59 protein-coding genes, 1 tRNA gene and 1 pseudogene (2 of these 61 cut by a window edge) are annotated in these 57671 nt (G+C 48.7%); 5 read left to right on the top strand and 56 right to left on the bottom strand.

Going from position 1 to position 57671, the window contains the following annotated elements; all coding sequences use genetic code 11:
- From mtnP to skT53_RS02035, 13 genes are all read right to left on the bottom strand, one after another.
- Positions 1–512: the 5' portion of an S-methyl-5'-thioadenosine phosphorylase gene (gene mtnP / locus skT53_RS02095; protein WP_200759555.1), read on the bottom strand. It extends 277 nt beyond the left edge of the window; 512 of the gene's 789 nt are visible here — the first part of the coding sequence; its start codon is at positions 510–512; its stop codon lies beyond the left edge, outside the window.
- 80 nt (positions 513–592) lie between these two features.
- The gene (ligD, locus tag skT53_RS02090) at positions 593–1516 is read right to left on the bottom strand and encodes a non-homologous end-joining DNA ligase (RefSeq protein ID WP_226375312.1); all 924 of its coding nucleotides are present in this window, start codon (positions 1514–1516) and stop codon (positions 593–595) included.
- A gap of 92 nt (positions 1517–1608) precedes the next feature.
- Positions 1609–2229, bottom strand: a complete 621-nt coding sequence (locus skT53_RS02085) for a redox-sensing transcriptional repressor Rex (protein WP_200759554.1) — start codon at positions 2227–2229, stop codon at positions 1609–1611.
- A 17-nt stretch (positions 2230–2246) separates the two neighbouring features.
- Complete coding sequence (sigH, locus tag skT53_RS02080; RefSeq protein WP_200759553.1) at positions 2247–2876, bottom strand: RNA polymerase sporulation sigma factor SigH; 630 nt, start codon at positions 2874–2876, stop codon at positions 2247–2249.
- Between the two features lie 88 nt (positions 2877–2964).
- Positions 2965–5814 carry an ATP-dependent DNA helicase DinG gene (gene dinG, locus skT53_RS02075; RefSeq protein WP_200759552.1) on the bottom strand — a complete coding sequence of 950 codons (2850 nt, stop codon included), beginning with the start codon at positions 5812–5814 and terminating at the stop codon, positions 2965–2967.
- Between the two features lie 35 nt (positions 5815–5849).
- A complete protein-coding gene (locus skT53_RS02070; protein WP_200759551.1) occupies positions 5850–7346 on the bottom strand; it encodes a tetratricopeptide repeat protein in 1497 nt (498 codons plus the stop codon).
- Between the two features lie 139 nt (positions 7347–7485).
- Entirely contained in the window at positions 7486–7869 is a 384-nt protein-coding gene (gene panD, locus skT53_RS02065) for an aspartate 1-decarboxylase (RefSeq protein WP_200759550.1), read from the bottom strand.
- Positions 7870–7881: 12 nt separating this feature from the next.
- Positions 7882–8742, bottom strand: coding sequence for a pantoate--beta-alanine ligase (gene panC, locus skT53_RS02060; protein WP_226375311.1), 861 nt, complete (start codon positions 8740–8742; stop codon positions 7882–7884).
- Entirely contained in the window at positions 8739–9599 is an 861-nt protein-coding gene (gene panB, locus skT53_RS02055; RefSeq protein ID WP_200759549.1) for a 3-methyl-2-oxobutanoate hydroxymethyltransferase, read from the bottom strand. The genes panC and panB overlap by 4 nt, the downstream gene beginning before the upstream one ends.
- Positions 9600–9856: 257 nt before the next feature.
- Positions 9857–10828, bottom strand: a complete 972-nt coding sequence (locus skT53_RS02050; RefSeq protein ID WP_226375310.1) for a biotin--[acetyl-CoA-carboxylase] ligase — start codon at positions 10826–10828, stop codon at positions 9857–9859.
- A gap of 1 nt (position 10829) precedes the next feature.
- Positions 10830–12077: a CCA tRNA nucleotidyltransferase gene (locus tag skT53_RS02045; protein ID WP_200759548.1), complete on the bottom strand. Its 1248-nt coding sequence runs from the start codon at positions 12075–12077 to the stop codon at positions 10830–10832.
- A 14-nt stretch (positions 12078–12091) separates the two neighbouring features.
- The gene (gene dapB / locus skT53_RS02040) at positions 12092–12904 is read right to left on the bottom strand and encodes a 4-hydroxy-tetrahydrodipicolinate reductase (RefSeq protein ID WP_200759547.1); all 813 of its coding nucleotides are present in this window, start codon (positions 12902–12904) and stop codon (positions 12092–12094) included.
- A 6-nt stretch (positions 12905–12910) separates the two neighbouring features.
- Positions 12911–13216, bottom strand: coding sequence for a nucleotide pyrophosphohydrolase (locus skT53_RS02035; protein ID WP_200760834.1), 306 nt, complete (start codon positions 13214–13216; stop codon positions 12911–12913).
- A 146-nt stretch (positions 13217–13362) separates the two neighbouring features.
- On the opposite strand from skT53_RS02035, the gene ylbJ reads away from it, so the two are divergent.
- On the top strand, positions 13363–14625 hold the full coding sequence (ylbJ, locus tag skT53_RS02030; protein ID WP_200759546.1) for a sporulation integral membrane protein YlbJ: 1263 nt from the start codon (positions 13363–13365) through the stop codon (positions 14623–14625).
- Positions 14626–14849: 224 nt separating this feature from the next.
- Here the strand turns inward: ylbJ and skT53_RS02025 are convergent.
- Positions 14850–15426: pseudogene (locus skT53_RS02025) on the bottom strand (undecaprenyl-diphosphate phosphatase).
- A gap of 119 nt (positions 15427–15545) precedes the next feature.
- On the opposite strand from skT53_RS02025, the gene skT53_RS02020 reads away from it, so the two are divergent.
- From skT53_RS02020 to skT53_RS02010, 3 genes are read left to right on the top strand one after another with little or no spacing between them, the layout of a single operon-like run.
- A complete protein-coding gene (locus tag skT53_RS02020) occupies positions 15546–16592 on the top strand; it encodes a YkvI family membrane protein (protein WP_200759545.1) in 1047 nt (348 codons plus the stop codon).
- 1 nt (position 16593) lies between these two features.
- Positions 16594–17286: a DedA family protein gene (locus skT53_RS02015; protein ID WP_226375309.1), complete on the top strand. Its 693-nt coding sequence runs from the start codon at positions 16594–16596 to the stop codon at positions 17284–17286.
- Between the two features lie 39 nt (positions 17287–17325).
- Positions 17326–18174, top strand: a complete 849-nt coding sequence (locus skT53_RS02010) for a YitT family protein (RefSeq protein WP_200759544.1) — start codon at positions 17326–17328, stop codon at positions 18172–18174.
- 12 nt (positions 18175–18186) lie between these two features.
- Here the strand turns inward: skT53_RS02010 and skT53_RS02005 are convergent, their stop codons facing one another.
- The 33 genes from skT53_RS02005 to mtrB all read right to left on the bottom strand — a co-directional run bounded on the left by skT53_RS02005 (position 18187) and on the right by mtrB (position 48749).
- Positions 18187–18783: a DUF1405 domain-containing protein gene (locus skT53_RS02005; protein WP_200759543.1), complete on the bottom strand. Its 597-nt coding sequence runs from the start codon at positions 18781–18783 to the stop codon at positions 18187–18189.
- Positions 18784–18856: 73 nt separating this feature from the next.
- Positions 18857–19609 carry a menaquinol-cytochrome c reductase cytochrome b/c subunit gene (locus skT53_RS02000; protein ID WP_200759542.1) on the bottom strand — a complete coding sequence of 251 codons (753 nt, stop codon included), beginning with the start codon at positions 19607–19609 and terminating at the stop codon, positions 18857–18859.
- A gap of 39 nt (positions 19610–19648) precedes the next feature.
- Entirely contained in the window at positions 19649–20320 is a 672-nt protein-coding gene (qcrB, locus tag skT53_RS01995) for a menaquinol-cytochrome c reductase cytochrome b subunit (RefSeq protein ID WP_200759541.1), read from the bottom strand.
- A gap of 19 nt (positions 20321–20339) precedes the next feature.
- A complete protein-coding gene (locus skT53_RS01990) occupies positions 20340–20879 on the bottom strand; it encodes a ubiquinol-cytochrome c reductase iron-sulfur subunit (RefSeq protein ID WP_200759540.1) in 540 nt (179 codons plus the stop codon).
- Positions 20880–21116: 237 nt separating this feature from the next.
- Positions 21117–21560: a DUF2487 family protein gene (locus skT53_RS01985; protein WP_200759539.1), complete on the bottom strand. Its 444-nt coding sequence runs from the start codon at positions 21558–21560 to the stop codon at positions 21117–21119.
- 67 nt (positions 21561–21627) lie between these two features.
- On the bottom strand, positions 21628–22173 hold the full coding sequence (locus skT53_RS01980; RefSeq protein ID WP_200759538.1) for a YpiB family protein: 546 nt from the start codon (positions 22171–22173) through the stop codon (positions 21628–21630).
- Between the two features lie 305 nt (positions 22174–22478).
- Entirely contained in the window at positions 22479–23885 is a 1407-nt protein-coding gene (locus tag skT53_RS01975; protein WP_200759537.1) for a helicase-associated domain-containing protein, read from the bottom strand.
- Positions 23882–25564 carry a DNA repair helicase XPB gene (locus tag skT53_RS01970; protein WP_226375308.1) on the bottom strand — a complete coding sequence of 561 codons (1683 nt, stop codon included), beginning with the start codon at positions 25562–25564 and terminating at the stop codon, positions 23882–23884. Before skT53_RS01970 ends, skT53_RS01975 begins: the two co-directional genes overlap by 4 nt.
- Positions 25565–25879: 315 nt before the next feature.
- A complete protein-coding gene (locus skT53_RS01965; protein ID WP_200759535.1) occupies positions 25880–26410 on the bottom strand; it encodes a hypothetical protein in 531 nt (176 codons plus the stop codon).
- A 265-nt stretch (positions 26411–26675) separates the two neighbouring features.
- Complete coding sequence (aroA, locus tag skT53_RS01960) at positions 26676–27998, bottom strand: 3-phosphoshikimate 1-carboxyvinyltransferase (protein WP_226375307.1); 1323 nt, start codon at positions 27996–27998, stop codon at positions 26676–26678.
- Positions 27999–28012: 14 nt separating this feature from the next.
- Positions 28013–29122 (bottom strand): prephenate dehydrogenase, encoded by a 1110-nt coding sequence (locus skT53_RS01955; protein ID WP_200759534.1) that lies wholly within the window; start codon positions 29120–29122, stop codon positions 28013–28015.
- Entirely contained in the window at positions 29119–29943 is an 825-nt protein-coding gene (trpA, locus tag skT53_RS01950) for a tryptophan synthase subunit alpha (protein WP_200759533.1), read from the bottom strand. The genes skT53_RS01955 and trpA overlap by 4 nt, the downstream gene beginning before the upstream one ends.
- Positions 29940–31127, bottom strand: a complete 1188-nt coding sequence (gene trpB, locus skT53_RS01945) for a tryptophan synthase subunit beta (protein ID WP_200759532.1) — start codon at positions 31125–31127, stop codon at positions 29940–29942. The genes trpA and trpB overlap by 4 nt, the downstream gene beginning before the upstream one ends.
- Entirely contained in the window at positions 31127–31759 is a 633-nt protein-coding gene (locus tag skT53_RS01940; protein WP_200759531.1) for a phosphoribosylanthranilate isomerase, read from the bottom strand. Before skT53_RS01940 ends, trpB begins: the two co-directional genes overlap by 1 nt.
- Positions 31756–32547, bottom strand: coding sequence for an indole-3-glycerol phosphate synthase TrpC (gene trpC / locus skT53_RS01935; RefSeq protein ID WP_200759530.1), 792 nt, complete (start codon positions 32545–32547; stop codon positions 31756–31758). The genes skT53_RS01940 and trpC overlap by 4 nt, the downstream gene beginning before the upstream one ends.
- 1 nt (position 32548) lies before the next feature.
- Positions 32549–33574, bottom strand: coding sequence for an anthranilate phosphoribosyltransferase (gene trpD, locus skT53_RS01930; RefSeq protein WP_200759529.1), 1026 nt, complete (start codon positions 33572–33574; stop codon positions 32549–32551).
- A gap of 494 nt (positions 33575–34068) precedes the next feature.
- Positions 34069–34443 (bottom strand): chorismate mutase, encoded by a 375-nt coding sequence (gene aroH / locus skT53_RS01925; protein ID WP_200759528.1) that lies wholly within the window; start codon positions 34441–34443, stop codon positions 34069–34071.
- A complete protein-coding gene (gene aroB / locus skT53_RS01920) occupies positions 34440–35552 on the bottom strand; it encodes a 3-dehydroquinate synthase (protein ID WP_200759527.1) in 1113 nt (370 codons plus the stop codon). The genes aroH and aroB overlap by 4 nt, the downstream gene beginning before the upstream one ends.
- Positions 35549–36709, bottom strand: coding sequence for a chorismate synthase (aroC, locus tag skT53_RS01915; protein ID WP_200759526.1), 1161 nt, complete (start codon positions 36707–36709; stop codon positions 35549–35551). Before aroC ends, aroB begins: the two co-directional genes overlap by 4 nt.
- 119 nt (positions 36710–36828) lie before the next feature.
- Entirely contained in the window at positions 36829–37836 is a 1008-nt protein-coding gene (locus tag skT53_RS01910) for a zinc-binding metallopeptidase family protein (protein ID WP_200759525.1), read from the bottom strand.
- Positions 37833–38861 (bottom strand): M42 family metallopeptidase, encoded by a 1029-nt coding sequence (locus skT53_RS01905; protein WP_200759524.1) that lies wholly within the window; start codon positions 38859–38861, stop codon positions 37833–37835. Before skT53_RS01905 ends, skT53_RS01910 begins: the two co-directional genes overlap by 4 nt.
- Entirely contained in the window at positions 38843–39919 is a 1077-nt protein-coding gene (locus skT53_RS01900; RefSeq protein WP_200759523.1) for a M42 family metallopeptidase, read from the bottom strand. The genes skT53_RS01905 and skT53_RS01900 overlap by 19 nt, the downstream gene beginning before the upstream one ends.
- Positions 39912–40238, bottom strand: a complete 327-nt coding sequence (locus skT53_RS01895; protein ID WP_200759522.1) for a hypothetical protein — start codon at positions 40236–40238, stop codon at positions 39912–39914. Before skT53_RS01895 ends, skT53_RS01900 begins: the two co-directional genes overlap by 8 nt.
- A 129-nt stretch (positions 40239–40367) precedes the next feature.
- On the bottom strand, positions 40368–41321 hold the full coding sequence (locus skT53_RS01890; protein ID WP_200759521.1) for an RluA family pseudouridine synthase: 954 nt from the start codon (positions 41319–41321) through the stop codon (positions 40368–40370).
- Entirely contained in the window at positions 41315–41455 is a 141-nt protein-coding gene (locus skT53_RS01885; protein WP_200759520.1) for a hypothetical protein, read from the bottom strand. Before skT53_RS01885 ends, skT53_RS01890 begins: the two co-directional genes overlap by 7 nt.
- Before the next feature lie 81 nt (positions 41456–41536).
- Positions 41537–44275, bottom strand: a complete 2739-nt coding sequence (gene ppc, locus skT53_RS01880; protein WP_226375306.1) for a phosphoenolpyruvate carboxylase — start codon at positions 44273–44275, stop codon at positions 41537–41539.
- Between the two features lie 131 nt (positions 44276–44406).
- Positions 44407–45183, bottom strand: coding sequence for a CheR family methyltransferase (locus skT53_RS01875; RefSeq protein WP_318978583.1), 777 nt, complete (start codon positions 45181–45183; stop codon positions 44407–44409).
- A gap of 38 nt (positions 45184–45221) precedes the next feature.
- Entirely contained in the window at positions 45222–45347 is a 126-nt protein-coding gene (locus skT53_RS18750; protein WP_264175990.1) for a hypothetical protein, read from the bottom strand.
- Positions 45338–45778, bottom strand: a complete 441-nt coding sequence (gene ndk, locus skT53_RS01870) for a nucleoside-diphosphate kinase (protein ID WP_200759519.1) — start codon at positions 45776–45778, stop codon at positions 45338–45340. The genes skT53_RS18750 and ndk overlap by 10 nt, the downstream gene beginning before the upstream one ends.
- A 118-nt stretch (positions 45779–45896) precedes the next feature.
- On the bottom strand, positions 45897–46862 hold the full coding sequence (locus skT53_RS01865) for a polyprenyl synthetase family protein (protein ID WP_200759518.1): 966 nt from the start codon (positions 46860–46862) through the stop codon (positions 45897–45899).
- 41 nt (positions 46863–46903) lie between these two features.
- Complete coding sequence (locus skT53_RS01860) at positions 46904–47623, bottom strand: demethylmenaquinone methyltransferase (RefSeq protein WP_200759517.1); 720 nt, start codon at positions 47621–47623, stop codon at positions 46904–46906.
- A 4-nt stretch (positions 47624–47627) separates the two neighbouring features.
- Positions 47628–48407 (bottom strand): heptaprenyl diphosphate synthase component 1, encoded by a 780-nt coding sequence (locus skT53_RS01855; RefSeq protein WP_200759516.1) that lies wholly within the window; start codon positions 48405–48407, stop codon positions 47628–47630.
- A gap of 114 nt (positions 48408–48521) precedes the next feature.
- Positions 48522–48749, bottom strand: coding sequence for a trp RNA-binding attenuation protein MtrB (mtrB, locus tag skT53_RS01850; RefSeq protein WP_200759515.1), 228 nt, complete (start codon positions 48747–48749; stop codon positions 48522–48524).
- A 118-nt stretch (positions 48750–48867) separates the two neighbouring features.
- Here mtrB and skT53_RS01845 point away from each other — a divergent pair, with 118 nt between their 5' ends.
- The gene (locus tag skT53_RS01845) at positions 48868–49053 is read left to right on the top strand and encodes a DUF1540 domain-containing protein (protein ID WP_200759514.1); all 186 of its coding nucleotides are present in this window, start codon (positions 48868–48870) and stop codon (positions 49051–49053) included.
- Positions 49054–49717: 664 nt separating this feature from the next.
- Here the strand turns inward: skT53_RS01845 and skT53_RS01840 are convergent.
- The 9 genes from skT53_RS01840 to gcvH form a co-directional block, all read right to left on the bottom strand.
- The gene (locus skT53_RS01840; RefSeq protein WP_200759513.1) at positions 49718–50377 is read right to left on the bottom strand and encodes a PspA/IM30 family protein; all 660 of its coding nucleotides are present in this window, start codon (positions 50375–50377) and stop codon (positions 49718–49720) included.
- Between the two features lie 5 nt (positions 50378–50382).
- Entirely contained in the window at positions 50383–50787 is a 405-nt protein-coding gene (locus skT53_RS01835; protein WP_200759512.1) for a hypothetical protein, read from the bottom strand.
- Positions 50788–52125: 1338 nt separating this feature from the next.
- Positions 52126–52202 (bottom strand) — tRNA-Pro (locus tag skT53_RS01830).
- A 187-nt stretch (positions 52203–52389) separates the two neighbouring features.
- Positions 52390–53727: a hypothetical protein gene (locus skT53_RS01825; RefSeq protein WP_200759511.1), complete on the bottom strand. Its 1338-nt coding sequence runs from the start codon at positions 53725–53727 to the stop codon at positions 52390–52392.
- 159 nt (positions 53728–53886) lie between these two features.
- Positions 53887–54159 carry an HU family DNA-binding protein gene (locus skT53_RS01820; RefSeq protein WP_200759510.1) on the bottom strand — a complete coding sequence of 91 codons (273 nt, stop codon included), beginning with the start codon at positions 54157–54159 and terminating at the stop codon, positions 53887–53889.
- 274 nt (positions 54160–54433) lie between these two features.
- Positions 54434–54844, bottom strand: a complete 411-nt coding sequence (locus tag skT53_RS01815; protein WP_200759509.1) for a VOC family protein — start codon at positions 54842–54844, stop codon at positions 54434–54436.
- A 188-nt stretch (positions 54845–55032) separates the two neighbouring features.
- Positions 55033–56511 (bottom strand): stage IV sporulation protein A, encoded by a 1479-nt coding sequence (spoIVA, locus tag skT53_RS01810; RefSeq protein ID WP_200759508.1) that lies wholly within the window; start codon positions 56509–56511, stop codon positions 55033–55035.
- Between the two features lie 237 nt (positions 56512–56748).
- Positions 56749–57576 (bottom strand): lipoate--protein ligase family protein, encoded by an 828-nt coding sequence (locus skT53_RS01805; RefSeq protein WP_200759507.1) that lies wholly within the window; start codon positions 57574–57576, stop codon positions 56749–56751.
- Positions 57577–57588: 12 nt separating this feature from the next.
- On the bottom strand, positions 57589–57671 hold the 3' portion of the coding sequence (gene gcvH, locus skT53_RS01800) for a glycine cleavage system protein GcvH (RefSeq protein ID WP_200759506.1). Its footprint extends 301 nt past the window's final position; the window shows 83 of its 384 coding nt (coding positions 302–384); its start codon lies beyond the right edge, outside the window — the gene reads right to left on this strand; it ends in the stop codon at positions 57589–57591.

Here is a 57671-nt window from a genome sequence, read left to right as displayed (position 1 = left end):
CGAATTTCAGCCGTCGTTTCAAAACGGGGCCCCTCTGTGCACACGTAGACGCCTCCCGGCTTGACTTCGATTCCATTTCGATCCGCCGTTTCCGCGATAAGACGGCGCAGCCGACCGCAGTACGGATCGCTCATATCGATGTGCACCACCCCATTTTCCCCTTCGTAAAAGGTGGTTTCTCTGCTTTTGGTCATATCTATAAAATCGTCCACAATCAATAATTCGCCCGGAGCGATTTCCTCTTTTAAAGAACCAACAGCTGCTGTCGCCAGCACCTGCTTAACGCCAAGCTGCCGGAGCGCGGCAATATTGGCACGATAGTTGACCCGATGCGGCGGAACCGCATGCCCTTTTCCGTGGCGGGAGAGAAACGCCACTTGTTGTCCGGCATACTCCCCTATATCAATGAATGAAACACCGAACGGCGTATCGATCTGGAGGTGATCGACTGATGACAATAAACCAGCGTCATACACGCCTGTTCCCCCGATTATGGCAAAATCAGCCCTCATTTCGATCCTCCCCGGTAATACTTCCGTGTTCGTCCGATCTGTCTGTTACGGTTTCATTTAAACAGCGGGTATTCTAAATGTCAATACGGCACGTCGAAATAAGGGTGGTTTTCGATGAAATGTAAGATTTCGGTAATGTCGATACCCGCTTGTTCCATGGGTTGAAACAAATCCCCCACCTGTTGAACCCGTTCCGGCATCGTACGTATTGTGAAATCTTCCGGAACGGCTCCTTGTGCCAATTCCCGCCATGTAAGCGGCGCGGAAACTTTCGCATCCGGATGGGGCCGGGGAGAATAGGGAGCTACCAGCGTTTTATGCGGAGCATGCTGCAGATAATCAATATAGATTTTGTCTCCCCGGTTTTTGACCAGCCGCTCTACCGTGACCAAATCAGGATATTGATGGGCCATGAAATGAGCAATAAATTTTGTGACTTTTCTTGTCTGTTCAAACGAAAATCCGGGACGGAGCGGAATAAAAATCTGCAGTCCGGTGGCGCCGGATGTTTTCGGATAGCTGGGCATCTGCAGATCGTCGAGAATTTCTTTGATTAAAAACGCGGTATGTTTGATTTTTTCGAAGCCAGGTACGGAAGGATCCAAATCAATCGCAATATTTGTCGGATTGTTTGGGGCCTGAATTTTGGAATACCACGGGTGAAGCTCGATACAGGCTTGATTTGCCAACCAGATTAAGGTGGCCGTGTTATTCGCCAGTATATAGTGGACAACCCGTTTGCTTTCGGCCGAATAAACCGGATATGTGGCGACCCACTCCGGCGTGTCCGGCGGAGCGTTTTTTTGGTAGAACGATTTTCCCGATACTCCGTGCGGAAAGCGAACCAGCGTCAGAGGTCGGTCTTTCAGATGAGGGAGCAGGTACGCTGCCATCCGGATGACATATTCGATGTAGGCCGATTTTGTAATACCCGCTTCCGGCCAAAGCAATTTGTCAAGATTGGTAAGCCGTACGGGATATTCCGCGAGCAGTGTCTCCAGCATGCGATCCCTCCGTTGAGACTGTTTTCCGTAGTTTTCCCCGACCGGGTGATATTATCAGTTTTGATATAGAAAAAACCCTTCCAGCGGAAGGGTTACCCGATATAATAGGCAAGCGATTGAAGTTCGGTGGTCAAATCTGCGTTGCGGAGATACACATGGTTTGGTACACGCATCGTAATCGGAGCGAAGTTCAAAATTCCTTTGATGCCAGCCTCCACCATCTGATCCGCCACTTTCTGTGCCTCCGTTGCCGGGACCGTGATGATGCCGATTTTTACATCCTGCTCTTTGACCGTCTTTGCCAGTTCTTGAATCGGCTGCACCTTAACCGTTCCGATTTTGGTGCCTATTTTCTCCGGGAACGAATCGAAAATGGCGACAATTTTCATTTTCTCGTTGGTGTAGCGGTTGTAATTTGACAGCGCAGTTCCCAGGTTGCCCGCCCCCACCAAGGCAACGTTTAAACGTCTATCCAATTTCAGTATCTGCTTAATTTTGGCGATTAAGTATTCCACATCATAGCCGATGCCTTTTCTTCCGAATTCGCCGAAATAGGCGAGATCCTTTCGAATTTGAGCCGGGTTCATTTCCAAATGTTGACCCAGATCAAGCGAAGAAACGGTTGTAATGTTCATTTCGTGAAGATGCTGCAAGTATCTCAAATATACAGGTAATCTGCGGATTACCGCTTCTGAAATTTTTGGAGTTTTCATTTCCACCCCCGCAATTTCTAGGACGACATTTTTGCTTTGTTCAAATGGTGGTGGCCATCCATCTTCCGTTTAATTCTGTATAACGCATTGTCTATCGCCTTTGTGGAAGAATTCATCAACGTTGCGATCTCTTTGTACGAATGGCCTTCTGCATGCAAGGAAAGCACTTGATACTCAAACGAACTCAGAATTTTCCGAAGTTTTAATTGCAACTCGATCAACTGCTCCTGGTGAATAATCATCTCATCCGGTTCATTTCCGTGCGGGGAAGGAATCGTATCCAGCAAGGATCGGTTCGATTCGTCGTCTGATGCAAGACCATATAACGACAAATACTGGTTCAGAGGTTGGTGTTTCAGCCGTCTAGCCGTTTTTATGGCGGTAATGATTTGTCTGGTAATGCAGATCTCGGCAAACACCCGAAAAGGGATTTCTTTCTCTCGCCGATAGTCACGTATCGCCTTATACAGACCGATCATACCTTCCTGCACCAAATCCTCATATTCCGCACCGGCAAGAAAGAAAGAACGTGCACGCAACCTGACATACGGTTGAAATTGGGACAGAACTCTCTCTACTGACTGCGCGTTCCCCTGCTGTGCCAGTACAATCTCTTCCTCAACATTTCCTGCTTCCAAGTGAGTCATGTTCAATATGACCACCCCACATGATGAGAGTCTTATTCTTCATCATAGAGGAAGTGAAAAAGTTTCGCAATCAAAATTTAATAGACTCTTAATTTTTTAGCCAGTTGTAAATCACTTTCAGTATATCCTGCTCCGGTCCTTGATAAATCCAAGGGTTTGGCAAGGATTTTATGAAATGGCGGCCGTATCTTGCCTCTACCAATCGGCGATCATAGACGACAATCGCGCCCGTATCTTTTTTGGAGCGGATTAAGCGGCCAAAACCTTGCTTAAAACGGACGATTGCTTGCGGAACCGAATATTCCATAAATGCGTTTCGCCCTTCTTTTTCAATTGCTTCTGTTCTGGCTTCCGCAATCGGATGGTTGGGCGGCCAAAACGGCAGTCTTACGATCACCAGACAGGACAAATCTTCACCCGGTATGTCAACACCTTCCCAAAATGAGTTGGCGCCAAACAGAACCGCTTTTTCTTCCTGTTTAAACTGGTGAACAAGCCGCATTCGGGAGGAGGAATCGATTCCCTGCGCAAACAGCCGAATGCCATGCTCGGCAAGCGCTGGCTTCACCTTCATATACGCATCACGCAGCATTTTATGAGAGGTAAACAGCACAAGCATTCTCCCTTTGGAGATGCGGGCAAGTGAAGTAATCGACTGACAGAACGAATCAACAAATGTTTCGTCCGAAACACCTTTCACCGGTACCACATCCGTAGGAATACAGAGAAGGGCCTGTTTTTTATAATCAAACGGAGATTCGACCTGAAGGGTTAAGAGCCTTCCCTGTTGTTCCGATTGCCGTAGGCCCAATCGGTCTATTAGATAAGAAAATCCCTGGTTGACAGTAATTGTTGCAGATGTCAACACAACCGAATCTTTTTTTTCGAACAGCTTTTCATTTAGCAATTGACCTACATGGACAGGAGTCACATGCAAACTTACAGCAGGCCTGACCGATTTTTCGTCCGCCTCCAGCCATAAAACAGACCGATCCGATTCGTTTGAAACACCTGCCGCCTCACGGAAAAAACGGGTCATGGTCATGGTTTGCCGATCAAATTCCTGAATCTGCCCGGAGATGTCTGTAGAGAAACCGATAATTTCATCGTCATGTTCCCGCGCTTCCTGTTCCAAACGTTTCATCAATTGCCGCAACGTCATTGTATCCGTTTGCAGATTATCAAACGCAGACAGAATTGCTTGCCAAATCGGCAGCTCTGTGTGCATATGATGGATCCGGACGGTCCACCGACCGCCTTCCCGATTGTTCGCCTGTTCGATCGCAAACGTTTGCAGCAGCCGGAATGTTTCTTCCGCATGTTGGCGGACCGTTGCAATCGTATCTGTCATTTCGTCGAGAATGCGAGCCAGCAAGGCAAATTCGGGGTGTAAACCAATCAGGGTACGCATTTGCACAATCAAACCCTGTTTGTTTTCTCGGACCAGTCTGTTTAAAGCGGCAATCGACTGATAATATCCGGCCTCCTCCCCTAGATGTTTTGTTGCCTCGTCTTCCAGATGATGCGCTTCATCCACAATCAGGCTGCTGTAAGCGGGAAGTACCCGGTGATCAGCGTTTAAATCGGTGAAAACGAGCGAATGATTTGTAATCAAAAGATCGGACTGCTCGGTAGCCGACCGATTGCGAAAATAGTAGCAATTGCGAAACCACGGACATTTTTTGGCAATGCAGGAATCAGAGTCGCTTGCCACACGGTTCCAAAGTTCGATGTGTGATCCCTGCAAATTCAGTTCTTCTTTGTCACCGGCCGCCGTTTCCAACAACCACGTAAGCATACGGGCGTAAAATGAACGTTCGCTGGCGTCTCCGACCATCCCCTGTGAATGAATGCCGTTCGCCACTTTTCGCATGCAAACATAATTATTTCGTCCTTTGACAACAGTCGCGCGAAACGAAATAGGCAAAATCTGCTGCAGCAGCGGCAGGTCTCTGTCTTTAATCTGCTCCTGCAAATTGATGGTATGGGTCGCGACTGCGACCCGTTCCCCGCTAGCCACCGCATAATAGATGGCGGGTACCAGATAGGCCAGCGATTTGCCTGTTCCGGTTCCCGCTTCCACCACCAAATGCTGGTTCGACAGCAGCGCATCCGCTACTGTACGCGCCATTTCCATCTGTGACGTACGCTCTTCATAATCTGCATATTGATCGGCAAGCGGCCCCTGGTTGGACAGGATACTCGTTGCCGTTTCCGCATCAAACTCCAATGGTTCACGCCGATCGGCCGATCGTTCCGCTATTTCCACAGGCCGATGAACAAGCTGCTGAATCACTGTACATCCTTCAGGAATTTCCGTTTGTGCCAACTTGACCGGGTCCTGTAACAACTCTGCAAAGAAATCCCGCAAGTTCCAATCCGCAAACATGTTTAACTGTTCAATTTGCTGCAATACCAACAACGGCAGCTGTTTTGCCTGCCTCTGCAAAAGCAGAAACAATTCGGCTGTAGCTTTTGCGTCCGACAATGCTCGATGCGATTTCTCATGCGGAATGCCATACTTAAACGTCAACATTTCCAGCGCATACCCGGTTTCTTGCGGCCATAAAATCTGCGCGAGTTCCAATGTATCGATACATCGTCCGGAAACAGGCAAATAGCCGCAACGTTCAAATGCTGCATTCAGAAACGAAACGTCAAACGAAGCGTTATGAGCTATCAAATTGTAACCGTCGACAAATTTAAGAAATTGCGGAATCACTTCTTCCAGTGTGGGCGCATCTGCCAGATCATCGTCTGTAATGCCTGTCAGTTCCTTGCAAATGTCAGTCAAAGGACGATCCTGCTTCACAAGGGTAGAAAACGTATCGGAAATTTGGCCGTTTTCTATACGAACAGCGCCGATTTCCACAATGGAGTCTTCCTTCAGCGAGAAGCCGGTTGTTTCCAGATCTATCACAACATAAGGGTTTTGCACACAGGTCACCCCGAACTAATAATTTCGTTACAATTCTATAACGGGACCGGGTTTTCCTGCAAACGATGCCAACATTGTTCGGCCAGCTCTGATTCTCCCAAACCGGAATGGGCAACACCTTTAAAAAACAGGGTTTCTTTACAACGGGGATCAATTTGCAAAGCAGAGGCAAAACGTTCGATAGCCGTCCGATAGTCTCCCTCTTGTAACGCGAAACAGCCGGATTGCAACAAGCCGATTTTGCGTTGTGTGAAATTGCCGGATTCCATGATCTGGCTAACAATCTGATGTGCATCGTCGGTTTGCCGCATTTGAAACAGAACTCTTGCCGTTCCAATCTGCGCTTCTATCGATTGAGGGAACCGCTGCATGACCCGCGTGAAGATTCGGCCCGCTCTCTGATAGTCTCCCGCCATCAGCATGGCCCACCCCAAATTGATCTGGGATTGAATGTGGTCACGTTTTAAACTCAGTTGTTTTTTAAAACAGGCAATCGCATCCGGGTAGTTTCCTTCTCGCATATGAAGCCAACCAATTGCTCCAATCGGCTCCACTTCATAGGGATGAAAACGGTTTGCCCGTTCATACAAGGAATACGCCAGCCCAACTTGCCCGTTTTGCAGCATCAGATCCCCGTATTGCATTAAAATATGAAAATCTGTCGAATTCAACCGATATGCTTTTTCAATGTGCGCAATCGCTTTTGGCAGCGAACCGAGCCGACGCCAAATGGCCGATACAATCCGTTCCGCCTCCCAATCGTTCGGTTCCTGGTCAAGCGCCGCCAGGAAAGAGGCCAGTGCTTCGTTGTATTGTTTTAAGTTGTACTGGCAGACGCCCAAATTAAAATGTATATCGCGGAACTCTTTAAAATGGGAAGCTGCCTGCTTAAACTGTTCAATTGCTTGTTGGAACTGTTCTTGTTCCGCATAAATATGGCCAAACGTATGATGCACCGTGGCGGCTAAGAACGGTTCCTTTACAGCGGACGCGACTACATGCAGCTGTTCAATCGCTTTCCCGTGTTCTTTTTTGCCTGCATACCCAAACGCCAAATAGAGACGCGCGATCATAAAATCTCCGTCTAACTCCACCACTCTCTCCAGTTCGCGAATCGCATCCGGGTACATAAGTAAATCAAAATATCCCAGCCCTTTTCGAAAGGATTGAATTAAGAGTTCTTCTTCCGCCCTTGGCAGAAGAGGAGGCGCCATCACTTTTACCGGCTTATCTGCAGCCTTTCCGGATATTGGCTGCCATTCGATCTTTTTTTCAGGCGCTTGCGGTTGGGGTTGCGGTTTGAAAACCGGGGCCGGAGACTCCACAGTATCAATCTGAAGGTTGTATTGATCGGCCAAATTTGAGATTTTTTCTTCAAAAGTCAGCCATTTTTCCACAAATCGGTCACATAACGCACGCAACGCAATCAGTTCTTCCTGCAAAATCTGTTTTTCTTCCAGACCGGCACCGGCCAGCTGCTTTTCGATACGTTGAAGCGCCCGAAACAATTGATCAAACGGTTTGTCAAACAAGACTTTCACCCCCGGACTTTGCATTTGGATTAGTTTGCGGCAACCTTCCGGTTCTCATACCAAAAGAACCGGTTTTCGCAACCGGTTCTTGGCGTTACAGTTTCGTTTGACTTGTGTCATGATGCTGCCTGTGATGATACTATAAAACGGTACTGTGCTGTTCCTGTTTGATTAATTCCCGGATCGTGTTATCCGGATTCATAATCGCAACCACTGGCCGGTGCTCCCGAACTTTGGACTCTTCAACCAAGGCATATGAAATGATAATGACCGTATCGCCCTCCTGCACAAGACGGGCAGCCGCACCGTTTAAACAAATCACGCCGGAGCCGCGTGGACCTGGAATAACGTAGGTTTCAAGCCGTGCCCCGTTATTGTTGTTGACGATCTGCACTTTTTCATTTTCCAATATGTCAACCGCATCCAAAATATCTTCATCAATTGTAATGGAACCAATATAGTTCAGGTTTGCCTGTGTGACAACCGCTCTGTGAATTTTCCCTTTCATCATAGTGCGAAACATTTCTGTCCCCCCTCAATCCAAAAACGTATTGTCGATCAACCTGGTTTGCCCAAATCGGACCGCCAATGCGAGCAAAGCTTTTTGTTCGATCGTTTGAACATCTGACAGTGTTTTCGCATCGACGATCTTGATGTAATCAATATCGGCCAACGGCTGTTGTTTAATGATTGCCGCCACATGGTTTAAAATCGCTTGGGCGGATCGCTCGCCTGACCGGTACAGCATCTCCGCCTCCTGCAGGGAACGAAACAGGGATAATGCCTGTTTTCGCTCTTCCGGCGAAAGGAATACGTTGCGGGAACTCATCGCCAATCCGTCCGGTTCCCTGACAATCGGGCAAGGAACGATTTCAACCGGCATATTCAGATCCTCGGTCATCTGCTGGATGACACGCAACTGCTGCGCATCTTTTTGACCGAAAAACGCTTTGTCAGGCAGCACAATATGGAACAGTTTGGAAACGACCGTAGTTACACCGCGAAAATGGCCTGGCCGGGACGCCCCGCAAAGGTTTTCCGTTAAAAGTTCGACATCTACGTATGTGAATTGTTGATTTGGATACATTTCCCGTACAGATGGCGCAAAAATCGCATCCACTTGGGCCGTTTCCGCCAATTTCGCATCATTCTCCAAATTTCGAGGATATCGGTCAAAATCTTCTGCTGGACCAAACTGCAACGGATTGACGAAAATACTCATCACCGCTATGTCGCATTGCTGCTTTGCTTGCCTTGCCAACGCCAAATGACCTTCATGCAGGGATCCCATCGTCGGCACGAGGCCAATTGACCTGCCGTCCGCCCGGTGCTGTTTTACAAAACGACGAATATCATCAATCGTATGCAGAATTTGGATCTGATTCAAAGTTTTCATGACAACTGAAGCTCCTTTTTCAGTTGATACAGTACTTCCTCTTTCATGCCAAACTCATGTTCAGTTGTCGGAAATGCGCCTTCCTTTACCTCCCGGCTGTAAGTTTGCAGCGATTCCACCATTGAGCCGTACAGATGACTGTATGTTTTGACAAAACGCGGCATATAGTTATGAGTAATGCCGAGCATATCGTGAATCACCAGAACCTGTCCATCACAGCCTGCTCCGGCGCCAATTCCGATTGTCGGGATTTTCAAGTGTTCGGAAATCAATGCGGCGAGCGGTGTCGGAACCATCTCCAACACAATCGCAAAGCAGCCTGCTTCCTCCAGCAGCATCGCGTCTTCAAAAATTCGCTTGGCGCTGTCCAAATCCTTGCCTTGCAATTTGAAACCGCCCAATTGATTGACCGACTGAGGCGTGAGTCCGAGATGGCCCATCACTGGAATATTGGCGCGAATAATGGCGCGAACTTCCTCCAGCATCTCCCTGCCGCCTTCCAATTTGACTGCATCGGCACCTGCCTCCTGGATCAATCGGCCGGCATTTCGAACCGTCTCTGATAGTGAGATATGAGCGGATAAAAATGGCAGGTCGGTCACCACAAATGTGTTTTTGGCACCTCGTTTGACCGCCTTCGTATGATGGATCATATCTTCCATTGTAACAGGCAAGGTAGTGTCATATCCCAAGACCACCATACCCAGTGAATCGCCGACCAGGATGAGATCGACGCCCGCCTCTTCCACCGCACTTGCAGACGGATAATCATAGGCGGTTACCATTGCAATCCGCTTGTTCTCTTTTTTCATTTCTCTTAATGACACAGTTGTCTGCTTTACTTTCTGTTCAGACATTGTGTGACCCCCTTGACCCCCGCAGCCGTCTGTTTCCGATAAGTACAAAAAACCTTTTCGGCCAGAGCGCGAAAAGGTTTACGAACATTCTCCCGTAAGGTCCTCTGTCTCGGTCCATTGGCGGCTCAGAGCAGAATTAACGTACAGTTTGACATTGCGAAAATTCTGTATACGGAGTACAGTTCCATCGCACATTCGACGCTTGGATACCGCCTCCTGTTTTCAGTATAGACTGAAAACGATTTCTTGTATAGAGGTTAACTGATATCCGCCGAATAAACCTTTCGCTGTCCGTTTTCTGTTTCCAGAATTAACGCGCCCACATCATCAATATCGACCGCTGTCCCCGTTATGATGCCCTCGGCCAGATAGGCAGATACGCGTTTCCCGATTGTGACGCTCTGCGCTTTCCACTGTTCGCGAATCGTTGCAAAACTTCCCTGCTTCACATACGAATCATACAGCGTCTCAAATCGCTCAAGAATACTTTGCACCACAGACGCCCTTTTGTAAGGTGTACCCGAATAAATTCTGAGCGATGTGGCAGTCGATCTCAGTTCCTCCGGAAAATCATCTGCTGTTTGGTTGACGTTGAGGCCGATTCCCAAAATGACATAATCGATTTCTTCCGAACGAATATTCATTTCGGTCAGGATGCCGCAGCATTTTTTATCGTCCAGTAAAATATCGTTAGGCCACTTGATGCCCGCTTTTTTCCCCATATGCTGACTGATTGCCTGACTGACCGCAACAGCAGCTACCAATGTCAGCTGAGGCGCCTGTGAAAAAGACAATTTGGGACGCAAAACCAGGCTCATCCAAATTCCCGTTCCTGATGGAGAAAACCAGGATTTGCCACGGCGTCCTTTACCGCCGGTTTGCATATCCGAAATGACAAGCATTCCTTCCGACGCGCCTTCGTCAGCCATTTTGGCTGCCAGTACGTTGGTGGAGTCAACCGTTTTCAGAGACAGTATTTTTTGCCCCATCCTCTCGGTCATGAGTCCCTCACGAATTTCTGCGGCTGTAACCAGATCCGGCAGAGCCAGCAATTTGTATCCCTTATTGCGCACCGCATCAATTGGATATCCTTCATCCTGCAGCTCTTTAATATGTTTCCAGATCGCTGTACGGCTGACGGAAAACTGTTTGCAAATTTCCTCGCCCGATATGTAATCTGTTTGATGTGTTCGCAGCAGTTGCAAGATCCGTTCCTTCATATCGCTCATTTTACAGACTTCCTTTTTGCAAAAAATGTTCGGCCGCATGTTTTAACTCCTGCGACCGGTTTAAATTGGGATTTGTCAGGACCAATTGCGCCAATTGGTTCAGCAGCGGTCCCAACCAGGGACCTGGTCGTCTGCCAGTATGTTTAAGGATGTCATGCCCTGTCACAGCAAGATCGGCAAGCGACCAAATCGGTTGGTCCTCGATAGAAGCCAAACAGACTGCGATCAATTTATCCGCATCGACCGGTATCATTTGACTATAGATCAAAATCGCCTGTTCGGCAGCATGTTGCCCGTGTTGATAGAGAAACTGCCGCCAATCAAACGGAGACCAGCGGAGCGGGTTCGAGTCAGGCATCGCCTCTAAGATGGCGACAACCGAACGAGTCAGACGTTTCGGCTGCCGTATCTGATTCATCCATTTTTGCACGAGACGCACGTCTGTCCCCAGTAGTAATGCCGCATGGCGCAAATCCAATTTTTTCGGCAAGCGGTCTGCAAATTGTGCGGCCCGCAGCCATTCCTCCTTTGTACGGGACAGAATGGAGCCAAAAATAAAGGAGAAAAGCCCCGATCGAATGAGTTGATCAACCCCCAGTGACAGATCGGCGCACACCATTTTATTCCATTCATCCCGTATTCTCTCACGAGCGATTCGTCCGATTATCGGCGCATGTTGGATTATGCTCCGCCACGTTTCCGATTCGATCTGAAACCCCAAAACAGCAGAAAAACGGACAGCCCGCAACATCCGTAAAGCGTCTTCCTGAAATCGGGCAGACGGATCGCCCACAGCCCGAATGATCTGTTGTTCCAAATCAGACTGTCCCCCGAACGGATCGAATAAGTTACCGAATCTGTCCTGCGCCATGGCATTGATGGTGAAATCCCGTCTCGCCAAATCTTCCTGTAACGAGGCATCAAATCTGACTTCACTCGGCCTTCTGGCATCTTTGTACACTCCCTCGCGGCGAAACGTGGTCACTTCAATCCGTTCCCCATCCTCCAATACAGATACCGTACCATGCTGAATACCGGTAGGCACCGTATGGGGAAACAAGGATTGCACCTGATCTGGCAGCGCGTTTGTGGCTACATCATAATCGCCCGGAGTCAGACCCAGCAGTTTGTCCCGCACACAGCCCCCCACCAAATAGGCTTCAAATCCGGCATTCAGAAGCGTATCGAGCACATGGTAGACAACATACGGTTTATCGTTTGCTGAGCCGAGTGAGTCGATTTTCGCCATACCACAGCCCTGTGTCAGTCGATCAGATTTTCCAAACCATAAACCAGGCCGGTAATGCCTGTTACCTTTTTCGCCGCCAAGGCAACCCCCGGCATAAACGATTCACGGCTGATCGAATCATGCCGGATAACCAGTGTTTGTCCCACACCGCCAAAGAGGACTTCCTGATGGGCCACATAACCGGGCAACCGAACCGAATGGATTTTCATCCCTTCAAAATCGGCTCCCCGCGCTCCCTGTAACTTTTCCTCCTCTGCGGGATGGCCCTGCTGCATGCGAGCCCGCTCTTTGGCAATCATCTCCGCTGTTTTAACGGCCGTTCCGGAGGGAGCATCCAATTTTTGGTCATGATGCAGTTCAATAATCTCTACATGCGGCATATATTTGGCTGCCATCGCGGAAAATTTCATCATCAAAATCGCCCCGATTGCGAAGTTGGGGGCCACCACCCCGCCAATCTGTTTCTCTTTTAAAATACGGTCCCACGCCTGCAGATCCTCTTGTTTGATGCCGGTCGTTCCGACTACCGGACGTACGCCATATTCCAATGCGATATAAACATTCTGAGTCACCACGTTTGGTGTGGTAAAATCAATCAACACTTCAGCGGAAGATTGCAGAAGCGCTTCTGCCAGGCTGTTTGCAACGAACACACCTGCTTCCTCCGTCCCAATCAGGCTTCCAATGTCCTGTCCCACACTTGACGGATCAATGGCTGCCACTAATTGAAAAGCCGGATCCGCCATCACTGTTTTTACCACTTCCCGGCCCATTTTTCCTAATGCACCTGCAACTGCCACGCGAATTTGCCGATCTGAGTTTGCCATATGTATTCACTCCTCTTTTTTCGTCCAACGGTTTGCATCTCTGGTTTTGAATTTGTGCATGACACTGCGGTGAGCCGCTTCCATGTCAATCTGCAAAGAATTCGCCAGACAAGTTAAACAATACAATACGTCCCCAATTTCCTCCGCGATACTGCTTTCTTCTTCACTTGCTTTCTTTTTTTTCTCGCCGAAACGATGGTTTACTTCCCGGGCCAGTTCGCCTAACTCTTCCGTCAATCGGACAATCAAACTCATGGGCGGAAAGTAACCCTCTTTTAATTGGGAGATGTGCTCGTCCACCTCTTTTTGCATGGCGGACAATGTTAATCGATTCACTCCTATCCCTCCGATCCTTGTACCAACATTCCACCATAAGAAGTGAGAATAAACAAGCCCTTTGCGAATATGAATGATACGGATAAGCAGTCCACCGCAAATCAAAAAGGAGTTGTCAGATTATGCCCGGATTACTTAAACGTTCCACAACACCGCTATTGGCCATTGTGGTGGTGTTCATGACCCTTTCACTCGTATTTTATCCGAAAGAAGGGTTTGAGGCAGGCGTGTCGGGGATGAAAGTTTTTTGGGAAGTGATAATTCCCTCCCTGCTTCCGTTTTTTATCCTGTCGGAGTTGCTGCTAGGTGCGGGAGTCGTACATGCGCTGGGAGTTCTGTTAGAACCGCTAATGCGCCCCTTATTTAGCGTTCCAGGAGTCGGGGCATTCGCGCTGTCGATGGGGCTGGCTGCCGGTTATCCGATGGATGCGGTCATTACCGCAAAGTTTAGAGAAAGCAAACTGTGTACCCGTGTCGAGGGGGAACGTCTGCTCGCTTTCACCAACACGGCTGATCCCATGTTCATGTTTGGCGGCGTGGCGGTAGGCATGTTCCGCAATCCGGCAATCGGCAGCCTGTTGGCGGCAGCACATTATATAGCCGCTTTTCTGGTGGGTATTTGCTTTAAACTCTACGGTCTCGGCAAAGATAAAGAAGCAGCTGTCGGACAACGGGCCACTGGCAATCTGTTTGCGCGCGCCTACAGAGAGATGATTCGCGCACGGGAGGAAGATGGACGTCCGTTTGGAAAACTGCTTGGCGACGCCGTGAACGATTCGATCAAAACGCTGCTGATGATTGGCGGGTTTATTATCTTCTTCTCCGTCGTCATTAAAGTATTAACCCTGGCGGCGGTAATTCCGCTGCTCGCGCTCCCGATTGTCGGTCTCTTCAATTTGTTCGGCATTGATTTATCGCTTGTCAATCCATTCCTGTCCGGTATTTTTGAGATTGATATCGGCTCGGCGCAAGCGGCAGTTACACACGCCCCCCTCATTCAACAACTGTTAATTGTTTCGTTTATAATTGCATGGAGCGGGTTGTCTGTTCACGCACAGGTTGCATCCGTATTGACAGGCACCGACATCCGCTTTACACCTTATGTGGTGGCGCGTTTGCTGCATGGCGTATTGGCTGCCGTGTTCACGGTGCTTCTGTTCAACTGGGGTGTGGGCCAATCCGATGCCAGCGTTTGGGCTCCGCTGCCTTCGACCATTTCCACAGCCGTTGCGGAACCTTCCACCGCTGCCCGTTGGCTGGCCTCATTAAGCGCTCTGAAAAATTGGTTCCTGCTGATTGGCGGCCTGACGCTCTTCTCCGTTGCCGTTTACTTGGTACGTAATGTACGCATCGTATTTTTCCGCACCCGTATGAATGAAAAATAAGAGAAAGATTGACGAAAATGATCGGCTGCCTCTTGCGAGGCAGCCGATTCCATTTTTGCTATGCGCCGTGTATCGCTTGCGCTCAGGAGACAGGGCAGGACCGTACATACAGGTGGGGAACGCAGATGTTGTTCGCTATCGCCCGGAACGGACGTGCGGGTACCGCTTACGTTGCATCTGTCCACAAAAGCGGTACCCACACGTCCACTTTCACTCCCGGTCAATCACCAATAACCTAAGAGCTGCGCCACAATGATGCCAAGCCCTAAAACCCATACGTATATGGCAAATCCTTTCAAACTGCCGCGTTGCAAAAGAGCCAACATCCATTTTACCGCCAGATATCCGGCAAGTGCCGCCACCAAGGCTCCAACTGCCAAAGGCAGCAACTGAACCGTTTCCGTGACTTCTCCCTCTACAAGTTTCGCCCCCTGAAGCACGATGCCTCCCAAAATAGCCGGCAGGGAGATTAGAAACGAAAAACGTGCCGCCTTTTAAATTGTCAGCCGTCCACAGAATAGCGCCGGTTAACAGGAATTCCCACCCAGGTATGGTACCAACGATGATCAGCCATGGTAAGCGGCTGAACGGCTGACGAACCATACCCAGAATATCCCGCCAGAATACAACCACGACGGCTAACAGCGTCCCCAGATGAAGCATCGTGTCCAAAAACAGTCCTGCTTCCGAAAGACCTGCTAGTTTGCGTGCCATTACCAGATGTCCTGTGCTGCTGATCGGTAAAAATTCGGCCACCCCCTGGATTATGCCTAAAAAAATCGATTTTGCCAGCTCTTCCATACGTCCCTCCTCAATCTTGGCAATTAAATCCCTTTATCAGTATATTGGGACTGCCATTTGGAGAGACATGCTTTTTGATTTCCTGACATAAACATGATTCTGAGAAGGAGGCGGACAACTTGCAAAAACAGCAAATCAAACAATCTCTCCAGATCGGCTTTACGTATATCGGCACGGTTGTTGGTGCCGGCTTCGCTTCCGGACAAGAAATTCTGCAGTTTTTTACCGTTTATGGAGAATGGTCCTATTTGGGGATTCTCATTTCAGTTTTGCTGTTCGCTTGGGTAGGCGGCAAGATGCTGCTGTTGGGCGCAAAATTGAAAGCCAATTCCTACCGCGAGTTGAACGCCTATTTGTTTGGCGAACGGTTGGCGTTATGGATCGACCTGTTTATGCTTGTTATGCTGTTTGGGGTTACAGTCGCCATGCTGGCCGGAGTAGGGGCATTGTTTGACGAAAATTTTCAACTCCCGTTTGAATTGGGAGTCCTGGTTACGATGGCCGCAACCTATTTCACGATCATGCGGGGAATGCAAGGCATTTTGGCAGCCAACACCATTATTGTACCGGTTATGATGACGCTCGTCTGCTTCATTTTCTTAAAAACAGCCTGGACGACAGGTATGAGAACGTCAACCGTGATTCCGCAACCTTCCGGATCCTGGCTGACTTCTGCCATTTCCTACGCCGCGTTCAATTTGGGATTAGCCTCTTCTGTACTGGTACCGCTGGGAAACGAAATTAAAGATCGAAAAACATTGGTTCTCGGCGGATGTGTCGGTTCTGTCGGCCTCGGGATCATGCTCTTGGGAGCAAATTTTGCATTAACTACACATTTTCCGACAGTTTTAAACTATCAAGTGCCTATGGCGTTCCTCATCTCCACATCAGGAGCACTTCTGCAGACTATATTTGTTCTCGTTTTATGGGGTGAGATTTTCAGCACTTTAATTGCCAATGTTTACGGACTGGGCAGTCAATTGATCGCTCCTTATCCTGCTGAAAAGGGCCCGTTGTTAATTGTACTGATCCTTACATCGGCCTTTTTTGTCAGCCAAATCGGATTTACCAAAATTGTCACCTATTTGTACCCGATTTTTGGTTATCTCAGTTTTCTCTTGATGACTCTCCTGCTTTGGCCGCATAATGTTCAAAAAAGATCGTGAGTTGTCCAAGGTACCAATTTGTGCTACATTAAAAGCGAATCTTGCACCTGGACAACCGGTGCTCTTTTTATATGGGACTCGGCTCGGGGAGGGGTGGCCCATCGAACATACAGTGTTGAATATGATCGGTGTTCATGGCTATATTGCCTTATTTTTATCACTCGTATTAGGCATTGTCGGGCTTCCGATTCCCGATGAAGTAATTATGACCTATGTCGGATTTTTGATTTCTCAAGAGCGAATGGTTTTTGGAATGGCTTGGTTGGTCTCCTTCCTGGGGTCGGTTACCGGAATGTCCATCTCGTATTCAATCGGCAGATTTGTAGGTCTTCCTTTTATCTATAAATTCGGAAGCAAATTGGGCATTAAACAGGCGCATTTGGAAAGAGTGCAGCGCGGTTACAAAAAATTTGGCCCTGCCCTCCTGATTATTGGCTATTTCATTCCGGGAGTTCGTCATTTAACCGCTTTCTCGGCCGGAATGAGCAACATGCCAATTCTATTCTTCATGTTCTACTCCTATATTGGAGGATTCATCTGGACCTTTACCTTCCTTGCGTTGGGTAGAATGTTAGGAACCCATTGGAATGTTTTATTTATCTATATGCACCGATATTTCTGGTGGATTTTGGCGGCCGCCCTCTTGTTGGCAGCTGTCCTCCTGATTTTTCGGTTAAAAAAAAAACCTTACTAAAGAAACAATCAGACCACCTCAACTGAAAGGGAAATCTTGATGCGGGAACTAAAAAATTGGCTTGGCATCCTCTTGGGCACCGCCATTTTGTCGTTTGGTATCAACAACTTCTTCCTTCAGAACGGATTGGCAGAAGGGGGATTCTTTGGAATCTCCCTGCTGTTGTACTACCTCTTTCACATTCAATTTGGTGTTACGTTTCTGCTCTTAAACATTCCGTTATTTTTTATCGGATACCGCATGTTTGGATGGCAATTTCTTTTGAAAACATTTGTCGGTGTAGCACTCGTCTCATTTTTCTCATTGGTTATACCGTCTGATATCACACCTGCATTATCAGACAAATTGCTGGCCGCGTTGTATGGCGGAGTCGTAAACGGAATCGGTCTTGGATTGATTTTTCGATTTGGTGCGACAACAGGCGGTTCTGACATCATTGCCCGAATTGTCAGTGCCAAATGGGGGCATTCGATGGGCAAGGTTTTGTTTACGATTGACATATTGGTCATCACGATTGTCGCCGCCATTCGGGGCACCACCATCGCCATGTATTCGTTAGTCGCTCTATTTATTGCCGCGCGAGTCATTGATGTGGTGATCGAAGGAGTCTCAGCCAGCAAATCGGCGATGATTATTTCCGACCGGGCTACCGAGATTGCCGCTATCATTCAGACGAAATTAGAACGCGGAACTACCCTATTAAAAGGAAAAGGCGGTTATACAGGACAAGAAAAAGATGTCGTTTACTGTGTGGTAAATCGTGACGAGATTAGCCGCGTCAAGCAGATCGTTCATCAGCTTGATCCGTTCGCGTTCGTTATCGTTTCCGATGTACATGAAGTTTTGGGAGAAGGATTTGCTTCTTTTAAAAATAAAACGACACACTGAGGGTGTGCCATTTTAACGGACAAATCTTGAGTTTGATTGAGCCTGTTGGCTGATTCCAAATGCCATAAAAATTGTCAGTAAGCTCAATAAAACGGTAAAAACAGCCACTTGCGATATAAATCGGTCATCTTCCAGATACGGGTGAACATGAAACACGTAATCGAAAAAATCATTGATCAAAAGCCAAGCAGCCCCCACCCAAACATGTCGGGTTCGAAACCGATACATAAACGAATACAGCAAAACTTCGATTGCCATCCCCGCATGTGAGACAATCAGCATGATATTCGGTTCGCTGATATATCCATCATCTATCCCGTACAAGAGCAGCACTGCCACACACCATACTCCATATTTGAAACAAGTCATCAAGGCAAGCGCTTCCAGGATCGGTGATGTCCTTCTCAACAGCCACACCGCCAGCAGCAAAGTGAACAACAGGGAGGCTGTGGGTGAATCCGGAACAAACGGCAAGAGCGGCCAAGCAGTTTCTGCCATCTGCTCCTTGTACCAATAGTAGCCGTAGACCGTACCCATTAAATTGATCCAAAACAAAATCCAAACAAATGAACGGCTTGTTAAGAGCTGCTTCAGTTGCGCCCGATACAAAAACTCCCCTCCCTCCATTACAACGATATGAAGAAAACTGGCCAATCGGCCAGTTTTTCTATAGTAAGTAGGTTTACTTCTGCTTTTGTTTTGCCAGCCACTGAGCCACTTTCACCGCGTCGTCTCCTTGCACTACGTTCGCAGGCATAATCGGCGGCTTACCGCTCTTGATAATTCCTTGAATCTGCTCAGCCGTGTATTTATTGCCCACACCCAACAGAGAAGGACCGACTTGACCTTTCAATTCAGCACCGTGACAAGCAGCACAGTTTTGAGCAAATATTTTCGCTCCCGGATCGTTCGGATCCACAATCGCCGTATCCTTAACCTGTGGCGCAGCAGGTTTTGGCGGGTTCTTAGCCAATGCCTCTTCATGCTGCATTCTCGCTTCATATGTAAGCCAACCCATGAACACCATTGCAATTACCATACCCCATGTGGCAATTGGCCGTTTCATCGGATGACGTGCTTTGCGACGATCCAGCCAAGGCGCCAAAAGTAGCAATGTGAACGCGATTCCCGGAATAACTACCGTTCCCAACCAAATGATTTCACCCGGAATATATTTCAGCAACTGATACAAGAACAGGAAGTACCAGTCAGGAACCGGGATAAATGAAGTGTCGGCAGGGTCAGCGACCGCCGTAAGTTCAACCGGGTTAAAAATGATCCAGAGAATAAAAGCTACTAGAATAACGGACCCAACGATCCATTCTTTTAACAAGAAGTTAGGAAAAAAGGGTTCTGTACCGCTCGTCGGCATGTCTTTAGGGCGGCGGTATCGAGGAACACCCGGAATTCTTTCTTTACCCGAATGGTCTGCCATTGATTTGCAACCTCCCTTAGTTATTGAAAATAATCATTTTTACATAGGACCCGCGATCGACTGTTTGCGGATCATAAAGAAGTGCAATCCCAATAACACAAGGAGAGCTGCCGGCAGGAAGAACACGTGAATCGCAAAGAATCGAGTTAATGTGACTGCACCAAGATCCGGTCCACCAACCAGCAACGTTTGAATGTAAGGCCCAATCCAAGGTACCGATGCGGCAATTTTAGCACCTACCGCAGTTGCCCAATACGCTTTTTGGTCCCAAGGCAACAGATAACCGGTAAAGCCAAACCCCATTACAACCCCGAAAATCAGAACACCTACGACCCAGTTCAGCTCACGCGGAGCTTTATAGGCACCCGTGAAGAATACACGAAGCATATGCAAAATCATCATAATAATGACCAAGCTGGCACCCCAGAAATGCATGCCGCGTACGATACTTCCCAACAAAACTTCATCGGTGATATACTTCACAGATTTGTAAGCGTTAATAATATCCGGAACATAGTACATGGCAAGAAACATTCCGGAGATAATCTGGGTCATAATGATCAAAAACGTTAATCCGCCGAAACAGTAAATAAATGCAGACATTTTATTGGCCGGATTGACGTGGGCCGGAACTTCATGGTCCGCAAGGTCGCGCCAAATCGGCGTTACCCCTAACCGCTCGTCGATCCAGTCATATGTTTTCTTCAGCATCTAATTGGCCTCCCTACAGCTATGCTTTTCTTTGACTAATCGGCCCCAATTTCACTTTACCGTTTTCAACCTGCACCGCATAAGCGTCTAGCGGACGAGTGGCCGGAACATTCGGTTTTGGTACGCCGTATTTGTTAAAAAAGGAACCATGACATGGACAATGGAAAAACCATTCGCCGTCTTGTGGAGGCGTCGGGTTGCCTGCTGCATCAGTCGAACCGTTCACCTGGCAACCCAGATGCGTACAAATCGGTGACATAGCGAGCCAACTGCCATCTTCTTTTTTAATAATCCATGCACTCAATTTTGCGTCCGACTCGTACCATCCATCTTTTTTGTGTACGGTGAATTCAACTCGTTTTGGGAGTGTTGTCGAAAAGTCAGCTTCGTTCCCAACTTCAACAAAATTCTTGGCGCCTGCCTTGGTAAGCGGATCCACTGCGAAGGGAACCAAGGGAGCCACGATTGCCGCCGTCATAAATGCACCTGTTCCACCCAATGCATACGATAAAAACTGGCGGCGGGAAAGTCCGTCTTTGCTGTTACGTACATCACTCATTTTACAAACCTCCCAGCCTTCTTAAGATAATCAGATTAGATGAATTCGAGCGGTTTCGACATCCGGATTTTGTACGTTATCATCTTACAGCCTGACCTATAGCGTGTCAAGACAACTTGTGCCAAATTCTCTAGCTTTATCCAACGTATTTAATGACGATGTGACCGCCTGCTAATAAAAGTATACCCAATTTCGGAAAACACCGTCATTTACCAAAGAGGTTTGTTCACAAAATTGTTAATTTTGGTTTTGCCAAAGCGCCACGATTTGATCCACAATCTGCTGCTCCGTTCGGTTCAAAACAGACACAGCAAGTGTTTGAAATTGCCGTTCCCGCAATCGCAAGGCCGATTGTTCCACCGCCTGGCAGACGGACTCCTGGCGATACAGGAGAACCGCCTTATCAGCCCCAAAATCTTTACATGTGAGCACTAAATGATAGAGGTAATCCGAAAATAACGAATCATTTCCTGCCCCCCCAAAAACCACTTCCGGAAACAGGTACAATCGACCGGCAATTCGTTGTTCAATCGCAGACGCAATCTGTCTGACTTCCCAAAGATCCTGTGCAAACCGTTCCGCTGCCGGCTCGCCGCCAACCGTCCCGATCGGTACGAGAACCGTATCAATATAAGGTTTTAGCTGTTCCAATTGTTCATTCGTAAGTTCCGTAATTTTCATTTGCCTCACCGCTTCTTTGTATTGAGGAAGTGATATTCTTTCCAATAGTGTAACAAAAAAACTGGGCTTAGCCCAGTTTCTGTAATTTTTTCAATTCATCTGTCAATTCGAAAAACAGTTGTCGGTTATTTTCTGCAAGTGAACGGTCTATTTGCTCGTATAGTTTTTCAATTCGACATTTTCGAAGCACGTGATCAAGAATCATTTCTGCCTGCAGTCCAATTAAAGCATCGGTCTCTTTGGTATCCACTTGTACATTGGTTTCCAAAACAGCCGCATACTCCGGACAAGTACTCTTGTCTTTAAAAAACAGCCCGATATAAATATCTTCCTTTGGATTGTTGTGGATGTCGAGAAACGCTTTTTCCACATCCGAGGTGACACGCCGGTTCTTATAAAATTTAAACGGAGTCATCTGGACACACTTAGTCGACATCAAAATGGTCTTCGGAAGATTTTTGAAGTTATCAATGAAATGAACCATTTCCAAAATGTGATCGTTGGAAGCGAGATACTGCAAAAGCCACTCCGCTTCCTTGTTTTGCAACTCATATTTTTCCAGAAACCACTTGATAAAACCTTTCTTTTCCGCAATATTGATTACTTCGCCCACCGCCGTTCCCTCCTTACCTATGACCTGAGGAATTGACAGCCACACTTTTTACAAAACCTTCACCAAACTTTAGGAATATTCTTTGAAATATTATATTCGGCGAAAGCGTTATGTTTTCCTCTTTTTTTCGGTCAAAATTTTGTAGAAATTTATAGAAATATGTCACATTTAACAGGTTCATTCCGGTTACATTTATTTTACTCTATTCCTTTTGTGTATGACCAGAGGGAAACATCAGGAAAAAAACAACCCGGCAGCAGTCGCCGCCGGGTTTGATCCCTTATCGATTGTTCTGAAACAGCCGATCAGTTCGAGTGTCTTTGATACTCCTCACTCCAAAATTGAATCATCCTTTTTACATTTGACGGCACCAGATCTCCCGAATGTCGATTCAGGAACTGAATGATCGTCTCCGCTGTCCAACCGTTTTTAAATGCATGGCCGACGCTTTGTTTGGTGATTCGGTAGACTCTCATCAGATCGGCTCGAATCAGTTCGCTAAACTGGTTTAATTCCCAGACCATACGGCCAGCCTCCACTGTCGGCAACAGAATGTCAAAATTCGGATGGATGACGAGAGCCGTTTCCTGTTCATATGCGGAACCGTCAGACTCTTCCGCCATATTTTCCATGAGCAGCAGTTCGCTTCCTAATTCGGACAATTTGACGACATCCCTCCCATCAGCCGTCTTCCCGTAACAAAGCAGCCCCAAGTTCACCATCATCTGGTAGATCCGTTTCTCCATGACCTGCTCTTGACTGTCGTAATAATACTCGCTCACATAAGGAGCCAGCAGCCGATTGACAGACCGCACAAAAGTCCAGTTGGACTGCACCGCCCGCGCCAACGCAGTGACAACAAACGGAAGCCGCGGGATCGGTCTGCGGTACAAGAGCCGCCAAAACTTAAACAAATCGACGAGCTTGTCCTTGTTTGTCCGGTTCAACCAATCTTCGGCAGCGTCCGTTAGCAGCAAGTTTCCTTCCGGATGTTCCTCAATCAAGCCGCGGCTGTAACAATAATCATAGAAAAGTGCAAACCGGTCCGGATAATCATGGAACCTTCTACCGTAACCGAATCTCCAACCTTTTCCCTGCAGTTCCTCCTTCATTTCAAACGTATCCAACAGCGTTTGCAGTTGACGTTTAAAAATAACGCCATCCTGTGTCAGTTTTATATCCTGTTTCTTGACAAATGAAAGGAACTGAGCCATATCCCGTATAATCGCAAATTCATCATACCGGTAAACAACGGGTGGCGAATCAGCAAACTCCAACTGCGTCTGCAATTGACGCGTGATAAATTCCTGCAGTTTCTTCAGTACGTCTTCCGGCACCACATAGGCATTGTGGCCGCCTCTGTTGGACAGACGATAGAGCCATCCCTCCCGCAACAGTTGGTTAATCAGCTGTTGGTCGCATGCAGCATCTTTTTCCGTCTTGTTCGCAATCGCGCGTTTTACCAACGCATGCAGTTCTTCTTTGGAAAACGATTGCCGTCTGTCCATCGTAATTTGCAGCAATGTTTCCCGATATTCTTCGCTGCAGATGTCGACTACATGCTCCTCAATAAAAGTACGATTGTAAAAATGCGTCATAATCGCTTGCATGAGGGAATTTTTTGAACTCCGGTGACAATCAAATTCGTAAGTTTCCGCGATTTTGCGGAGCGCGTCGATATCGGACAGATTCAGGCATTCGCTTAACCTCATCTCACTGCACCTCCGGTAAAGTCGAACGATTCTTCCGCGTTGATCCACTGGTATTCATAACCCTGCTCAATTAAAAAAAGCTGCCGGTGCATAGCGCGTTCCTGTTCATAACTGTCTCTGGTCACAATCGTGTAGAAGCTGGACCGGCCTCCATCCCGGTTGGGCCGAAGCAAACGCCCCAGACGCTGCGCTTCTTCCTGTCGGGAACCGTAGGAACCGGATATTTGAATAGCAACATTGGCATCCGGCAGATCGACCGCCAAATTGGCCACTTTGGAAACGACCAGTGTGGAAAGTTCTCCGGATCGAAACTTTTCATAGAGATCTTCCCTTTTTTTGGTCGGTGTCTGGCCGGAAATGCAGGGGACGTTTAGGTCTGCCGCCACTTGCATCAATTGATCCAGGTACTGCCCGATAATCAGTACCCGATCTTTCTGATGCAAACGAAGCAACGACCGAATCGTCGCAAGTTTGTTCGGATTTTCTGCCGCAATCCGATATTTTTGCCGCTCTGCGGCTGACAAATATCGGGTACGAGTTGTTTCGTCAAACGGCACGGCTACTTCAAAACAAACGGTTTCCGCAATCCACCCCTGCTGCTCCAACTGCTTCCAGGGCAGATCGTATTTTTTCGGGCCAATCATCGAAAACACTTCTGTTTCAGTACCATCCTCGCGAACCAATGTGGCGGTCAATCCGAGCCGCCTGGTGCCCTGCAAGTCGGCTGTCAATCGAAAGACAGGCGCTGGCAGCAGATGTACTTCGTCATACACGATAAGGCCCCATTTTCCTTCGTTCAACCGCTCATAGTGGGGAAACCGATTGCTTTTCTGATAGGTCAACATTTGATACGTGGTGATGAGGACCGGTTTTATCTGTTTGCCGTCTGTCGTATATTCGCCGACCCAGTCGGAAGGAATTTCGCACTTATCCAAAATTTCACGCCGCCATTGGTGAACGGCCACCACATTGGGAACCAGTATTAGCGTGTGCTGTTTGACCGCAGCCATGGCGGCTATGCCAACTACGGTTTTCCCCGCTCCACATGGCAAAACTACCACACCGGATCCCCCTTCGTCGCCGCCGGACAGAAATGCATTTACCGCTTCCATTTGATAGGGCCGCAGGGAGAAACGCCTGTCATCCGTCAAATGTTCCTTCAGTTTCACATGCAAATATTCACCTTGCACATATCCCAACAAATCCTTTACGGGGTATCCGTGCTTGGCCAACAGCCGTTTCACTTCTCCCCGCATCGATTCTTTTACCAAAAGGGATTCGCTGTCGTGGTTGCTTACCAGCTTGCGGATTGCTGGAAGCTGCCCGATTACCTTAACCAACTCGGGATCCCCTGTCAAAACCGTTTGCCCGTTCCTCTTTTCCAGCACCACCCGGCCATATTTTCCCGTTTCCTCGACAATAAACGTCTGTACGTTAAGCGGAATCGGATAGCGGCTGTAGGTTCTCATCGTTTGCAGAATAAATTCGGCAGACACGCCTGCTGTCGACGCGTTCCATAGGGAAATCCGGGTAATTCGATACGTATGGAAGTGCTCCGGGCTTTTTACCAGCTCGGCAAATCGCAGAATCATATCGCGAACCGTTTCAAAAAAAGGGTTGTTTACTTCCAACAAGAGCGTGAGGTCACTTTGCACAATCAACGGTTTGCCGACGGTCACGGTTGCCCCTCCTCGTACAAATTTTGGCAAGTATAGTATTTGTCGCGCCACACTTTTCATGCAAATGTAGCGTGAAGCAGACGCATCCGCTCTCCGCTTAGCATCGGGGCTAGAAAACGCATTTCGTAACGTGTAAGGTCCGCACTGCGTGAAAGCTAACGTCGAAGGAGACAGGGTTTCGGTCACACGGTAAGAGAGCCGTTTATGCATGTGCCGTGCAGATGGCAGTCCTGTCTCCTCAGCGCAAAGCTATTTACAAAGGCAGAAAAAAAAGAACCGCTCTACGCGATTCTCTTCTTGCATTCATTCGGTTATTTACGGACGGCTTTGAAATCGGCGTTCAGAAGGGATTCGTCTGACTGTGAAATCCTTATGGTCGTCATAATACATCCAGATTCCGGTCAGATAACAGCCGCACAACAGAATGGTGCCGATCAGATCGACCCATTTGCCGTAAAATCCAACCAGTATCATCGGATGTGTAACAATCGATAGCCAGCCTGACAAATAAAGAGTCCAATAGGTGTCCCAGGCACTGCCAAACACCCATTTATATAAAAGAAACAGAAACAATGGGATATGTACCAGCCCGGTCGAGACTAAAGCTGTTTTGACGATCGAATCCTGCCCGAACCGACTCGCGTGCAGATAACCAATGAACGCCATGGTTACAGCTGCCAGTGTGCCGAGCGCCAACACGGACAGATCACCGATTTTGGATGCCAACGGAGACGCGCCAAGCCATTTGTATATTAAATAGGGAAGCAAAAAAATTTTGAGGAGAATCCAGCCGCAAATTACAAACTGCGCTCCGAACGCTTGCCAGAATAAACCGCGACTACCCATGCTCCCCCTCCTTGTAATGTATAGGCAATGCGTACTTTGTCCTATTTCCTTTAAGACAAGTGTATGAGTAAATCTTGCGGAACATGATAGAACGATACATAAAAAAGTCCGCCCATAAGAGCGGAAAAGATAGGAGTGGAGAGAAACCAGAACTCAAGTCTTACAACTTTATAATACCGGACGACCAGAAAGTCTGTCAACTATTTTTTCACAATTTAGAAAAGTCAATTCGTTAGAAAAATTCCTAGTCGATCACCGTTTTAGATCACTGTTTGCACATATCCGCAAATACGTCAAAAAAGTTGGGAAATGTCTTTGAAACACAGCCGGGATCTTTGATTTCCAGTCCTTCTATTGTCAATCCAAACAAGGAAAAAGCCATCGCCATCCGATGATCGTCGTACGTATCGATTGCCGCAGGTGTCAACTGCTTAGCCGGTTCAATTCGCATTCCGTCTTCCCACTCTTCAACTGTTACGCCCAACTTGCGAAGTTCGGTAACCACCGCATGTATGCGATCTGTCTCTTTAATGCGGATATGGCCAATGTTCCGGATCGTAGTGGGGGACGAAGCAAAAGGAGCTACTGCAGCCAGCGTCATCGTCGTATCGGACATTTCGTTAAGATCGACATCAATCCCGGTTAACACCTGTCCGTCCTTTTTTTCCACTTCAATAAAATCGGCTCCCCAGCGAACTGTGCAGCCCATCTGTTCCAATAAACCGGCAAACTTGGCGTCGCCCTGCAACGAATTTTGCGTCAGATTCGTGATTTTCACTTTTCCTCCTGCAATCGCCGGAGCTGCCAAAAAATAAGAAGCGCCCGATGCATCCGGTTCAATGATATATTCACGTCTCTGATACATCTGGTTGCTGACGCGGTACGATGCGTTGCCTGTCCGCTCGACATGCACGCCGAATTGTTCCATCATCCGTTTCGTCATGTCAATATACGGTGCGGACAACAGTTCGCCGCTGACTTCAATATCAACCGGATTTTTCGCGTAAGGGGCGGTTAACAAAATGGCAGATAAATATTGTGAGCTTTTGTTTCCTGGAATCGAAACGCGGCCCCCTTGCAGTCCCTTCGCTTCGATTCGTACAGGCGGGCAGCCGGTTTGCTGCTCCGATTCGATTCGAACACCCAACGTCTGCAACGCGTCGATCAAATCCTGAATCGGCCGCTGCCGCATGCGGGGGATGCCATCGATTCGGAAAGAGCCCTGCTCCGCCAAAGAAACGAAAGCGGTCAGAAATCGTGCCGCCGTTCCGGCATTGCCAACAAAAAGTTCCAGCAAGCCCTCGTGTTTCGGGATTTGACCGCCGGTTCCCGTTACAGCCACAGTTCGGCTTGTTTCGTCAATCTCCAGTTGATAGCCGATTGTCTGCAGACAACGCATGAAATAATGGCTGTCATCACTAAACAATACATTGCGCAAAACACTTCTGCCTTCCGCCAAAGCGGCAATCAACAAGGCGCGGTTTGTAATGCTTTTCGATCCGGGAATTTCAACGGTAGCGTTGAGCGGTTTGTGAACCGGTTCGATTTTTAAAATTTGATTGTCCATGTATGCCTTTCCACTCCCCATCCGACATGCCTCTTTCATTCAAGGGCAAATACTTTGTAGCCAAGCTCCTGCAGTACGCGCAACGCCTCCCCCTGTTCGCTGCAGGAGGCAAACGACAACAGCAGCTGACCGTTGATCTCTTCGCGGTTCTCCAGGATCGTAATATTTCGCAAATTGATCTGATGCTGGCCGAGAACGGTAGTAACGTTTGCAATAATACCCGGTTTGTCTTCCACATCCAGCGCGATCTCATAATAATTGGCGGCAGCGCCTTTCGCTTTCGCCGGCAACGCATCCCGCCAGTCTCTCGTCCTCGTAAAAAACGATTCCATGTTTGCCACATCTGTCGATTCGATCCATTCGATCCACTGTGCAACCCGGTGATTCCAGTCTTTTAACAGCTGCAAAATCGGCTCTTTATTGGTGAGAACAATATCCCGCCACATCACCGGACTCCCCGATGCGATACGGGTAACATCGCGAAAGCCGCCTGCCGCCAGCTGACTGTAGAGCCGATTTTCAAGATCCAAATCGGCCACCTGATCGACCAAAAGTCCTGCCACCAGGTGTGGAACGTGACTGACTGCCGCCGTAATCCGGTCATGTTCAAGCGGATCCATGAAAAGGACATGGGCTCGAATCTGTTCAAACGTTTTACGGAGCGTTTCCACGGCAATCGGGTCCTGGCCAGGAGACGGCGTCAAAACATAGACCGCATTTTCAAACAGTCTGGGGCTTGCCGCGAGAACTCCCGTCCGTTCGGAACCGGCCATCGGATGCCCACCGATAAAAGAAATCCCTTCCGGCATGCGATTGTGGGCAAATTCACAAATCTCCTTTTTCGTACTGGCTGCGTCGGTCACAATGCATCCTTTTTTGAGAGGCAGCTCGGCCAGTTTTTCCAACAAACTGATTGCCTGCTGCACCGGTACTGCCAATATAATAAGATCGGCATCCGTTACCAACTCTTCCAAACTGTCTGCCGCATGATCGATAACGCCAAGAGAAAGCGCCTGCTGCAGACCCTGCCGGTCCACATCCACCGCATGAATCTGGTTTGATACCCCGTGTAAGCGAAGTGAAAGCGCCAGTGAGCCGCCGATTAATCCGCAGCCCACAATCGCAATTTTGTTAAAATGAATCATCCCCGAAGCGGCTCCTTTAACGATGCAACAAAATCTATTACAGCCTGATATGCTTTATCAATCTCCGCTTGCTCACATTTCGCGATTGCATCTGCCAGCGGTTGGATGCGCCGAATAATGGCGGAACCCACAATTACGCCGTCCGCGAATTCACGAATCACAGCCGCCTGTTCCGGCGTACTGACACCGAACCCGACTGCCACTGGCACCGTCGCAGCTGAACGCACGTCCGTTACAAAAGCGGACAAGCCTTCTGACAACTCGTTGCGCACGCCGGTTACGCCCAGTGACGACACACAGTAAACAAATCCGCTCGCTTCTTTCACAATTTGGGCAATCCGTTGTTGACTGGTAGGAGCTACCAACGGCACCAGGTCAATACCGTATCTGGCTGCCGCCTGTTTTGCCTCCAGACTTTCTTCATGCGGCAAATCAGGAATGATAACACCGTCTGCTCCGTTTTGTTTTGCGGTTTCAAAAAAACGTTCGATTCCCCATTGCATGACAGGATTTACATAGGTAAACAGGATCAAGGGAAGTTTTACACCCGCTTGCCGCAAACGGGCTACAAGCGAGAACGCGTCCTCCATTGTGGTGCCGTTTGCAAGCGATCGCAGTGCCGCCTCCTGAATAACGGGTCCGTCCGCCAACGGATCGGAATAAGGAATGCCCAACTCGATAATATCGGCGCCCGCTTGTTCCATATCGCGGACCAGGCGTTCTGTCCATTCCAAACTAGGGTCGCCCACCGTAATGAACGGAATGAACGCCTTTTCCCCCTTTGCTTTCAATTCAGCGAAAACCGTTTCGATGCGGCTCATTTCTCCACCCCCAAATAGCCCATCACGCTCTGCATATCTTTGTCGCCGCGCCCAGACAAGCAGATCACGATACCGTAGTCTTTCGGCAATGCAGGAGCGATTTTCAGCACATGAGCCACCGCATGTGCCGACTCCAGCGCCGGAATAATTCCCTCAACGTAGGCCAATTCCTGCAGCGCTTGCAATGCTTCCTGATCTGTGACCGACACGTATTGAGCCCTGTTGGAGTCAGCCAAATGCGCATGCTCCGGCCCGACCCCCGGATAATCAAGCCCAGCCGAGATGGAGTGAGCAGGCAACACCTGCCCATATTGATCCTGCAGAAGCATCGTCAACGCCCCGTGAATGACGCCCGGTCTGCCTTTCGTGATAGAAGCGGCATGCCGCTCCGTATCCACCCCTTCACCGGCCGCCTCGACGCCTGTCAGCTTCACAGATGCGTCCTCAATAAACGGATAAAAAATCCCCATCGCATTCGAACCGCCCCCTACACAGGCAACGATTTCATCCGGCAAACGGCCCTCTTTCTCTAAATATTGCTGGCGTGTTTCGTCGCCAATAATACGCTGGAAATCCCGCACCATCATCGGATAGGGGTGCGGTCCAACGACCGAACCGATAATGTAGAATGTGTCTTCGACATGTTCCACCCAGTGGCGAATCGCTTCATTTGTTGCATCCTTCAGCGTACGGGTGCCGGATACGGCGGGCACCACGCTCGCGCCCAACAGCTTCATGCGAAACACGTTCAGTTCTTGCCGTTTAATGTCTTCTTCACCCATAAAAACAGTACATTCCAGGCCCAGCAAAGCTGCGATCGTTGCTGATGCCACACCATGCTGGCCCGCTCCTGTTTCGGCAATCACTTTTTTCTTGCCTGTATATTTGGCAAGCAGCCCTTGCCCTAACGTATTGTTGATTTTATGGGCACCCGTATGGTTCAAATCTTCCCGTTTCAAGTAAATTTTTGCGCCACCCAATTTTTCCGTCAGGTGTTTGGCGAAGTAAAGCGGAGTCGAACGGCCCGCATACTCGGTCAGCAATTCCTGCAATTCCCGCTGAAAATTCGGATCCTGCCGGTATTTGTAATAATCCTGTTCCAACTGGTCAAGCGCGTTCATCAACGTTTCCGGCACAAACTTGCCGCCGAATTTGCCGAATCGTCCCTTATTATCCGGATACATCAGCTTTGCTCCCTCACCTTCTGTATAAACAAGTTCATTTTCTCAATATCTTTCACACCGTCTGTTTCCACACCGGATGAAACGTCCACGCCGTAAGGACGGTAGTTTTTCACAAGCTCTCCCACATTCTGGGCAGACAGGCCGCCCGCCACCAAAATCGGGATATTTGGCAGCAGTTCCCGAAAACGATCAATCGCCTGCCAATCGAAAGTCTGGCCGGTGCCTCCTTTTGCGCCTGGCTGGTAGGTGTCAAGCAGAACCGCATCCACCGCCGTTTGAAAATCGGCGATCTGCCCGTCCGTCCCATCCGATTTGACGGACCAGGATTTCCAGACCGGTTTGCCTGATGCAGCCCGCAGTTCCCGGCAAAAATCGGGTGATTCGTCACCGTGCAGTTGAAAACCGTCTAATCCGGCCTGCTCGCCGATCGTCAGCAATTCGCGAAGCGTTGCGTTGACAAACACGCCAATCCGCTTGGGTGTTTGAACGCCTGCGCACAAATCGGCAACCTGCTCCGCAGTGACCCGTCTTTTACTCTCGGCAAACACGAATCCGATATAGTCAATACCGGCTTGCGCAGCGCACTCTACTGCCTCTTTTGTCATCAGTCCGCAGATTTTGATTTGGGTCATACTTCCGTCTTCCTGCCCAATAATTGATCAATTGCGGACGGAATCGAATCGGCCCGCATCAGCGATTCGCCGATCAGCACAGCGGACGCGCCTGCCTGTCTGACGAATTGAATGTCATGATATGTGAAAATGCCGCTTTCCGATACGAGAAAGGACCCTTCCGGCAGCTGTTTCGCCACTTCAACCGTAGTGTTCAGGTCCACGTCAAATGTTCGTAAATCCCGATTGTTCACACCGATCAAGCGAGCTTCTGCCGCCAATGCGCTGGCCAGTTCCTGCCGGTCATGCACTTCAACAAGCGCATCCAATCCCAGATCGGCCGCCAGGGATTGAAAACGGCGAATTTCATCAACCGACAAGATCGCCGTGATCAAAAGAATCGCATCTGCTCCCAGCATTCGGGCCTCATAAATTTGCAGCTCGTCGATTATAAAATCTTTCCGCAGCAGAGGAAGTCCTACTTCTTTGCGGATTTCTCCCAAATAAGAGCCACTCCCCTGAAAAAACTGCTCATCCGTCAGTACGGAAATGGCGCTGGCACCCGCCGCTTCATATTGCTTGGCGATCGCCACCGGGTCAAAATCAGGGCGAATCACCCCTTTTGAAGGAGACGCTTTTTTCACTTCGGCAATCAGAGCAACTTCGGTTTGCGCCGATCGAAGCGCATTGATAAATCCCCTGGTCGGCGGCAACCCGGCAATCTGGTTTAACGCTTCCGAAACGTTCAGCGACTCGCGCAAGCGAGCCACTTCCTGCCGCTTCACATCAACAATTCGATCGAGAATCAAATTACTTCAACTCCTTCACAAACCCGTTGGACACTTCCACCAATTGATCCAGCTTTTGTTGGGCTTTGCCCGAATCGATGATCGCTTCTGCCAGATCGACTCCTTCCTGGATAGAGGCTGCTTTACCGGCTACATAAAGCCCGGCAGCCGCATTCAACACCACGATGTCACGGGGACCGCCCGTTTCACCTGCAAAAACACGTCGGATCAAGTTGGCATTGACAGTCGGGTCGCCGCCTTCGATCTCACTTGGTTCATAAGTGGAAAGCCCGAACTGCTGCGGTTCAATTTCGTACAGTTCGATACGTCCATGTTTTAGTTCTGCCACCTGTGTCGGGCCGGTTACCGTAATTTCGTCCAACCCGTCCGAACCGTACACCACCATCACATGTTCCGCACCCATATTGGCCAGCACACGGGCCATTTTTTCCAGCAACAGCGGAGAAAATGTACCGATTACCTGCCGTTTGGCACCTGCCGGATTGGTCATCGGCCCTAAAATGTTGAACACCGTTTTAAATCCCAGTTCCCGGCGAGGACCTACCGCATGCCGCATCGACTGGTGGAACAGGGGAGCGAACATAAAACAGATGCCTGCCGTCTCAAGGCATTTTCGGGCCTCTTCCGCATTTAATTCAATATTCACTCCCAGCGCCTGCAGTACATCGGCACTGCCCGCTTTGCCCGATGCGGCGCGATTTCCATGTTTCGCAATCGGAACACCGGCTGCGGCCAGGACAAAAGCGGACGCGGTGGAAACATTAAACTTATTTACCCCGCTGCCCCCTGTGCCGCATGTGTCAAGCAGTCCTTCAATTCCGGACACAACAGGTATCGCATGTCGGCGCATGCTGCGGACAAATCCGGTAATTTCGTCAACCGTTTCTCCTTTCACCCGCAATGCCGTCAAAAAACCGGCAATTTGCGAAGGAGTCGCCTCTCCGCTCATAATCTGATCCATTACTTGTTCCGCTTGGGTGTCTGTTAAGTCCTCGCCGTTAACCAGTTTTTCAAGTTCTGTTTTCATGTGTGCAAGTCTCCTCTCATCTGGGCTCCGCTAGTTAAAAAAGGCTTCTACCGAAGCATATTCAAGAAAAAAGTGGCGTCTAATAGAGGAAGCCTTTTTCGACAGCCGAAAGGATAAAAATGGTGATGGAATATCACATTTTTATACTTTCTAAGCTGTTAAAGAAAACTTGGCTTCGCCAAGCCTAAGCGCAGGCGAACCTTGTTGTCTTGCGCATGGATGCGCCGATGCCGATAGGATACAATTTATAAAATTCCTGTCGACCAAAAAACGGGGTTTAACATGCAAGAAAGGCCAGAGCAAAGCCCTGACCTTCACATACGCAATCAATCGGAAAGAAAACATCCTTTCCGGAACTCTACTCTTATGCTCGGTCTCTGCTCTACTCTTCTGTTCTCAACTGTGCTCATCTGTACTGGGTATTTCTTCCTATCATGCTCTGCGCTATTCTTGAAAAACGTTAAATCTAGTGTAACGTGCTGCCGTAACATTCGTCAAGATTTAGTTTTTTCCGCCAGATCGGGCCGTAACGCAGTGGCCCTTCCCAGGAAGATATGGTTGATCTCTTTTTGCGGCAGGTCCGTATTGACGTGCAGCATTACCCGAATACACATCGGCATACTGCCCGGAACCGGTATTTCCTGCGCGCACATGACCGGAACCAAATTCCACCCGGGAATCGTGCGTATCGCTGCAGCAGGGAACGCCGCATCCAAATCATGTGTTACCGTAACAAGCACAGAAGCAACTTCTTCCGGCTGAAAGTCGTTTGCGGCAATAATTTCTTTCATTAAATCGCCCGTAGCTTTGAGAATGACATCTGCCGAGTTCTCTTCTACCGTGTTGGCGCCGCGAATTCCCCGTATCATGAGCTCCTCCCCAGTCGACGAAGCAGGTTCAAGACAACTGTTTCGTCTATATCATTTATAATTTCCACGCGTCCAATCTCCGACATCAGCACAAAGGTGAGTTTGCCACCGGTCGCCTTTTTATCCTGTTTCATCGATTGCAATAATGCAGCCGGATCCAGGTTGGCTGGCATCTCAGTCGGCAGACCCGCCCGTTGCAGCAGGTTGCGAATGCGTTCTGCAGATGCACGGTCCGTTTTGCCCAGTTCACAGGACAGTTCGGCCGCGAATACCATGCCGATGGAGATTGCTTCCCCGTGCGTATACGTGCCGTAGCGGGCCAGTGATTCGATGGCATGGCCCAGCGTGTGTCCGAAATTGAGAATGGCCCGCAGGTTGTCTTCCTTCTCGTCTTTCGAAACGACTGCCGCTTTCACCGCACAGGAACGTGCCAACATGTTTGCCAGAATACGGGAATCCAGCTCGATAATCGGATCGATTGATGTTTCAATCCATTCGAAAAAGGACCGGTCCCAAATGATGCCATGCTTGATCACTTCCGCCACGCCGGAACGAATTTCCCTCAACGGAAGCGTACGCAGAGCGGATATGTCGTAAACAACCTGTTTAGGTTGATGGAAGGCGCCAATCACATTTTTTCCTTTCGGGTGATTGACCGCCACTTTGCCGCCAACCGAACTGTCATGTGCCAAAACGGTCGTCGGAAGCTGAACGAATGCAATTCCCCGCATATAAGTGGCTGCCACAAATCCGGCCAAATCTCCCACCACTCCGCCACCAAGGGCAAAAATCGCAGATTTGCGGTCAAGTCCCGCATCAAACGCCTGATCAAACACTTGTTCCGCGACCGCAAGCGTTTTCGACTCTTCTCCCGCCGGAATCACCGCTTCCGCGACCCGGTATCCGGAATTCCGCAAAGAGTCGGTCACTTTTTTCAAGTGACCGGCAGCAGCCACATGGCTGTCCGAAACGACAAGACAAGCGGATTTTGACGAGATCCCCGCTTGTTGGGCCAATTTGCCCGTTTCGTGCAGCAACCCTTCGCCAATCAAAATCTGATAACTGCGTTCCCCCAAATCGACCGTTACGGTCTGCTGTTCACCGCTCATCTGTCTTTCACCATCGAAACAAAGTTATTGTAATTGGCGCGTGTTTCCTGCAGGGAATCGCCACCAAACTTCTCCATAAAGGCGGCGGCAATCACCCATGCGACTATCGCTTCTCCTACCACAGCGGCAGCCGGCGCCGCGCATACGTCAGAACGTTCGATGCTTGCTTCAAACGGCTCTTTTGTCCGCATATCCACACTGCGAAGCGGTTTGTATAAAGTAGGAATCGGTTTCATGGCAGCCCGCACCACGATCGGCTGGCCGTTTGAGACACCGCCCTCGATTCCTCCGGCTCCGTTCGTTCCGCGCCAATACCCTTTTTCTGGCGAATAAAAAATTTCATCATGCACATCGGAACCAAAGTTCCGAGCCGCATCAAACCCCATCCCGATTTCAACACCTTTAATGGCTTGGATGCCCATCAAGGCGCCCGCCAATCGACTGTCCAGCTTGCGGTCCGGCATCGCATAGGAACCAAGGCCAAACGGAACCCCGGTGACCACCACTTCAAAAATACCGCCCAGTGAGTTGCCTTCTTTTCGCACATTCTTAATCAATTTAATGATTTCTTGTTCTTTTTCCGGATTGGCGACACGCACCTGCGACTGCTCCGCGCGGGCGGCAATTTCTTCAATCGTACCTTCGACGGGTCCCACCTGAATCGGTCCCAGCTCAACAATATGACTGTACACATGAATCTGAAACTGTTCCAACAGTTGACGAGCCACCGCTCCCACTGCCACAAGGGTTGCCGTGTTGCGGGCGCTCGCCCGTTCCAGCACGTTCCGAATATCCGTTTGATTATATTTTAATGCGCCCGCCAAATCAGCGTGACCGGGACGCGGTTTTGTTACGATTTCCAGATCGTCCGGCGGATTTCCTTCAATCGCCATGCGTTGTTCCCAGTTTTTCCAATCGCGGTTTTCCACCACAAGCGTGACAGGCATGCCGCTCGTTTCCCCGAACCGAATCCCGCTGCCGATTTTCACTTGGTCTGTTTCGATTCGCATGCGCCCGCCGCGCCCGAAGCCCTGCTGCCTTCTCCACAACTGATGGTTGATTTTCTCAATGGAAAGAGGCAAATTGGCCGGCAGTCCTTCAATGATCGCCGTCAATTGAGGACCGTGTGATTCACCTGCAGTCAAATACCGTAACATTCCGTTTCCTCCCCATATATCCCCGCAAAACAACAATTGCGCATGCAACCGAAGAATACATTCGTTTATTTATGTTAAATATTATAAAGTATTTATCTTTACTATTATAAAGCAGTTGTCTATAGAAAACAATTGGAGGCGCCGCGCAGACTTTCCATGACCAGCTTTGATGTTTGTTCCAGATCACGCAGATCGACCACCTGTGAAGGTGTCTGACGATATCGCATAGGAACGGATACCGCTCCCGTGGGTATGCCGTCTCGCGTTAGCAGGATTTGCCCTGCATCGCTTATCGTCTCCGAAGATACTTCCAATTGGTAAGGAATCCCCATGCGTTCCGCCGTTTTTATCAAATGTTGCTTCAAGTGGGGAGGAATCACGACTCCGCGGTCCATCACCTTGATGGCAGGCCCTTTTCCAAGCGCAAGGGAACCCCTATCCGCTTGAGGCGTGTCGGTCGCTTTGGCAGTTCCGACCACAAACGCCAAATCAGCCTCAATAGAAAAAGCGGCCGCTCGAATCCCGCGCGATCCCACTTCTTCCTGCGCGGCAAAAACAACATAGAGATCGTATTCATAGGAACCCAGTTTTTTCAGCACATCAACCAAAATCGCACAACCCGCCCGGTTGTCAAGCGATTTACCGGCTATCCGGTGCTTTCCCAATTCAAATGCGCCTTTGTCGATTACAGCAGCGGTACCGATTTTTACGTTTGCCTCTGTTTCTTGTCGTGATTCGCATCCCACATCCACAAACAGATCGGCAAAAGTCACGTCTTTCAACGGCTTGTCAGCAGAAACGCCAACAACTCCCCAGGTTCGGGTCGTAAACCTCACCCGCTCACCAATCAGGGAGGCGGCTGTCAGATTGCCGATCGGAACGATTCGAATAAACCCGTTGTCTTCAATATGGATCGCCATCACACCTGACTCGTCCATGTTTGCTTCCAGCAGAACGGTTCTCCTGTCTGTTGCCGTTCCTTTCTTGAACCCGATCAGGTTGCCCAGCACATCGGTTGTGAGTTGATCGACATGCGGTTTCAACAGTTCTTCCAGAATTTCGCGAATATGTCGTTCCGAACCGGACGGTCCGGATGCGCTGGCCAGTTTGCTCAATAACTCTTTCATGAAAATCGGATGCCTCCTCTTTCGACATTTCGCAAAAACGATTCAACGAGCCGGATGGTGTTCTCATAATCGTCAAGACTGATTATCTGGGAAGGGGCATGAATGTAGCGGGTGGGCACCGAAACAGCGCCCGTTGCGATGCCTCCTCTTGCCGTGTGAATGCGTCCCGCATCGTTTCCGCCGCCGCTCGCTTTTCGTATTTGATAAGGAATCCGGTCCGAATCGGCTGCCCGCCTCAACTCATCCAATACGTTTCGATTGCCGATCATGTGGGCGTCGATTACGGTCAGTGCAGGTCCCCGTCCCAGTTTTGTACCCATACCGTGCTCCGGTGCGTCGATCACATCAAAACAAACTGTGCCTTCAATCACCAGTGCAATATCGGGATTGATCCGGTAAGCAATCGCCCCCGCTCCACGCAGTCCGATTTCTTCTTGCACAGTGAACGCAAACACAAGCGGGATTTGAAAGGATTTGCGCAGGATTTCAATCAGAACGCCGCAGCCCACACGGTCATCAAACGATTTCGCTTTGGCACAGCGCTGGCCGATTTCCTGGTATTCGGTGGCAAAAACGGCAAAATCGCCGAGTTTCACATATTTTTCAGCATCTTCCTTACTGCTGGCGCCAATATCGATATACATGTTATCGATTGCAACCGGCTTGCCGCGTTCCGCCACACTTTGCAGATGAACTGCTTTCGATCCAATCACTCCGGGGATTTTATTCTTGCCGAGATGGACTGGTTTGGATACTAAAACGCGCGGGTCCACCCCGCCGATCGGCCGAAATTTTAACAACCCGCTGTCTTCGATTTGAACGATCATCAAACTGACCTCGTCCATATGGGCGCAAAGCATGACGCGGGGACCCGGCAGCGTACCGTTTTTTTCAACGATTAAACTGCCCAGGCTGTCTGTATATACACGATCCGCATAATTATGAACCTGTTCATAGATCACTTGCCTGATTTCGTCCTCATAGCCGGACGGACCCGCCGCTTCCGTCAGTTTTTTAAGTAGCAAGACAATCCCTCCACGAACGATTGATCGACCGCTTCAATAAAATAGGCCAGGAGCTTGCCAGTGCGCTCTACATCCCGATAGCAGATCGTTTCCACCGACGTATGCATATAGCGAAGCGGCACAGACAGGAGACCTGTGGGTATCCCGTCACGGGTGATTTGAATGGCGTTCGCATCGGTGCCTGTCGGCCCTTGGTTAAAACGAATTTGGTGCTTGATGTTGTGCCGTTTCGCCAATTCACTGAATTTCTCAAAAATCTCCCGGTGAATATTCGGTCCTCCCGCGATCACACAGCCCGCATCCGGTTTAAAAGCGAGATCGTTCGCGGTACCAGGCGTTAAACCGTGCGTTACATCCAACGCAATTCCGATATCCGGATCGATCCCAAAGGCAGCCGTTACAGCTCCCCGCAGCCCCACCTCTTCCTGAACGGTGGCCACCGCATAGACATCCGCCTGGATGCGCAGCCGTTTCATCTCCTGCAGACATTCCAGCATCGCCGCTACGCTCGCCCTGTTGTCAAGCGCTTTACCTGCCAGAAATCCGTTTTGCAGCTGCATCGCTTTGCGATGGATGGTGATGATGTCCCCCACTTGAACCCGCTCTTGAACTGACGCTTCCGGCATAGCCAGGTCGATATACAGTTCCTTGAGAGGAATCGTTTTTTCCCGTTCTTCCGGCTTTGTTAAATGGGGCGGCTTGGATCCGACAATCCCGTGACAGTCGGTTCGGCCGTGGACAACCACTTCCTGCCCAATCAGTGTCCGCGGGTCGAATCCGCCAAGCTGTGTAAAGCGGACAAATCCTCCCTGTTCGATCTTCGTCACGATCAAACCGATTTCATCCATATGGGCAGCGATGAGGATACGGGGCCGGGGAGAGTCCCCTTCTCCTTCCACACAAGCAATCAGGTTGCCCACTTTATCCCGTTTGATCTTGTCCGTAAAGAGTCGCAGTTGGGATTCCACCAGCTTGGAAATGGCCGACTCATAGCCGGAAACGCCAGGTGTTTCCATCATTTGCAGCAAAATTTGTTTGCCGTCCCACTTCTCATTCACTTGTCCGGTCCCCTTTACGTCGAATTCGCTGCAGCAGACGCATGGTAACATGCAGATTGCGGCTGTACATAAATTCACCCAGCCAGATACCGCTCACAGTCGGAAGCAAACTTTTGGCAAGCACGGACCAACCGGCCAGATGAGGAAACAGGAATAGAACACTTATGTATAACGTAACTGTACAGCCCGCCGTTAAGAATAAAAAATTGGCCATTCGGTCTGACGTTCGGCTGTGAAACAGGCACGCCCGCACCATTTGCCGCATGCCGAAATTGTAAAGCAGATATAAACTTCCCGTCACAATCAAAAAATCTAACATGATACACGCTCCTTGAATGAAAAAAGTGTCGCCACAAAGCAACACTACATGAACCGAACCGTCCCGATACTCGCTTCTATTGTAACTTAGCAAAAATTGGCACGTCAATGGACACTCTAGTGCCCATTGTCATCCACCTTTGCTGTTCAGATTAGGCTGTCCGTTTCGCAATAAATGGAGCAACATTTTCATATCTGCCGGCAATTCAGCCTGCCATTCCAGATGCGTTCCGATGCGAGGATGAGTGCAGCAAAGTTTGACTGCGTGCAGCGCCTGCCTGTTTATGCCGTCCGGCTCCCCTATCCCATATAGCGGATCGCCATAGAGCGGATGTCCGATATGCGACATATGCACCCGAATCTGATGGGTACGGCCTGTTTCCAAGCGCAGTCTGACAACTGTCCCCTCTGCCAAGCGTTCAAAAACAGAAACATGCGTCACGGCTGTTTGACCGTCGGACGCCACTGTCCTTGCCGTTGGATGTCCTTCCAACCGCCGAATCGGTGCACGTATTGTCAGTTCTTCTTCTCTCAGGTTGCCGTGAACAATCGCAAAGTATTCCCGGCGCACCTTTTTTGCCAGGAGTTGCTGTGACAGTTTGTGATGCGCATACTGATTTTTCGTAATCAAAAGCAGTCCGGTAGTGTCTTTGTCAAGCCGATGCAGCGGCCGAAAACGCGCCGTTTCCCCTTTTCTTTGCCAATAATCGACTACGCCATTGGCCAGGGTCCCCTCGTAATGCCCTTTTGTTGGATGGACCACCTGTCCGGCCGGTTTGTTTAAGACGAGCAAATCCGCATCTTCATACACAATGTCAAGCGGCATTGTTTCCGGCCTTATAAACTCAGATCGCTCCGGTTCGTGAAACAGCTCCAGCAGGTCACCCGACCGCAGCCGCGAGGTGAGAAAGACCGGCAGCCCGTTCACCCTCACCCCTTGCTCCTGTACAATTTTTCGCAAAAAGCGGCGCGAAATTTGTAATCGGTTGCGGATAAACTCTTTCACCATTTTGCCGTCATAATCGTCCGGAATGACAGATGAAACGACCGTATGCCGGTTCTTGTTATCGCTTCCTGTTACCATACTTTTTTCGAATCTGTATTTTTCCTGATTACGTTTGGCGCATCGTAATGCTGAATATCAAACTTGCTGCGCGTTTGATCTTTGCGGGCATCCTCCAGCAAACGCCCGCAGCGGACACACCGGTCGTTCTCCAAGTCGTTTTCCTCATAACAATCATTGCAACGGATTTTCAATCCATTCACACTTCCTCTTTCCGATTGTTTGGCGCGTAAATATCAGCCCGTATTGCGAAGACCAGATGCAATTCCGTTAATGGTCAACAAAATATCCTGCAGTATCTTAGCAAACTGGTCGTCATTCTCTGCTTGCCGAAGTTCGTGCAGCAGCATCACCTGCAAATAGGAGAGCGGGTCTACATACGGATTTCGCAACCGGATGGACTCACGAATCACCGGGCTGTTCGCCAATATTTCCGGCTCATCCGTGATCATCAAAACGATCGTTCGGGTCCGCTCATATTCATCCAACACTTTCGAGAACGTGCGGTCCGCTAAGGCCTGATTTTTAACCAAGCGGGCATATTCGGACGCAATCAGCATATCCGTTTTCGCCAACGCCATTTGTATATTGTCGATAATCGCTTTAAAAAACGGCCAATGCTTATACATTCGTTTAAAATCTTCCGAGGCGTCCGGCTGTTCCATCAAATAGCTTTCCACCGCCGTCCCAAAACCAAACCAGGCAGGCAGCAGATGGCGGTTTTGAGTCCAGGAGAACACCCACGGAATGGCCCGCAGATCTTGAATCCGCGCTGAATTTTTTCGTTTGGCAGGACGCGAGCCGATGTTCATTTCACTTAATTCGTTAATCGGTGTCGCCTCATAGAAGTAGGTTAAAAACTCATCGTTCCGGTAGACAAACGACTGATACGCATCGAATGAATCCTGCGACAGCTTTTCCAAAATCACCGACCAGCGGCGCTCCGTTTCTTTCATACGTTCCGTCTGCACATTCAGCGAGCCGACCAATACGGCGGAAACCGCTTTTTCCAATGACCGTTTGGCAATTTCCGGATGACTGTACCGCTGCGAAATGACTTCCCCTTGCTCGGTGATTTTCACTTTCCCGTGCAAAGCTTCCGGCGGCTGGGCCAGAATGCTTCGTTCCAGCGGACCGCCGCCCCGCCCGAGAGCACCGCCGCGGCCATGGAAAAATTTGAGCCGGATTCCATATCGCTTCGCCACTTCAAAAATCGCTTTCTGGCTTTTGTACAACTCCCAGTTCGCTGTCAGATACCCGCCATCTTTATTGCTGTCCGAATAGCCGAGCATAATCTCCTGCAGGTCGCCCAACTGCGCCAAATGATTCCGGTAAACCGGATTGTCAAACAATCGATCCACGATGGCGGGCGCTCCCCGCAAATCCTCGATCGTTTCAAAGAGCGGCACAATATTGAGACGGCTTGTTAAACTGCCGTCCGGCTGCCAATTGAACAATCCCGCTTCTTTCGCAAGCAGCTGTACCTCCAACAGATCGCTGACTCCCTGAGACATGGAAATCAGATAATTGCGGATGCAATCTTCGCCAAACCATTCATGCGCACGGCGGATCGTATGGAATACAGCAAGCGTTTCTTTCGTGTCCGGGCTAAGTTCCGCAAACCGGCTGACAAGCGGCCTTGGATCCTGCAAAAGTTGAGTGAGCAGTTCAATTTTTTCTGATTCGTTCCGTTGTTTGTACGGTCCGATTTTAGCCAGGGCGAGCAGTTCTTCAATCGCGTTCTCATGAACCTCGCTGTGCTGCCGGATATCGAGGGTTGCCATATGAAAACCAAACAGTTCAATTTGCCGGATCAGGGGGCGGACCTTCACTTCGGCAATCTCTTTTCCCTTGTGCGCCAACAGGGACTGTTCAAGCAGCCGGATATCGGCAAGAAATTCCTTTGGATTGTTATAAAAGCCGATTGCTGCCGATTCGCCTTGCACTTCCCCGTGGAAACGGTTTTTGGTGCCCTGCAGACGCATCAAAATCTGGTTGATTTTCTCCCGATAGGGCTCGTCAGGCGGCCTCAATGCCTGCAGCGAATCGATCAATTCCCGACTGGCGCCAGTAATTTCATACGATTGGCTGAGATCCCTTCCCAACCGGAGGACTCTTTCCTCATACTTGCGTATTGCCAGATCAAAGTGCAGCAATAACGTTTGAAATGTCAATTCAGCCGTCACATTCGGATTTCCGTCCCGGTCGCCCCCCATCCAGGAACCGAAACGCAGGAAACTGGGCACTTCCAAATCAAGTTCCGGATAAACGGAAGCGATTTGCTCTTCCATTTCAAGATGAATGAACGGCAGCACATCAAACAGTATTTGATCCAGGAAATAAAGTCCGTTACGAACCTCGTCCAACACGGTAATTCGCTCTTTGCGAACAGGCCGGGTTTGCCATAAACCTGTGATCTCGGCACGCAGCCTTTTTTCAATCTGCTTTACTTCCCGTTCGCTTAGCAACGGATCGTCCAGTTTTTCCAAAATCAGCGAGATCTCATGATGTTTGTCAAGCACCGTGCGGCGCATCGCTTCAGTCGGATGTGCGGTTAAAAACAGTTCTACCCCTAATTCATCAATTAACGATCTCATTTCGTCAGGTTGAATGCCCTTGTCCCGCATCGAAAGAATCGCACTGCGTATCGAATCCGGCTGCGGCAACGAACCAGAAGAACGTTCATATTCCCGTTTTCTCCGAATCCGGTGATTCTGTTCCGCAATGTTTACCAATTGAAAATACATGGCAAACGCCTGTATCACATACGTACGGTGAGCGGCAGGAATCGTTTGCACCGTCATCACAAAATCGTCTCTTCCGGCAGGCGATTCATTCGCTCGCAGTTCTTTGGCCGCTGCCCGTACCTTTTCGACAGATTGAAACACATCGTCCCCGCACTGTGCAATAATCACTTCGCCTAACATATTCCCCAATATTCGGATGTCCCGGCGCAACGCAGACTCACTGTTCACGGCTTTCCTCACTCTCCCACAGACACATCTCCATCTCTTATTACATGTAAGCATATCATACTTAGTCAAAATTTTAAGTCTGTATTAATAAAGAGCCGGCCAAATTTTTAGGCCAGGTCTTTCCGACTCCTTCAGTTTTTCTCGTAAAAGAACGTATCGTATGTACGAAAGCCGTATACCTGCGGATTAAAAATCTGTTCCGTTGAACCTACAAACAGAATCCCGCCTGACCGCAAAGCAGCGGCAAATTTGTGAAACAGCATGTCTTTCGCTTCTTCCGTAAAATAAATAATCACATTACGGCACACGATCAGGTCGAAATTCGTATCAAACCGGTCTTCCAATAGATTCTGCTTTTGAAATTTTACACACCGCTTGATTTCACTGGAAATTTCATACATACCGCCATCCTTGGCAGTAAAATATTTCTTCCGCAGATCGTGCGGCACCGCCGTCAAGGACCGTTCGTGGTAGACCCCTGTCTTCGCCCTCACTATTGCATTTTCATCAATATCGGTTGCCAATACTTCAATTTCTGCAGGCGGCAGAAACCGGCTCAAAATCAAAGCAATCGTGTACGGTTCCTCGCCGGTCGAACAGGCGGCCGACCAGATTTTCAGCTTCCGCTTTTGTTTTAGAAATTCGGGGAAAATCCGTTCCGCCAACACCAGCCAACGGTTATCGTTGCGGAAAAATTCCGATACGTTAATCGTCATCCGGTCAAGAAATTCATAATACAACGATTCATTTTGATTGATTGCATCGAAATACGCGTTAAAATCGCGATATCCATGTTTGTCACGCAGGGCGGTTAACCGGCGTTCCATCTGTGGACGTTTGTATTTGGTGAGATCGATGCCTGTTTTTTTAAAAATTTTTCCCATAAATACGTCGAAGTTGTCAATCATGCGGACACCCCATAATTCGCTGGAAGTTTTGTCCCCTTTTACATTCGTTGCTTTAACGGCCAATTCCTGTCGATCGCTTGCGGTTCCAGCAAAAACAAAAAACCGCCTTCCTCTGCAGGACAAGCGGTTGTAATGCCAATTCCATATGTAGCGATCAGATCCATTTATCGATCGTTTTTTCGTATGACACGACTTCGCCGTTAAACCAAAGGTCAATTTCCCGTTTCGCGTTCTCAGGCGAATCGGAGCCATGAATAATATTCATGCCCACCGATACAGCGTAATCGGCACGAATGGTTCCAGGCGCCGCTTCTGCCGGATTGGTTTTGCCCATCATGGCACGGGAAACGCTGATTACATTGTTGCCTTCCCAAACCATCGCAAAAACCGGACCGGATGTGATAAAATCAACCAACTCGCCAAAAAAAGGCTTGTCCTTCAACTCTTCATAGTGCTTTTCTGCCAACTGGCGCGATACCTGCATCAGTTTCGCATTCACCAGCTTGAATCCCTTTTTTTCAAAACGGGATACGATTTCCCCGATCAATCCGCGTTGCACACCATCCGGTTTGACCATTAAAAAAGAACGTTCCATTTTTCAACAACTCCCATCTTTTATTGAATCCCTGATCATTTTACTAATTCATCATAGGATCCGCAAGCGTTGCAAATTTGGTGTTTCTTATGTAAACGAATCTGTATGGGCGATTCCTTTAAAACTCGCGGACTGTCGTAAAACGAGCAATCCCTTCCAGCAAATCGCGCGGTTGTCCGCCCGGCAGACGATGCAGTTCCGCAATACATTTTTCCAGGTAAAGATCGGCGACTTTTTTGGCATATTCGATTCCGCCTGACTGTTTGACCAGTTGAATCGCGGAAGCTAATTGGTCATTGGTCATATTGCGGCGAATCAATGTTCGCAGCTGTTCGTCATAAGGTGTGCATTTCAGCGCATAGAGAACCGGCAGCGTGATGTTTCCTTGCAGGAGATCTGCTCCTACAGGCTTGCCCAGCTTCTGTTCGGTGGAGGTAAAATCCAGGATATCATCAATAATTTGAAATGACATCCCCAAATAATAACCAAACCGCCCTAAACTTTTTACATGGAGCGGATTCGCTTCCGCAACCAATCCCCCCAACAGACAGGATACTTCCATCAAAATGGCTGTTTTGCGTTTGATGCGGCGCAAATAGTTTCGGAAAGTTTGATTCAGCCGATAAAAATCGCGCACCTGTTCAATCTCGCCTTCGCACACTCGAACGATGGCTGAAGACAAAACCTGGTGTATTTCGGGCTTCGGGATCTCAGAAAGCAGCAGCAGAGCCCGGGCGAACATGAAATCGCCCGTATACATCGCCATTCGATTTCCCCATTCGGAACGGACTGTGGGAATCCCACGGCGCGTATTGGCATCATCAATCACATCATCATGCACCAAAGTGGCCATATGGATAAGTTCCAACACGGCAGCCACCCGGGCTAATTTTTCCAAATCGTATGTACCGAAACGTCCGCTTAACAACACGAAAACCGGGCGGATTCGTTTTCCGCCCGCTTTTAGAAGATGTGACGACGCTTTTTCCAAATCTTTTTGACTGGAACGCACTTCCCGGTCTAACCAGGACTCCATGTAATCAAGATCGTTTTTAAGATGTTGGTAAATGTCGTTCAGGTTCATTCATTCCACCCTATCTGCAACTTCAAAAAAATAACACGTGCTTATCGTGCCGGTTTATATCCGATATGCATGGCAGCAATGCCGCCCGTCAACGGTTTTGACTCCACCCGTTCCAGTCCAGCCTGCCGAAATATCTCTTCCAATTGAAGCCGCCCCGGAAATCCTTTTAATGATTCCGGCAGCCAACTGTAAGAGATATTGTCTTTTGCGGCCGCATTCCCGATGCGAGGAAGAATTTTGTCGAAATAAAAGTAATATAACGAACGAAACGGCGGCCATTCCGGTTTGGACAATTCAAGTGACACCACCATGCCCCCCGGTTTTACCACACGGGTCATTTCACGGAGCACATGCAACACATCCGGTACATTTCGCAACGCAAAACCAATTGTCGCATAATCAAACGTATTATCCGGGAAGTTCAGTGCCATTGCGTTTCCATAGAGCAGTTCCAAATTTTGCGAAAGCCCTTTTTGCTCGACTTTCGCTCTTCCTTTTTCCAGCATTGGCTCACAAAAATCAACACCGACAACGCGGCCGTTTGGCCCTACTGCATTCGCCAGCGCGATCGCCCAATCACCCGTTCCGGTGCAGACATCAATAGCGGACTGCCCAGGTCTTACATTCATCCGTTTCATGGTGTACGTCCGCCATACTTTATGCTGCCGGAAGCTGAGTACGCTGTTCATCAAATCATATCGTTCCGCGATGCGAGAGAATACATAATGAACTTTTTCTTCCTTGGAGGAAAACTGATTCATCGCTTCATTCACCTTTCACTGCAATCGTCTGCGAACAATAAAGCTGATCCAGATAATTGCAGACTGCCATAAACTTATCGTAGACAAGTTCCGATTGGGATGACAACAACGAACGAACAGCCGCCAGCCCCGATTTCAAACGGTCATACAACAATCCTGAAATGCCGTTTCTAACCTGCAGCGGCATGCTTTTCGTCTGATTGTATTGAAGACCCAATACCTGCACATATACAAGCATCCGGACGATATCGCTGAGAACTGCCTCATCCTGCATATATTCCGCGCATAATACATATAAAAGTTCCCCGTCTATCCGCTCGTGCAGCGCCAGATAAGTTTCAATATTGGAATGGTTGGGCGGCAGCAGTTGGATTCGCTCCGCCTTCGCCTCGTTTATGCGGGCAATTGCTTGCGCAAATCGACCGATTAGACCGATTTTGCCATTTGCAGCCAGCAGATAAAAATATTTGCTGGAGTAATAATCGCCAGCCAATACTTTAAGCTGTCGAGACTTTTGGTTAGCGGTAGGTTGATCATCTATATTTTCATGTGTTGACAGTCCATGATAAATAAGCAATAAAACGGTAGTGACCAGTTCAATTTCTTCCTCTTCCCGACCGGCCGTTTGCAGAATAGCCGCCGCTGTCTGCAATTGAAAAAATTCCGGTATCGGAGTATCCAGCCACTGTTTGAGGTAACGGTGGCTCATTTGAGTTAGTGCATGCTTGTGCATACGAAGAGATGCAGATTCCCGGTCTTTTCTCTCTGTAAGCAGTTTCTCCATCTCCCTTCGCAAACACGCAGAATTAAATAAAATATTTTCGTTTAAATAGTATAACACAAGATGAAGTGATAAACGATACAAAAGAAAAGCGAGTGAGCCTCGCCCGATTTTTGCTTAATCGTCCTCCGAATATGTATCAATCCGTCCGAACTTGGTCATTACCACAGCTTTACCGCGAACCTTAATAGCAGATGTATGTTCCGTAAACTGGGCAATCATAATTTCGCCCTTGTCCAATTTTTCTGTATGATGGAAGCGGGTATCCGCACCCCGTGTCAATCCAATTACATGTACACCGTTCTCTTTCGCTTTTACAAGAAAGAAATCCTGTCCGCTCTCCATGTAAAAGACCCCCTTTTGCCGTTATGTTCAGCCAGCCTATTATATCATTTGCCGCCAACAACAGGCAAAATGTTTTCTGTGCCAGGCGGGTACATTATTAACAGGAGGTGGGGGTCAAATGCCAAACGGAGTGAAGTGTGGCGTCGAAGAGTGCATTTTTAACGATAAAGACCGAAACTGTACAGCAGATGCCATTGAGGTGTTGTCAAACGGCAATGAAATTGTCGGTACAACAAAAGGAACTCGCTGCGCCACGTTTGAATTTGAACGCCACGACAACCGGTATGGTGCGACTGTAAGATAACAGATCAACCGCGCTTGAATCAGGCGCGGTTGATCTTTCTACATAAGCTTTTTACCGAGGGAATGTACAACACGTGCAGAATCGGATATTCGAGAATCTTCAAAAATTCCTGGCTACGACCTTTAGCACGTCGACTGACACTTCCGTTCCGCTCAAAAGTTTATCAACCGGAATTACCGACAAGGAAATTACACTCGACGCGGATTACAACGTGGGGGACGTAGACAAAATGAATTCGACACTCCTACTAAAGACCAAATTTTGCTGGATCTTTATCGAATTGCAGATTCTGGAACATCTGTCGATATTTTGAACTCAGCTGACATTCATTTGGTTAACGATTCAGTATAAACAAGGTTCCCTGAATCTGTCCGACTCTATTCATTCATGTGAGAACCAGTCCAACTTTACTATTTCCAGCTCCACTCATATTCCCTATTTGACTAGCGATGTTGTGCAATATTTTGGGAGACTTTAAAGGATGGGACGGCACTTCCACTTTTGAATTGGATAACGGACAGATTTGGCATGAAATTTATCCTACGGCACAGGTGATTACAAAATGAAGGTAGAAGGCATTGATCGGGAGATTCGCATAAAAAGGATTCAGTAAAAAACGAAAAGACCCTTGAGAAATAAGGGTCTCTCCTATTGCCGATGGGTCCTATCTGCTCTCTGCTTTCAATTTCTCCAATTCGATTTGCAGACGCTCCTGCAACTCGCGTTCGCCAACCTGAGAAACCAGTCCTGTCTTTCGGGCTCGTCCGGTTCTGATAGACGCCTGCAACTCCATCATCCGCACGCGTTCTTCCATACGTTCGAATCCTTTTACAGCGCTTTTTGTGTCGACCGTATCCATCACGCAGTTCATCTGCCGAATTGACTGTGCGGCTGCCGCCCGTGATACCAGATACACTTTCCGGCTTTCCAGTTCTTGATACTTTGCCCACAGTTCTTCCAACTGTCCACGCAGTCGCAGCGTTTGCTCACGGATGACGTCTACTTGTTGTCGGTACTCAGCAAGTTTGGCTTCCGCCTCCAATTTGTCTGCGAGCGCCAGTTTTGCCATGTCTTCTTCCCCCGTCTCTACCGCCAGCTTCGCCTGCCGCAATCGTTTCTCCACCCGCGCTTCCGTCTCAGTGACCAGACGCGTAAACATTTGCTCCGCCGCTTCCTGGCGCGCAAGCACCGTTTCCGCATGGTCAATTTCTTTCTCCAGGTCGCGTATGTAGTGCTTGATCATCACAACCGGATTTTCCAACTGATCGAACGCCTCATGCAGATTTGCCGACACCAGATCACGCACACGTTTTAAGATTCCCATACTGTTCATTCTCCTTTAGTTTGGTTTTGATTGTTACGCAACTTGCGTTCCCATTCATCCAGCACATCGTAACCCGGGCGAACACTGGCTGCTGCGGCCGCAGCCGAGACAACGTCCGCCCATTCACGTTCGCGTGATACTCTTTTGCCTTTTTTCCAGATCCATACGAGCACTCCGATTAGCAATGCCGGAATCAATATCCCACTCAACGGCAGCAGTCCAATCCCGATCAAAAGCAGTCCGAGCAGTTTATAACCCCCTGCCCCGTTCCGGAATAACCGCCAGCCACACACCATTGCTACGCCCCACACCGCTGCTGCCAGCAGCAGTGCAACAAGCCCTGGACCGTGGTGCAGTACGTGCCCGTGCTGCATCATCAGTTCATTCATTCGGTACGCATGTTCCCGCATCATTCCTACCTCCCTTGTATGGACTGGCTTTATCGTACGGAAGAAAAATGAAAAATACATTAACAGCATCAATCAAATCAGGTATTTTCGGGAGCTTGCAATACCTGCGGATTTTGTTCGATCTTCAGCACACGTGTAGTCCCCTATTATTTCTGCATGAATAGATTATAGTGAGGGACAACTCCCTCATAGCCCAACGGGAGCGCCAAGCACCGTACAAGTACCTCCTTTCTCAGGGAAGTGGGACTGCCCCCACTTCCTTACATAATCCCCTCCTCACATGAGCGACAGGACAGGTCTCGTATGGAGTGCCCATGCCACTTGTAGCACCAGCACCCACTGTGACCAATTACACATCGGGCGAGAGAATTATCGGGCAAAAAGTTTACGCCACGAGCAATTATGATGTTCGCGATCTACCCATTAACTAATCAAGCTCAAAGAGGAGTCGTAAAATTTACGCTCCTCCACTCTCGATTCCCGTTAGCATAAAATGACTATAGATTCCTCTCTAACAATAACCCCACCTCTTCTGCCATGACACGAGGCGGGAAAGGCATTCCTTTCGATTCACCCTGTCCATTACTTTTATTGCAATTTTGAATTTCGAGACATAATTTTGTAAAATCCTGTCTGGATATCCAGATCAAATCATTTGAAAAAATACTCGCCTATATGGTTATCTCTTCGATCGACACCGTGTGTAAATCTTTCTCCGCTCGGGCAAAATATGCTCCGGGACTTCGCTGGCAAAATAGCGGCGCTTCCCAATCACAAACCTGGGAGTGAGATGCACACTCCTGCCCATTGGCCCATAAGATGATGGCAGGTATGCGTCAAAATTCCCTAACACTTAGCCCATTGTGTAACTTATCGCCTCCTTGAGTTATCTACTTACTTTTTGTAAGCAGTCTTTTTTCGTAAGTGGTTCGCCGTCTCTTCACGTACTTGGTTCGGAAGATACTGTATTTCCGGATCAATAAAAAACCCCCCGGCCCAAACCTGGGAAACAGGGAGGTAATGGAAAAGCAACTGTCTCAATATAATATTGCCAATTTGTGAAAAATTACACTATTGGTGCAAGAGATGGGCATAAAAAATCCCCGGGTATACCGGAAACTTATGACCCACCGTATACACATTACGTGAGTATGTAGCGATGATCATGCCAAGAAACATCTACTGGCTTTTTGTTCTGACTGCGGCCGACGGTTTGAAATGCGATACCGTGGATCCAATAAGGCCAAAACGTAATATGCATTCCATGGATTTGGAAAGCTTGGAAACGGTTGTAGTGCACCATACAACAAAGGGACCCTTATGGGTCCCCCTACATTCTGGTCGGGATAGCGGGATTTGAACCCACGACCTCTACCACCCCAAGGTAGCGCGCTACCAAACTGCGCTATATCCCGAGCATTTGCTCAAACAGTATACCCCTTTTCATTTACAAGCAACTGACGGCAACGAATTTGATTATACAAGAGCTCAACCCTTTTCGCAAGCATGGTTCTGTGATCCATCGTAACAAAAAAACCGTTTCCTTCGTACTATTGCCAACTTCCGCCCATTCTCTCCTATTTGTTGTGTTCTAACGCAAACTTAAATCCGAACCCCTGTTTGAGCACCTTCTGAATGAAGCAATCGATCCACCATTCGCCCTAACGTGTCCAATGTCGCTTCCACAGCTTGAAAAATAAGATTGAACCAGCCGGAAGCGGTTGTCGGAAAAACCGCTGTTTCGTTTATTTGAGTGGATTCGGCAGCAACGGTTTGCGTTTGGTTGACCGTAAAATCAGATACGGTGTAGGAGCGCGGATCGCTCATGTTGATTTCCACAATCGGTGAACTTATGACAAATCCGGCTGCATTCTGTGCGTAAACCCGGAACCGGTGAACACCTGTTGCATTTGGATCCTGATAGGTCAGTATGGATGTCGGTTTTACCACAACGATAGCTCCGTACACCCCGTTCAGCGGTTGCGCGCCAGTTCTCGTGACAACCGGTTCTGGCAACACGTCTCCTTCTTTGTAGCTGACCAAGGTATACATGGTCTGCGGGTCGGAGTCACCCGACCATGCCAATTTTACCTGGTACCCGGCCTCCCCCTGCTTAACAACTCCCGCCACTTGAAGCTCTGGCTTCCGAGGCAATTGGTGATTTTTAGGCAAGCCCAAATGATCGGCAAACCAATCATACAGCCCTGGCACCTGAGCAGCCAGCGGCAGGTCGGTGTTTTCCTGCGGAGCCACATTAAACATAGAGGCATCCCAGCGAATACTCGCTACTTGTTGACCATTTGCCAGCATATCAAACCGGGATGGAAACGGATGAACCAATTTTGCAGTCGGAGAGCCGCATAGCTGAACATAATCTTCCGCTGCAATTTCCGCCAACTGCCAACGATGTTCGTTCGATGAATTGATGCGCGGGTCATTCGACAATCCCCGCAATTTCGCATATGTAGTATGCGACCAACGCGCTTCATCCGTGATCGAAAAACCATCCTGCATAATTGAATAATAATGTGTTACATGGTGTCCGTATTCATGAGACAATGTTTTTGCAATCGATTCGATCGTGTTCCTTTCATTGCCGCCAAATATGAAAATTTGCCCCGGCATCATTTTGTTGCGCCCTAAAGTGTCAACAGTGGAATGGAACTGGTATTCGCCTGCGACATTTTTCCCCTTCGGATACCCGTCCACAATCGTTACGGAAGAAAGCAGTTTGATTTCTTCTCCGTGACCGTTTCTCAACAATTCCTGATAAACCTGCTGCAGCTTGGCAACTGAATTCCAATTGGCCGATTCGCTGTGAAATACGATTCCTTCCGGTGAACGATATTCGGCAGCAAAAACGGGACTATATAAAAACAAAAAGACAATCAAACTGAAAAGAGTTCCGGTCAATCCTCTAAAAATCGATTTGACGACCATCGATAACCCCCCCTGGAACGCAACGGGTACTTATTATTATACCATTCCGACGGCAATACGCGGAAGTAATCCGAATGACCCGGGACGGGTTCAAATAAAAAAGTCCATCGGTTCGGCATCCGCTGATTAAACGAAAAGCCGCTCGAAGGACCTTTTGACTTACTTGATTGCATCTTTGAACGCTTTTCCTGCCCGGAAGGTCGGTACCTTGCTGGCAGAAATTTCGATTTCCTCGCCTGTCTGAGGATTTCTTCCTTTTCGGGCGGCCCGTTCTCTGGTTTCAAAATTGCCGAACCCGATCAGTTGTACTTTATCTCCATTCGCCAATGCTTCCATAATCGATTCAAAAACAGCATCGACTGCTCTTGTCGCATCTTTTTTAGTCAGTTCCGATTTTTCGGCCACTGCTGTAACAAGATCTGTCTTATTCATTATCCAACACCCCCTCTCCGGCTTCCCCAGTGATGCGGTATTACTTGTGTTTCCATAATTTATAAAAATATACCTGACTAGTGAAAAATAAAAAAGCTTCTATCGGAGCTTGTTCCTCCGGCAGAAGCTTCCGGAAAAAAGGGATGGCGCACAAGTATGGGGAGCGGAATGAGGTACCAATATGCCCAGTGGAACAATCCTGCAATATAACCGTCGAATACCGGACGCGATGTTGGTTAACCCTAATGAAGACTGCTCCTTGGATGACATCGTGTCAGTTCTTTGCGAGGTTAAGCTGCCAGGATACGCCGTATTTGTCTGTAACCCAACCATATTTTTGACTAAATGGATACGCTGATAACGGCATTAAAACGGTGCCATCTTGAGATAGCTGCTTAAAGTATCGTTCAATCTCGTCTTCGGTATCACAGGCTACATACAGTGATATTGCAGGAGTAAATGTAAATTCATGCGTAACGCTGCTATCTATACACCTAAACAGTTGGCCGTTTAGCGAAAACGCGGCTTGCAGCACGGTTCCCTCTTTGCCGGCTTCATTCGCTCCATAGCGAGTAATGCTAATAATTTCTGATTGATCAAAGACAGATGTGTAAAAATTCATAGCCTCTTCAGCCTGGCCGGAGAACATTAAAAAAGTCGTGATTTTTTGATTTGAGTTTCCCACTCCAACCAACTCCTCTTAGTAATGTCCAACCTACATATTCTAGTATCTCCCATTATCGTAATACGCAACATTCGAAGCGGTTTCTGCACGATTGCTTTTTAACTGTAAAAAGAGGTATAACACAAAGCGTAATGACACTTTGCGATATACCTCAATCATATAATGTGTGACAATTTAAATTAAAAAGGTTACAATATGATCGCGATTAAACCTCCGCTGCCTTCATTGATGATCCGTTCCAGCGTTTCCTTCAGCTTATATTGGGCATTTTCCGGCATCATCGCCAATTTTGCAGAAATTCCTTCACGCACAATCGCAGACAACGATTTTCCAAAAATGTCGCTATCCCAGATTTTCAACGGATCTTCTTCAAAGTCTTGCATCAAATAGCGAACCAGTTCTTCGCTTTGTTTTTCCGTCCCGACAATCGGAGCAAATTCAGATTCCACATCGACCCGAATCATATGAATAGACGGAGCGGTTGCCCGCAGTCGGACTCCGAAACGGGATCCCTGACGGATCAGTTCCGGTTCGTCAAGCGTCATTTCCTCCAAAACGGGCGGTGCAATGCCATAACCGGTTAGTTTTACCATACGAAGCGCTTCCGCTACTTTGTCATATTCCCGTTTGGCAGTCGTAAAGTCTTTCATCAACTGCAACAAATGGTCTTTGCCGCGGATTTCGACGCCTACGATTTCAGTCAAAACCATATCATACAGTTCATCGGGAGCAGACAGATCGATGTCTGCAATACCTTGCCCCATATCCATTCTCGCAAGAGCGGCCCGGGAGATAAAATCATAATCGTTAAAAGCTGCTACCACGCGATCTATATCGCGCAAACGGCGAATATCTTCTACCGTATCACGAACACACTCTTCATAATTTTTACGAAGCCAGTGATCCGAATCAAGCACCATCACCCAGGAAGGCAGGTTCACGTTCACTTCGTGAACCGGGAATTCATACAACGCTTCCCGCAAAACCAGCATAATATCGTCCTGGTTCATGGTGGCAACCGACATGGCAACAACCGGAATGTCGTATTTCTCATTCAATTCGGCACGCAATGCTTCTGTTTCCGGTGCATGCGGGTGGGTGGAGTTAATCACCATTACAAACGGTTTTCCCAATTCCCTTAATTCGTTAACAACCCGTTCTTCCGCATCCACATAGGATTCACGGGGAATTTCTGCAATCGTGCCGTCTGTTGTAATCACCAGTCCGATCGTCGAATGATCGGCAATTACCTTGCGTGTGCCCACTTCAGCCGCTTCCTGGAACGGAATCGGATCTTCGAACCAAGGAGTGCTGACCATGCGGGGACCGCTTTCGTCTTCGTATCCGCGTGCGCCTTCAACCGCATAACCGACACAATCGACAACACGAATATTGATATCAAGCCCTTCCGCCACATGAATTTCAACTGCTTGATTGGGGATAAATTTCGGTTCTGTCGTCATAATAGTCCGTCCTGCCGCGCTTTGCGGCAATTCGTCAGTAGCCCGCAAGCGGTCTGCTTCATCGGCGATGTTCGGGAGCACAATCAGTTCCATAAACTTTTTGATGAATGTAGATTTACCGGTACGAACAGGGCCTACTACGCCGAGATAGATATCCCCACCAGTCCGTTCCGCAATATCTTTAAAAATATCAATCTTTTCCACGCTTTTCCCTCCCTACATAATGTCGGCGTAGAAGTTACCGAAAGACCCCTTGTTCACCCCTCCCCGGCATTCCTGATGCTTTGTACATGTATATGAGGTATCAGGAGTTTTATTCCGAGGCGATTTTGGAGGCATTGTGTTTCTTCTCTATGGATATGCAGAAACCCCCCGTTTAGAACAAGCCTGTAACAAAAAAAGCACTCGGAGTAACACTTCCGAGTGCTATATATATGCGTTTCATCTTTTTTCATTCCAGTCGGCCGTGCCGTATTTTGTACGGACCAGTTCTGCCGCCAACTGTTTTTCCCTCTCCGTCAGCTCACCGGGCAGCAAACGAACGCCCAACCCTGCTTCAAAACCGGACCGAAACGCCATTTCCGCCTCTTCAAAGGAAACGGTTCTGCCCGCCAATTGGCGAATGGAGACCGCCCTTTCCCTAAAAGCGGATTTCAGCCGTTCCCGCAGTTTGACCGAGGAAAAATACAGAACGGAAAACAGGAGATCCACATCCAAATCGAGTAAAATCGCGCCGTGCTGCAACACCACACCTTTTTGCCGTGTTTGGGCGCTGCCTGTTACCTTGCGGCCCTCAACCACCAATTCATACCAGGAAGGTGCATCGAAACAGGCCGCTGAACCGGGAGATTCATGCCGTTTCTGTTCCGCCTCTGTACCTAGTGTAATCATTTCGGCGGACAACCCCAGATTGCGAAACCCTTCCAGCAGCCCCATCGCCAAAACGCGGTACGATTCATTGACAGAAGAAGGCAGATCCGGATGAGATTCGGACACCACGATCGAATAGGTCAACTCTTGGTCGTGCAAAACGGCACGACCCCCGGTGGGTCTCCGGACAAATCCGATATGTTTGGACTGTAGGGCTGTAAAATCAACTTCCGAAATACTTTGGAAATATCCAATTGACAGAGCAGGCGGGTTCCATCCGTAAAATCGGACGGTTGGCGGTACGATCCCCTCGCTGTGCGCCATTAAAACAGCCTCATCTAACGCCATATTTTCTGCCGCTGAAAAACGGCCGGTTGGTAATAAACGCCAAGTTTCCAAGGCAAATCACAATTACCCTTTGATCACGTCAGCGTATTGATCGGCTGTCAGCAACTTATCCAGTTCAGATGGATCTTTCATCTCAACAACCAGCA

It is taken from the genome of Effusibacillus dendaii, from assembly GCF_015097055.1.
Classification (GTDB): domain Bacteria; phylum Bacillota; class Bacilli; order Tumebacillales; family Effusibacillaceae; genus Effusibacillus; species Effusibacillus dendaii.
This window is presented reverse-complemented; position numbering and strand designations above follow the sequence as displayed.

What these genes read in the sequence shown, in the direction of transcription:
- ligD (WP_226375312.1), bottom strand. Translation starts at nt 1,516, where the DNA reads ATGCTGGAGACACTGCTCGCGGAATATCCCGTACGGCTTACCAATCTT.
- skT53_RS02085 (WP_200759554.1), bottom strand. Translation starts at nt 2,229, where the DNA reads ATGAAAACTCCAAAAATTTCAGAAGCGGTAATCCGCAGATTACCTGTA.
- sigH (WP_200759553.1), bottom strand. Translation starts at nt 2,876, where the DNA reads ATGACTCACTTGGAAGCAGGAAATGTTGAGGAAGAGATTGTACTGGCA.
- panD (WP_200759550.1), bottom strand. Translation starts at nt 7,869, where the DNA reads ATGTTTCGCACTATGATGAAAGGGAAAATTCACAGAGCGGTTGTCACA.
- panC (WP_226375311.1), bottom strand. Translation starts at nt 8,742, where the DNA reads ATGAAAACTTTGAATCAGATCCAAATTCTGCATACGATTGATGATATT.
- panB (WP_200759549.1), bottom strand. Translation starts at nt 9,599, where the DNA reads ATGTCTGAACAGAAAGTAAAGCAGACAACTGTGTCATTAAGAGAAATG.
- skT53_RS02050 (WP_226375310.1), bottom strand. Translation starts at nt 10,828, where the DNA reads ATGAGCGATATGAAGGAACGGATCTTGCAACTGCTGCGAACACATCAA.
- skT53_RS02045 (WP_200759548.1), bottom strand. Translation starts at nt 12,077, where the DNA reads ATGGCGAAAATCGACTCACTCGGCTCAGCAAACGATAAACCGTATGTT.
- dapB (WP_200759547.1), bottom strand. Translation starts at nt 12,904, where the DNA reads ATGGCAAACTCAGATCGGCAAATTCGCGTGGCAGTTGCAGGTGCATTA.
- skT53_RS02035 (WP_200760834.1), bottom strand. Translation starts at nt 13,216, where the DNA reads ATGCAAAAAGAGGTGGACGAGCACATCTCCCAATTAAAAGAGGGTTAC.
- ylbJ (WP_200759546.1), top strand. Translation starts at nt 13,363, where the DNA reads ATGCCCGGATTACTTAAACGTTCCACAACACCGCTATTGGCCATTGTG.
- skT53_RS02010 (WP_200759544.1), top strand. Translation starts at nt 17,326, where the DNA reads ATGCGGGAACTAAAAAATTGGCTTGGCATCCTCTTGGGCACCGCCATT.
- skT53_RS02000 (WP_200759542.1), bottom strand. Translation starts at nt 19,609, where the DNA reads ATGGCAGACCATTCGGGTAAAGAAAGAATTCCGGGTGTTCCTCGATAC.
- qcrB (WP_200759541.1), bottom strand. Translation starts at nt 20,320, where the DNA reads ATGCTGAAGAAAACATATGACTGGATCGACGAGCGGTTAGGGGTAACG.
- skT53_RS01990 (WP_200759540.1), bottom strand. Translation starts at nt 20,879, where the DNA reads ATGAGTGATGTACGTAACAGCAAAGACGGACTTTCCCGCCGCCAGTTT.
- skT53_RS01985 (WP_200759539.1), bottom strand. Translation starts at nt 21,560, where the DNA reads ATGAAAATTACGGAACTTACGAATGAACAATTGGAACAGCTAAAACCT.
- skT53_RS01975 (WP_200759537.1), bottom strand. Translation starts at nt 23,885, where the DNA reads ATGAGGTTAAGCGAATGCCTGAATCTGTCCGATATCGACGCGCTCCGC.
- skT53_RS01965 (WP_200759535.1), bottom strand. Translation starts at nt 26,410, where the DNA reads ATGGGTAGTCGCGGTTTATTCTGGCAAGCGTTCGGAGCGCAGTTTGTA.
- aroA (WP_226375307.1), bottom strand. Translation starts at nt 27,998, where the DNA reads ATGGGGAGTGGAAAGGCATACATGGACAATCAAATTTTAAAAATCGAA.
- skT53_RS01955 (WP_200759534.1), bottom strand. Translation starts at nt 29,122, where the DNA reads ATGATTCATTTTAACAAAATTGCGATTGTGGGCTGCGGATTAATCGGC.
- trpA (WP_200759533.1), bottom strand. Translation starts at nt 29,943, where the DNA reads ATGAGCCGCATCGAAACGGTTTTCGCTGAATTGAAAGCAAAGGGGGAA.
- trpB (WP_200759532.1), bottom strand. Translation starts at nt 31,127, where the DNA reads ATGTATCCGGATAATAAGGGACGATTCGGCAAATTCGGCGGCAAGTTT.
- skT53_RS01940 (WP_200759531.1), bottom strand. Translation starts at nt 31,759, where the DNA reads ATGACCCAAATCAAAATCTGCGGACTGATGACAAAAGAGGCAGTAGAG.
- trpD (WP_200759529.1), bottom strand. Translation starts at nt 33,574, where the DNA reads ATGAAAACAGAACTTGAAAAACTGGTTAACGGCGAGGACTTAACAGAC.
- aroH (WP_200759528.1), bottom strand. Translation starts at nt 34,443, where the DNA reads ATGATACGGGGAATTCGCGGCGCCAACACGGTAGAAGAGAACTCGGCA.
- aroB (WP_200759527.1), bottom strand. Translation starts at nt 35,552, where the DNA reads ATGAGCGGTGAACAGCAGACCGTAACGGTCGATTTGGGGGAACGCAGT.
- aroC (WP_200759526.1), bottom strand. Translation starts at nt 36,709, where the DNA reads ATGTTACGGTATTTGACTGCAGGTGAATCACACGGTCCTCAATTGACG.
- skT53_RS01910 (WP_200759525.1), bottom strand. Translation starts at nt 37,836, where the DNA reads ATGAAAGAGTTATTGAGCAAACTGGCCAGCGCATCCGGACCGTCCGGT.
- skT53_RS01895 (WP_200759522.1), bottom strand. Translation starts at nt 40,238, where the DNA reads ATGTTAGATTTTTTGATTGTGACGGGAAGTTTATATCTGCTTTACAAT.
- skT53_RS01890 (WP_200759521.1), bottom strand. Translation starts at nt 41,321, where the DNA reads ATGGTAACAGGAAGCGATAACAAGAACCGGCATACGGTCGTTTCATCT.
- skT53_RS01875 (WP_318978583.1), bottom strand. Translation starts at nt 45,183, where the DNA reads ATGATTGACAACTTCGACGTATTTATGGGAAAAATTTTTAAAAAAACA.
- skT53_RS18750 (WP_264175990.1), bottom strand. Translation starts at nt 45,347, where the DNA reads ATGGATCTGATCGCTACATATGGAATTGGCATTACAACCGCTTGTCCT.
- ndk (WP_200759519.1), bottom strand. Translation starts at nt 45,778, where the DNA reads ATGGAACGTTCTTTTTTAATGGTCAAACCGGATGGTGTGCAACGCGGA.
- skT53_RS01865 (WP_200759518.1), bottom strand. Translation starts at nt 46,862, where the DNA reads ATGAACCTGAACGACATTTACCAACATCTTAAAAACGATCTTGATTAC.
- skT53_RS01860 (WP_200759517.1), bottom strand. Translation starts at nt 47,623, where the DNA reads ATGAATCAGTTTTCCTCCAAGGAAGAAAAAGTTCATTATGTATTCTCT.
- skT53_RS01855 (WP_200759516.1), bottom strand. Translation starts at nt 48,407, where the DNA reads ATGGAGAAACTGCTTACAGAGAGAAAAGACCGGGAATCTGCATCTCTT.
- mtrB (WP_200759515.1), bottom strand. Translation starts at nt 48,749, where the DNA reads ATGGAGAGCGGACAGGATTTCTTTCTTGTAAAAGCGAAAGAGAACGGT.
- skT53_RS01845 (WP_200759514.1), top strand. Translation starts at nt 48,868, where the DNA reads ATGCCAAACGGAGTGAAGTGTGGCGTCGAAGAGTGCATTTTTAACGAT.
- skT53_RS01840 (WP_200759513.1), bottom strand. Translation starts at nt 50,377, where the DNA reads ATGGGAATCTTAAAACGTGTGCGTGATCTGGTGTCGGCAAATCTGCAT.
- skT53_RS01835 (WP_200759512.1), bottom strand. Translation starts at nt 50,787, where the DNA reads ATGCGGGAACATGCGTACCGAATGAATGAACTGATGATGCAGCACGGG.
- skT53_RS01825 (WP_200759511.1), bottom strand. Translation starts at nt 53,727, where the DNA reads ATGGTCGTCAAATCGATTTTTAGAGGATTGACCGGAACTCTTTTCAGT.
- skT53_RS01820 (WP_200759510.1), bottom strand. Translation starts at nt 54,159, where the DNA reads ATGAATAAGACAGATCTTGTTACAGCAGTGGCCGAAAAATCGGAACTG.